This is a genomic window from Arthrobacter sp. BI5, from assembly GCF_056680065.1.
Genome location: NZ_CM155264.1, coordinates 3748510 through 3806180, shown reverse-complemented (window position 1 = coordinate 3806180; position 57671 = coordinate 3748510). Strand labels below are relative to the sequence as shown.

At 65.8% G+C, this 57671-nt stretch carries 41 protein-coding genes, 6 rRNA genes and 1 pseudogene (2 of these 48 only partly in view); 31 read left to right on the top strand and 17 right to left on the bottom strand.

Annotated features, from left to right (window positions below):
• The 5 genes from AC1MED_RS17590 to AC1MED_RS17570 form a co-directional block, all read left to right on the top strand.
• A protein-coding gene (locus tag AC1MED_RS17590) for a DUF4397 domain-containing protein (RefSeq protein WP_346958892.1) crosses the window boundary here: on the top strand, window positions 1-128 show its end. The gene continues 709 nt to the left of window position 1, outside the view; 128 of the gene's 837 nt are visible here — the last part of the coding sequence; its start codon lies off the left edge, out of view; it ends in the stop codon at window positions 126-128.
• 399 nt (window positions 129-527) lie between these two features.
• Window positions 528-983, top strand: coding sequence for a class F sortase (locus AC1MED_RS17585; protein ID WP_346958893.1), 456 nt, complete (start codon window positions 528-530; stop codon window positions 981-983).
• 50 nt (window positions 984-1033) lie between these two features.
• Window positions 1034-1609, top strand: coding sequence for an RNA polymerase sigma factor (locus AC1MED_RS17580; RefSeq protein ID WP_479784718.1), 576 nt, complete (start codon window positions 1034-1036; stop codon window positions 1607-1609).
• Complete coding sequence (locus tag AC1MED_RS17575; protein WP_479784716.1) at window positions 1596-2402, top strand: anti-sigma factor domain-containing protein; 807 nt, start codon at window positions 1596-1598, stop codon at window positions 2400-2402. The genes AC1MED_RS17580 and AC1MED_RS17575 overlap by 14 nt, the downstream gene beginning before the upstream one ends.
• 79 nt (window positions 2403-2481) lie before the next feature.
• Window positions 2482-3261, top strand: coding sequence for an SDR family NAD(P)-dependent oxidoreductase (locus AC1MED_RS17570; protein WP_479784714.1), 780 nt, complete (start codon window positions 2482-2484; stop codon window positions 3259-3261).
• Window positions 3262-3276: 15 nt separating this feature from the next.
• Here AC1MED_RS17570 and AC1MED_RS17565 read toward each other — a convergent pair whose 3' ends face one another.
• The 4 genes from AC1MED_RS17565 to AC1MED_RS17550 form a co-directional block, all read right to left on the bottom strand.
• Complete coding sequence (locus tag AC1MED_RS17565; RefSeq protein ID WP_479786721.1) at window positions 3277-4374, bottom strand: sulfite oxidase; 1098 nt, start codon at window positions 4372-4374, stop codon at window positions 3277-3279.
• A 129-nt stretch (window positions 4375-4503) separates the two neighbouring features.
• A complete protein-coding gene (locus AC1MED_RS17560) occupies window positions 4504-5358 on the bottom strand; it encodes an SDR family oxidoreductase (RefSeq protein WP_479784712.1) in 855 nt (284 codons plus the stop codon).
• Window positions 5359-5361: 3 nt separating this feature from the next.
• Window positions 5362-6366: an aldo/keto reductase family protein gene (locus AC1MED_RS17555; RefSeq protein WP_346958898.1), complete on the bottom strand. Its 1005-nt coding sequence runs from the start codon at window positions 6364-6366 to the stop codon at window positions 5362-5364.
• Between the two features lie 40 nt (window positions 6367-6406).
• On the bottom strand, window positions 6407-6976 hold the full coding sequence (locus tag AC1MED_RS17550) for a hypothetical protein (protein ID WP_479784711.1): 570 nt from the start codon (window positions 6974-6976) through the stop codon (window positions 6407-6409).
• A 275-nt stretch (window positions 6977-7251) separates the two neighbouring features.
• On the opposite strand from AC1MED_RS17550, the gene AC1MED_RS17545 reads away from it, so the two are divergent.
• Window positions 7252-7680: a YchJ family protein gene (locus AC1MED_RS17545; protein ID WP_479784710.1), complete on the top strand. Its 429-nt coding sequence runs from the start codon at window positions 7252-7254 to the stop codon at window positions 7678-7680.
• On the opposite strand, the gene AC1MED_RS17540 is transcribed toward AC1MED_RS17545, so the two are convergent.
• From AC1MED_RS17540 to AC1MED_RS17530, 3 genes are all read right to left on the bottom strand, one after another.
• Window positions 7677-8609 carry a YrzE family protein gene (locus tag AC1MED_RS17540; protein WP_479784708.1) on the bottom strand — a complete coding sequence of 311 codons (933 nt, stop codon included), beginning with the start codon at window positions 8607-8609 and terminating at the stop codon, window positions 7677-7679. The genes AC1MED_RS17545 and AC1MED_RS17540 overlap by 4 nt on opposite strands.
• Window positions 8610-8775: 166 nt before the next feature.
• A complete protein-coding gene (locus AC1MED_RS17535) occupies window positions 8776-10791 on the bottom strand; it encodes an acyl-CoA dehydrogenase family protein (protein ID WP_479784706.1) in 2016 nt (671 codons plus the stop codon).
• A gap of 64 nt (window positions 10792-10855) precedes the next feature.
• Window positions 10856-11170, bottom strand: coding sequence for a hypothetical protein (locus AC1MED_RS17530; protein ID WP_479784704.1), 315 nt, complete (start codon window positions 11168-11170; stop codon window positions 10856-10858).
• A gap of 261 nt (window positions 11171-11431) precedes the next feature.
• On the opposite strand from AC1MED_RS17530, the gene AC1MED_RS17525 reads away from it, so the two are divergent.
• The 3 genes and pseudogenes from AC1MED_RS17525 to AC1MED_RS17515 all read left to right on the top strand — a co-directional run bounded on the left by AC1MED_RS17525 (window position 11432) and on the right by AC1MED_RS17515 (window position 17417).
• A complete protein-coding gene (locus tag AC1MED_RS17525; protein WP_479784702.1) occupies window positions 11432-12880 on the top strand; it encodes a DUF3375 family protein in 1449 nt (482 codons plus the stop codon).
• Between the two features lie 2 nt (window positions 12881-12882).
• Window positions 12883-13680: pseudogene (locus tag AC1MED_RS17520) on the top strand (DUF4194 domain-containing protein); the annotation flags it as partial.
• 251 nt (window positions 13681-13931) lie between these two features.
• Window positions 13932-17417, top strand: a complete 3486-nt coding sequence (locus AC1MED_RS17515; protein ID WP_479784700.1) for an ATP-binding protein — start codon at window positions 13932-13934, stop codon at window positions 17415-17417.
• 22 nt (window positions 17418-17439) lie between these two features.
• Here AC1MED_RS17515 and AC1MED_RS17510 read toward each other — a convergent pair whose 3' ends face one another.
• Window positions 17440-17934, bottom strand: coding sequence for an FBP domain-containing protein (locus AC1MED_RS17510; RefSeq protein ID WP_479784698.1), 495 nt, complete (start codon window positions 17932-17934; stop codon window positions 17440-17442).
• Window positions 17935-18512: 578 nt separating this feature from the next.
• Here AC1MED_RS17510 and AC1MED_RS17505 point away from each other — a divergent pair.
• From AC1MED_RS17505 to AC1MED_RS17480, 6 genes are all read left to right on the top strand, one after another.
• The gene (locus AC1MED_RS17505) at window positions 18513-19538 is read left to right on the top strand and encodes an iron-siderophore ABC transporter substrate-binding protein (RefSeq protein WP_479784697.1); all 1026 of its coding nucleotides are present in this window, start codon (window positions 18513-18515) and stop codon (window positions 19536-19538) included.
• Between the two features lie 10 nt (window positions 19539-19548).
• Window positions 19549-20670 carry a FecCD family ABC transporter permease gene (locus AC1MED_RS17500; protein WP_479784695.1) on the top strand — a complete coding sequence of 374 codons (1122 nt, stop codon included), beginning with the start codon at window positions 19549-19551 and terminating at the stop codon, window positions 20668-20670.
• A gap of 89 nt (window positions 20671-20759) precedes the next feature.
• On the top strand, window positions 20760-21797 hold the full coding sequence (locus AC1MED_RS17495) for a FecCD family ABC transporter permease (RefSeq protein ID WP_479786720.1): 1038 nt from the start codon (window positions 20760-20762) through the stop codon (window positions 21795-21797).
• On the top strand, window positions 21798-22688 hold the full coding sequence (locus AC1MED_RS17490; RefSeq protein ID WP_479784694.1) for an ABC transporter ATP-binding protein: 891 nt from the start codon (window positions 21798-21800) through the stop codon (window positions 22686-22688). It begins immediately after the preceding gene.
• A gap of 70 nt (window positions 22689-22758) precedes the next feature.
• Entirely contained in the window at window positions 22759-23763 is a 1005-nt protein-coding gene (locus AC1MED_RS17485; protein WP_479784692.1) for a siderophore-interacting protein, read from the top strand.
• 93 nt (window positions 23764-23856) lie between these two features.
• The gene (locus tag AC1MED_RS17480) at window positions 23857-24681 is read left to right on the top strand and encodes an SGNH/GDSL hydrolase family protein (RefSeq protein ID WP_479784690.1); all 825 of its coding nucleotides are present in this window, start codon (window positions 23857-23859) and stop codon (window positions 24679-24681) included.
• A gap of 1 nt (window position 24682) precedes the next feature.
• On the opposite strand, the gene AC1MED_RS17475 is transcribed toward AC1MED_RS17480, so the two are convergent.
• Complete coding sequence (locus tag AC1MED_RS17475) at window positions 24683-24970, bottom strand: YciI family protein (RefSeq protein WP_346958911.1); 288 nt, start codon at window positions 24968-24970, stop codon at window positions 24683-24685.
• Between the two features lie 105 nt (window positions 24971-25075).
• On the opposite strand from AC1MED_RS17475, the gene AC1MED_RS17470 reads away from it, so the two are divergent.
• From AC1MED_RS17470 to AC1MED_RS17455, 4 genes are read left to right on the top strand one after another with little or no spacing between them, the layout of a single operon-like run.
• Window positions 25076-25564, top strand: coding sequence for a MarR family winged helix-turn-helix transcriptional regulator (locus AC1MED_RS17470; RefSeq protein WP_346958912.1), 489 nt, complete (start codon window positions 25076-25078; stop codon window positions 25562-25564).
• Window positions 25565-25609: 45 nt separating this feature from the next.
• On the top strand, window positions 25610-27427 hold the full coding sequence (gene glsA / locus AC1MED_RS17465) for a glutaminase A (RefSeq protein WP_479784688.1): 1818 nt from the start codon (window positions 25610-25612) through the stop codon (window positions 27425-27427).
• Window positions 27428-27484: 57 nt separating this feature from the next.
• Entirely contained in the window at window positions 27485-28246 is a 762-nt protein-coding gene (locus AC1MED_RS17460) for an SGNH/GDSL hydrolase family protein (RefSeq protein ID WP_479784687.1), read from the top strand.
• Window positions 28247-28285: 39 nt separating this feature from the next.
• A complete protein-coding gene (locus tag AC1MED_RS17455) occupies window positions 28286-29707 on the top strand; it encodes a GH1 family beta-glucosidase (protein ID WP_479784685.1) in 1422 nt (473 codons plus the stop codon).
• A gap of 74 nt (window positions 29708-29781) precedes the next feature.
• Here the strand turns inward: AC1MED_RS17455 and AC1MED_RS17450 are convergent, their stop codons facing one another.
• Genes AC1MED_RS17450 through AC1MED_RS17440 form a run of 3 tightly spaced genes read right to left on the bottom strand, consistent with a single transcriptional unit; the run spans window position 29782 to window position 32523 of the window.
• Window positions 29782-30588, bottom strand: a complete 807-nt coding sequence (locus AC1MED_RS17450) for an FAD:protein FMN transferase (RefSeq protein ID WP_479784684.1) — start codon at window positions 30586-30588, stop codon at window positions 29782-29784.
• Entirely contained in the window at window positions 30572-31084 is a 513-nt protein-coding gene (locus AC1MED_RS17445; RefSeq protein ID WP_479784682.1) for an FMN-binding protein, read from the bottom strand. The genes AC1MED_RS17450 and AC1MED_RS17445 overlap by 17 nt, the downstream gene beginning before the upstream one ends.
• Window positions 31081-32523, bottom strand: a complete 1443-nt coding sequence (locus tag AC1MED_RS17440; protein WP_479784680.1) for a ferredoxin reductase family protein — start codon at window positions 32521-32523, stop codon at window positions 31081-31083. Before AC1MED_RS17440 ends, AC1MED_RS17445 begins: the two co-directional genes overlap by 4 nt.
• A gap of 471 nt (window positions 32524-32994) precedes the next feature.
• On the opposite strand from AC1MED_RS17440, the gene rpmB reads away from it, so the two are divergent.
• From rpmB to rrf (AC1MED_RS17410), 6 genes are all read left to right on the top strand, one after another.
• On the top strand, window positions 32995-33231 hold the full coding sequence (rpmB, locus tag AC1MED_RS17435) for a 50S ribosomal protein L28 (RefSeq protein WP_011693744.1): 237 nt from the start codon (window positions 32995-32997) through the stop codon (window positions 33229-33231).
• Window positions 33231-33398, top strand: a complete 168-nt coding sequence (gene rpmG, locus AC1MED_RS17430) for a 50S ribosomal protein L33 (RefSeq protein ID WP_056737121.1) — start codon at window positions 33231-33233, stop codon at window positions 33396-33398. The genes rpmB and rpmG overlap by 1 nt, the downstream gene beginning before the upstream one ends.
• A 4-nt stretch (window positions 33399-33402) precedes the next feature.
• Entirely contained in the window at window positions 33403-33708 is a 306-nt protein-coding gene (gene rpsN / locus AC1MED_RS17425) for a 30S ribosomal protein S14 (protein ID WP_043485315.1), read from the top strand.
• Window positions 33709-34426: 718 nt separating this feature from the next.
• Window positions 34427-35951, top strand: a 16S ribosomal RNA gene (locus tag AC1MED_RS17420).
• Between the two features lie 559 nt (window positions 35952-36510).
• A 23S ribosomal RNA gene (locus AC1MED_RS17415) occupies window positions 36511-39634 on the top strand.
• 232 nt (window positions 39635-39866) lie between these two features.
• A 5S ribosomal RNA gene (rrf, locus tag AC1MED_RS17410) occupies window positions 39867-39983 on the top strand.
• The 16S, 23S and 5S rRNA genes sit together here, the layout of an rRNA operon.
• 778 nt (window positions 39984-40761) lie before the next feature.
• Here rrf (AC1MED_RS17410) and AC1MED_RS17405 read toward each other — a convergent pair.
• Window positions 40762-43209, bottom strand: a complete 2448-nt coding sequence (locus AC1MED_RS17405) for an HAD-IC family P-type ATPase (protein ID WP_479784678.1) — start codon at window positions 43207-43209, stop codon at window positions 40762-40764.
• A 682-nt stretch (window positions 43210-43891) separates the two neighbouring features.
• On the opposite strand from AC1MED_RS17405, the gene AC1MED_RS17400 reads away from it, so the two are divergent.
• From AC1MED_RS17400 to AC1MED_RS17375, 6 genes are all read left to right on the top strand, one after another.
• A 16S ribosomal RNA gene (locus AC1MED_RS17400) occupies window positions 43892-45418 on the top strand.
• Window positions 45419-45965: 547 nt separating this feature from the next.
• Window positions 45966-49089: ribosomal RNA gene (locus AC1MED_RS17395) — 23S ribosomal RNA — on the top strand.
• Window positions 49090-49314: 225 nt separating this feature from the next.
• A 5S ribosomal RNA gene (gene rrf / locus AC1MED_RS17390) occupies window positions 49315-49431 on the top strand.
• A gap of 306 nt (window positions 49432-49737) precedes the next feature.
• Window positions 49738-50025: an HU family DNA-binding protein gene (locus AC1MED_RS17385; protein WP_011776355.1), complete on the top strand. Its 288-nt coding sequence runs from the start codon at window positions 49738-49740 to the stop codon at window positions 50023-50025.
• 110 nt (window positions 50026-50135) lie between these two features.
• Window positions 50136-52289, top strand: a complete 2154-nt coding sequence (locus tag AC1MED_RS17380) for a bifunctional copper resistance protein CopD/cytochrome c oxidase assembly protein (RefSeq protein WP_479784677.1) — start codon at window positions 50136-50138, stop codon at window positions 52287-52289.
• The gene (locus tag AC1MED_RS17375; protein ID WP_479784675.1) at window positions 52289-54271 is read left to right on the top strand and encodes an NHL domain-containing thioredoxin family protein; all 1983 of its coding nucleotides are present in this window, start codon (window positions 52289-52291) and stop codon (window positions 54269-54271) included. Before AC1MED_RS17380 ends, AC1MED_RS17375 begins: the two co-directional genes overlap by 1 nt.
• Window positions 54272-54300: 29 nt before the next feature.
• Here the strand turns inward: AC1MED_RS17375 and AC1MED_RS17370 are convergent, their stop codons facing one another.
• The 4 genes in view from AC1MED_RS17370 to hpaE are tightly spaced (at most 35 nt apart) and all read right to left on the bottom strand, a layout consistent with a single transcriptional unit that may run on beyond the window.
• A complete protein-coding gene (locus AC1MED_RS17370; protein WP_479784673.1) occupies window positions 54301-55122 on the bottom strand; it encodes an HpcH/HpaI aldolase family protein in 822 nt (273 codons plus the stop codon).
• The gene (gene hpaH, locus AC1MED_RS17365) at window positions 55107-55892 is read right to left on the bottom strand and encodes a 2-oxo-hept-4-ene-1,7-dioate hydratase (protein ID WP_479784671.1); all 786 of its coding nucleotides are present in this window, start codon (window positions 55890-55892) and stop codon (window positions 55107-55109) included. The genes AC1MED_RS17370 and hpaH overlap by 16 nt, the downstream gene beginning before the upstream one ends.
• Window positions 55893-55894: 2 nt before the next feature.
• Complete coding sequence (gene hpaD, locus AC1MED_RS17360) at window positions 55895-57001, bottom strand: 3,4-dihydroxyphenylacetate 2,3-dioxygenase (protein WP_479784670.1); 1107 nt, start codon at window positions 56999-57001, stop codon at window positions 55895-55897.
• Between the two features lie 35 nt (window positions 57002-57036).
• Window positions 57037-57671 carry the final stretch of a 5-carboxymethyl-2-hydroxymuconate semialdehyde dehydrogenase gene (gene hpaE / locus AC1MED_RS17355; RefSeq protein ID WP_346959329.1) on the bottom strand. 880 nt of this gene lie beyond the right edge of the window, so 635 of the gene's 1515 nt are visible here — the last part of the coding sequence; its start codon lies beyond the right edge, outside the window; the stop codon is at window positions 57037-57039.

Below are 57671 nucleotides of genomic sequence, written 5' to 3'. Positions count from 1 at the left end.
CTGACTCCGGGACGGGATCTGCCGACCAGACAGCCGTCACGGTAGGCATCGGCGCCGCGGCCCTCCTCCTGCTTGCCGGCGGGATCGCCGCAACCCGCAAGCAGCTGGCACCTCGCCGCATCCGCTAGCCCGCACCAGCTGAACGGCCGCCCGGCGAACCGCCGGGCGGCCGGTCCCTTGAGGTCCACCACGGCAGGAGGACGAACATGTTGCGCACGACGACGGCGGAGTCCCCCGGGCGCCCCCCGGCTCCCAGTCTGAGGATTGAAGCAAGGCGGCCTGCCGCAAGGCGGACCGCTGCGCGGATTGCGGCCGCCGCCATCACGGTGGTGCTGCTGATCGGAGGTTGCGCTGCGCCCCGGGGGCCCGACGCCCCGCCAGCTCCGGCGGCGGAGCGAACCGCCGCGGACCCTACCCAGCCGCCGGATCGAACCGCCCAGCAGCCGCTCAAGCCGCCGGCGCGGACCGCTGCCCGCTCCATCCCGAAGTCCGGCATCACGGTTCGCCCGGCAGCCCCGCCGGCACAGGTGGCCAAGAACCCGGCTCCGCGCTTCCTCAGCGTGGCGGGCACCACCATCACCGACATGGCGGTCGTCGAAGTCGGCGTGAGCCCGACCGGGGCCATGGAGATCCCGGAGCCTTTCAACCAGGCAGGGTGGTACCGCTTCGGACCGGCCCCTGGAGCCGCCGCCGGCACCGCCGTGCTGGCGGCCCATGTTGACACCACCTCCGATTCGGCGCCCTTCTCCCAACTCAAGTCGCTCCCCGCCGGCACCCTCGTGACGGTCCAGCGGCAAGGTGCCCCGCCCCTGACCTTCCGCGTGACCCGGGTGGAACTCATGGCCAAGGACGCGTTCGACGGTGACTCCGTGTTCCGCCGCGACGGACCGCCCCAGCTGAAGCTCGTAACCTGCGGGGGCAGATGGCTGGACGAACAACAGGACTACGGCGACAATGTGATTGTCACGGCGGTGCCGGCGTGATCCAGGACGCAACGCTCATCGCCGCCACCAGCAGGGGGAAGGAGCCGGGCTTGGCACCTTTCGAGTCCCCCTCCGCCTGGGACGCGCGGCTGAACGAGGCGTTCGCCGCCGGAGACGAAACCGCGCTGGCAGAGGCGTACCGGCAATTCTCGCCCATGGTCCACACCCTGGCGCTGCGCTCGCTGCGCGACAACGCGGCAGCCGATGATGCCACCCAGGAAGTCTTCATCCGTGTCTGGCGCTCGCGGTCCGCGTTCGACCCCACGAAGGCGCGGCTTCCGGCGTGGATCGTAGGCATCACCCGGAATGTCATCACGGACGCCCAGGCAGCCTCAACGCGGGAAACCCGGAAGGTCCTGGCCGCCGTCGAGCTCTCACCGGACCCGGAACAGTCCGCCGGTCACGCCGCGGCGGAGCTGCTGGCCGACCGGCTGCTGCTGGACGGGGAACTGGAGCGGCTGGGCGAACCGCAAGGATCCATTCTTAAACTCGCTTTTTATGACGACCTGACGCACTCGCAGATCTCACAGAAACTGGACCTGCCGCTTGGTACCGTCAAGAGCCACATCCGCCGCAGCCTGTCCCAGCTCAGAAGCCGATTGGAGGTAGACCGTGCAACATCTTGACCCGGAGTCCCTGAGCCTGCTTGCCCTTGGCGAGGAGCTCGGAGACGACGCCGCGGACCACCTCCGCTCCTGCGCCGGCTGCGCAGCAGACTACGCCGGGCTCCGCCGCGCCGTGGTGGCCGCCAGGCCCGGACCGGACACCACCGCGCTCGAAGCGCCGGGGCCGCAGGTGTGGGCGGGAATCCACAGCGCGCTGGGCCTCTCCGCCGCCGTCGCCGCCGATCCGCTCGGATCCCCGGCGCCGTCGGGTTCGCGGCCGGCCTCACCGACGGATGAGCGGCCGACCCCGTCGGCTTCGGTCACGCCGCTTCAGCCCCGGGGCGAAAGCGGCGGCGGGAAGCGGGGACCCGGCGCGGGGCGTGGCTGGTTCCGCCGTCCGGGGGTGTGGCTGGCGGCCGCCGCGGCCACAGCACTGCTGGCGGCGGGAGTTTTCTGGTCCGTGCAGCAGAACCAGGTTCAGGTGACCCCGCTGGCCCGCGCCGAGCTCGCCCCGGTCGATCAGCACTCGGCCACCGGGTCGGCCCGCGTCGTGGAGGCCAAGGACGGACAGCGCACCCTGGAAGTCCGGGTCAACAAGAACGAGGCCCGGGGTTACCAGGAGGTGTGGCTGATCGCGCCGGACCTGTCCAAGCTGGTGAGCCTGGGGGTCATGACCTCGGATTCCGGCACCTTCCCGGTGCCGGCGGGCCTGAACCTGAGCGATTACCCGATCGTGGACGTGTCCGATGAGCCGGTCGACGGCAATCCCGCGCACTCCAGCGTGAGCATTGTGCGCGGAACCCTCGTGTCCTGAGCCGTTTGTCCCCTTGCCACCGGACCCCGGCGGGAACATAGTTGAGGGAATTCACCACTCCGCGGCGGGAGGCAGGGACATGCTGACGAACCAGGTGCCGGCCGGCGGCCTGTTGCAGGGCAAGACGGCGCTGGTCTACGGCGCCGGCGGCGCGATCGGCGGAGCGGTGTCTCGGGCCTTCGCGGCCGAGGGCGCCACGGTCTATCTCGCCGGGCGCACCGAATCCCGGCTGGAGAAAGTCGCCCGGGACATCAGGGAGGACGGCGGAACGGCGGAAACTGCCGTCGTCGACGCCCTGGACGAGGAACAGGTGGACGGCTTCGTGGACGCCGTGGCCAAGAAGACCAAGCGGATCGACATCTCCTTCAACGTCATTTCCTTCGGGGACATCCAGCAGCCGCTCATGGAGATCGATGTCAACGACTTCACCCAGCCGATCACTCTGGCCACCCGCACGCATTTCCTGACCACCCGGGCCGCGGCGGGCCACATGGTCAAGCAGAAGTCCGGCGTTGTGCTGATGTTTGGCGGCTCGGGACCGCAGACGCTGGCCGGGCTGGGCGGCTTCAAGGTGGCCCTCGATGCAATGGAGGGGCAGCGGCGGCAGTGGGCGCTGGAGCTGGGCAAGTCCGGAGTGCGCGTCGTGACCATGGTCAGCGGCGGCATCATTGAGACCATCCCCTGGCAGGTGGAGGGGCGTGAGGAGATTGTGGTGGAGATCGCCAGGGCGGCGCACCTGAACCGCACGGCCACCCTGGCGGACGTCGGCAACGTGGCCTGCTTCATCGCCTCGGACAAGGCTGGGGCCATCACCGATGCCACCATCAACATCTCCAGCGGCGCGATCGTGGACTACTAGCGCACCGGAGCTGGCTTACTCCACCGTGACCTTGATCCGTTGGACCGCGTTGTTGCCCATGCCCTGGTAGTTCCAGACCGGCTCCAGCGGCTGGGTGGCGCCGCTGGCGTCCGTGGCGCGGCAGGACAGTTCATGTTGTCCGGGGTCCGCAACCCACGGCATGGACCAGGCGGACCAGGCGAAAGGCGCGGCGGGGTGCTCCAGCTGCGCGGGGGCCCATTTGCCGTCGATTCCCACCTCGACCCGCTGCACCGCGCCGTGGCCGGACCAGGCCCGTCCGGTCAGCATCACCGGGCCCGCGGGAAGGACCCGGTGCCGGGTGAAGAAGTCCGGGATGCCCGGCGGAACCATCAGCGCGCGGACCTTGATCCACGTGACCGGAGTGCCGGCGTCGTCCGCATCCTGCTGGTAGCGGTACGCGACGGACTGCTGGAAACCATCAAACGGCCTGGTCAGCACCTTGATCGAGGACAGCCACTTGACGCTCGCCATGCCGTACCAGCCCGGGACCACCAGCCGCAGCGGGTAGCCGTGCTGCGCCGGCAGTTCGGCGCCGTTCATCCGGTACGCCAGCACGACGTCGGGGCGCAGCGCCTCGCCGACCGGCAGGCTCCGCGCGAACTGCTGGCGCACGCCGCCCTGGATCCCGGCGTCGGCCCCGGTGAAGACCACCTCGACGGCGTCCTCGTCCACGCCGGCCTGGCTCAGCAGGTAGGCCAGGGGCACCCCGGTCCAGACGGCGGTTCCGACGCCCTCCAGCATCCAAGGCTGGCTCAGCGGCCGCGGCTTGAGCAGGGACCGGCCGTTTCCGGCGCATTCCAGCGTGACCGGGACGCTGATGCTCGGCGCGCGGCGGAGGGCGCGGAGGTTGAGTTCCAGCGACCGCTGCACGGCGCCGCCGATCCGCAGGTGCCAGCGGTCCCCGTCGATGGCCGGGATGTCGAAGTGGTCCAGCAGATAGTGCAGCCCGGGCGGTGTGACGTCGTCCCGGAGGGCCTCGAGCGGCATTGAATGGTTCCGCACCGCAAGCTGCAGCTCTTCGGCGGTCAGCGGCCCGTGGCTGGGCTCGCCGGGATGCGCTGCGAGCCGCTGCGTCTGCCGGCGCCGTGCCATGACAGGTGAGGTGTGCTTGGACAATTGTTTGGGCATCGGACTGCGATTCTGTGCGGGGTCACCTGCCTTCAGGTCTACGCCGCCGCCCGGAAAGCGTCAATACCGGGCCACGGGCCCCGGCCCTCCGCCTTAGAGTGAGTGGGCGTCGGCCAGGAAGTCCGCGAGTCCCAGCGGTTCCCGCCCGGTCAGTTCGTGCACGGCCGACGTTGGCCCGGCGAGCTCGCCGGCGGCGATGGCGGTATAGGTGCTGACCCAGGCGTCCACCTGCCACCGCGGCGCGCCATAGGGTTCCCGGGAGGCGTACGCCTCTTCGAGGGTTTCGTTGTGGAAGCTGATGGTGCGGCCCGTGCCGGCGGTCAGCTGCCCGGCGGCCGCGGCCAGCGAGATGTCCTCCGGGCCGGTCAGGTCGTAGCTCCGGCCCACGTGCAGCGCCGGATCGCGCAGCACCGCTACGGCGGAGCGGGCGATGTCTGCCCGGGCCACCGCTGCCATGACGCCGTCGCCGGCGGGGCCGCGGATCACCCCGTCCTCCCCGGCCAGCAGCGGCAGGAAGTCCAGGTAGAAGTTGTCCCGCAGGATCGTGTAGCCCATCCCGGAGGCCTTGATCCGCTGCTCGGTGGCGTAGTGGTCCCGTCCGAGCGTGAAGGTGCAGTCGGGGGCCGCGCCGAAGAACGAGGTGTATACGATGTGCTGCACGCCGGCCTCAGCCGCGGCGTCGACGAAGGTGTAGTGCTGCTGCAGCCGGTCCTCGGCCTCCGCGGCGGAGACCATGAACAGGGTTTTGACCCCGGCAAGGGCGGCCCGCGCCTGGGCGGCGTCCGCGTAGCTGGCGACGGCGGGAACGGCGCCGTCGAGCGCCGGCGCGCGGCCGGCGTCGCGCACCAGAAGGCGCTGCGAACTGCCCGCGCCGGCCAGCAACCGGGCCACCTGGCCGCCGAGCTGGCCGGTGGACCCGGTGACGGCGAGTTCAGGTAGCGTCTGCATGGACTAGGCCTCGCGGGAAGCGGGGGACTTGGTCTGCGCCGGATCCCGTTCGGCAAGGGATCCGATCGCGGCGTCGATCTTGTCCATGATGACCGGGTCCAGCTTCACCCCCGCCGCTGCCACGTTGCCGGCAATCTGCTCCGGCCGGGACGCGCCCATGATCGCCGAGGCGACGTTCTTGTTCTGCAGCACCCACGCGATGCTCAGCTGGGCCATGGTCAGCCCGGCCTCCTCCGCGATCGGCTTGAGCTGCTGCACGCCGGTCAGGACCTCGTCGGACATCCAGCGCTCGATCATCCGGGCGCCGCCCTTGGCGTCGGTGGCACGGCTGCCCTCCGGGGCGGGTTTGCCGGGGTGGTACTTGCCGCTGAGCACGCCCTGGGCCATGGGGGACCAGACGATCTGGGACAGGCCCAGCTCCTCCGACGTCGGGACCACTTCCGCCTCGATGACCCGCCACAGCATCGAGTACTGCGGCTGGTTGGAAATCAGCTGGAAGCCGAGGTCCTTGGCGAGGGCGTGGCCGTCGCGGATCTGGTTGGCTGTCCACTCGCTGACGCCGATGTACAGCGCCTTGCCCTGCCGGACGATGTCGGCGAACGCCTGCATGGTCTCTTCCAGCGGCGTCTCGTAGTCATAGCGGTGGGCCTGGTAGAGGTCCACGTAGTCCGTCTGCAGCCGGGACAGGGAACCATTGATGGATTCCATGATGTGCTTGCGGGAAAGTCCAAGGTCGTTGTGGCCCTTTGGTCCGGTCGGCCCGAAGACCTTGGTGAAAATTTCCAGCGATTCGCGCCGCTCGTCTTTCAGGGCCTCGCCCAGGACCGATTCCGCGGCGGTATTGGCGTAGACGTCCGCGGTGTCGAAGGTGCTGATCCCGGCGTCGAGCGCCGCCCGCACGCACTGGGTGGCGACGTCGTTTTCGACTTGCGAGCCGTGGGTGAGCCAGTTGCCGAAGGTGATTTCCGAGATCTTGAAGCCGCTGTGCCCGAGGTATCTGAATTCCATGGGTTCCAACGTAGCCCAGATGCCCGTTCGGGGTAAGGGATCAGCTGGCCTTGCGGTCCGTGTTTTGCCGCGGGCTCTTCCGCTGGCCCTTTTGCGCCGGCCGGTTCTTGAGCGTGGCCAGCGATCCGGTGTCCAGGACGGGGCTCTTGGCCGGAACCGGGGGTTTCGTGAAGGCGCGCGGGGCGGGCGTGGGGGCGCCGTTCCGGTCTGTCGCGGACTCGACCAGGGGCCCCACTTGCCGGATTTGTTGTGCCGGGGCTTTCGGGCTGGGCAGCTCGCGGACTGACACCTTGATCTCGGGCGCGGCTTCGGCCTGGGCCCGGGTGGCGGCGCGGGCGTTGGCACTCTCGACGGCGGCAGCCCAGTCCCGGGACAGTTGGGGCTCTTTGCGCACTGGCTTGGCCGGCTTGGCTGGCCTGGCCGCCTTCGGTGCACGCAGGCGCTTCGCGCCGTGGAACAGGCCCATGGCGACCGTGGCCAGCAGCCGGCCAAGGCCGGCTATGAGCAAGGTGATGACAAAGGCGAGGAAGACGCCGACGAACATCACCAGGCCAACACCAAGGGTGCCGAAGAAGGTCAGGTTCATGGCGATCGTTGTTGGGTCTTCCACTTCGCCTCTCCGTTCCAGCCTGCAGTGAGGTCCGTGCCGCAATCGTCTCGCCGGGCAGCAGCCCTCCTTAACCATACGGACTATTTCGGACTGACACGCGGGGAACAGCCCTGCGCGTCACTATGTGTCCAAGCTGATACCTTCGGCCTCCGCGCACGCGACGGCTGCGGCCCTTGAGGGCGTAGTCCGTCCCCACCGCTGGGCCCTCCCTGACGGGCGTCTATAGTCGGAAGTGAGTCCACGCCGGAGAAGCCCGGCCCGCCGGAAGGATCCTCGTGACACACGCCCAGGCCGCCAGTTCCGAGCCCCACGGCGCCTTGTTCCAGGGCAACTGTCCGTGCCTGTCCGGCGAGCAGTACGCCGATTGCTGTGGACGGTTCCACCGCGGCGACGCGGAGGCGCCCACCGCGGAGCAGTTGATGCGCTCCCGCTACAGCGCGTTCGTGGTACTCGACGCCGGCTATCTCCTGCGGACCTGGCATCCGGACACCCGGCCGGCGCAGCTGGAGCTGGATCCCGCGATGCAGTGGCGGCGGCTGGACATTGTCTCCACGCACCGCGGCGGCCCGCTGGACACCGAGGGCACCGTCGAGTTCAAGGCGTATTACCGGCACGGCGGTGAGCCCGGCGTGCACCACGAAACAAGCCGGTTCGTCCGCGAGGACCGCCGCTGGTACTACGTCGACGCCCTCACGCCCGCCTAGCGTTCTTCAACGGTTTCCACCGGGGTGAAGCCGGCGCGGTCCACTTTGCGGTGGAAACGCATACCCGCCAGGCCGCCCAGCATGGCGCCGATGAGGGCCACCACAGCCACAACGATGGCGGCGATGATGCTCGTGGTTGTGAGGTCGCCCTCGTTGACGGGGATGCGCGGGAAGCTGTTCAGATTTGCGAGGACGTTGAACTGCTGTCCGGCGGTCATGGCAAGGATGGCGACGAGGATGGCCGCGATCAGCGCCCAGATCCACACCATCAGGCCCTGCCGGGCGCCGTTGAAACGGGCCATCCGGCCGGCCACGTAGCCGCCGCAGTAGTAGGACACGAAGAGGACCACGAGCAGGGCGATGATGCCTGCGATTCCCACGCTCTGGTTCTGTGAGGCCTGGTTGACCGCCTCGTTGACGTTGGTGTTGGTGGCGAGGCCGACGGCGGTGCCGGCGCCGGCGACCAGCGCGGTGAGCAGCACGGCCATGCCGGTGGCGGCAAGCCAGCCGAAGAATGCGGAGCCGATCTTGACGCCGCCGAACTGTTCCTTCTCGCGGGCCACCACCGTTTCGCGGGTTGGGATCTCGTCTACGACAGTTTCATCGACATAGCGGTCGTCCCGGGTGCCGTGGATCGGCCGGTCGTCGCGGCCGGCGGTGCCCGCGGCGCCGGCCACCGGAGCGGCGGGGAAAGCGCGGGTGTCGTCGGCGCGCTCGGCGCGGATTTCAGCCCGGTCGTCGGCGCGCATCTCTGCGCGGCTCTCCGCGCGCGCCTCGGCACGGCGGTCCGCCTGTTCGTCGGCCAGGGCGGGCCGTTCCGCGGTTGCGCCGTCCTGGCGTGCGTCGTGGATCCGGCCGTCCCGGTCAAGGGTTCCCTCGTCGTTCCGGGCGCGGCGGGGGAGGTCTTCGGGGCCTGTTGTGCTGCTCATGATGGCTGCTCGCTTTCATTGATTGACCCGAACTCGGTATTTGGCCCGGGCACTGCAATGCTTCGACCGTCATCAGGTCTTGACCTCACCTAACCACGGCACCAGCCCAAATAGCAAGGATGCTTACTATTTATGCGCGAGGTGTAAAAGAGGGCATCGCCGCACGTCAGCGGTACTTTCGGTGCAGGTTTTCCTTCATCGAGGCGCGCGGGCTGGCGTCCGCGATCCATGGACCGGTCCCCTCGGACTGGTCCAGCACCCCTGCCTCCAGCCACTCGAAGTCCCCGGCCAGAACCTGGCGGGTCAGGGAGCGGTCGCCGTCGTCGGTGTTGCGCCAGAGTTGGTCGAAATACTCCTCGACCCGGACCCGCGCCTGCTCGCAATACGCGTCGGCGAGTTCGTAGGCGGAGGCGCCGCGTTCCGGGGCGGTTCGCAGCAGCATTTCCGCCCGCGAGCAGCAGGCGGCCATCGCGAACAGCTCGGCCCCGATATCCACGATCCGGCCCAGGAACGCCTGCTTGTGCTCCAGCTTCGCCTGCCAGCGGCCCATGCCGTAGAAGGTCTGCCGCGCCAGCCGCCGCGACGCCCGTTCCACGTACCGCAGGTGCCTGGCGAGCCGGCCGAAATCACCATAGGAACGGGGATCCATACCGGTGCCGGCCACCAGTTTGGGCAGCCAGCGGGCATAGAAGCCGGAAGCGCCGACGGCGGCCCGCGCCTTCTCGGACAGGCTGGCCTCCTCCGAGGCGAGAGCGCCCGCAGCGGCCAGGTGGGCGTCCACGGCCTCGCGCGCGATCAGCAACCGCATGATTTCCGAGGAACCCTCAAAGATCCGGTTGATCCGCAGGTCCCGCAGTTGCTGCTCGGCCGGGACGGCGCGCTCACCCCGGGCCTCCAGCGAATCGGCCGTCTCGAAACCCCGGCCGCCGCGGATCTGCACCAGTTCGTCCGCGATCCGGCAGCTGATCTCGGTGGACCAGAGCTTGGCCAGGGCGGCCTCGATCCGGACGTCTTTCTGCCCCGCGTCGGCCAGTTCGGCGGACAGTTCGAAGACCGCGTCGAGCGCGAAGGCACTGGCGGCGATGAAGGCGATCTTCTTGCCTACCGCCTCGTGCCGGCCCACCGGCCGCCCCCACTGGGTGCGGGCATTGGACCATTCGCGGGCAATCTTCAGGCTCCAGCGGCCGGAAGCGACGCAGAGCGCCGGGATGGAGAGCCGGCCGGTGTTGAGTGTGGTGAGGGCGATTTTCAGGCCCTGGCCTTCGCGGCCCAGCCGGTTGGCGGCGGGCACCCGGACCTGGTGGAAGCGGGTGACGCCGTTCTCGATGCCGCGCAGCCCCATAAATGCGTTGCGGTTCTCCACCGTGATGCCGGGCGAGTCCATTTCCACGACGAAGGCACTGATGCCGCCCTTGTGCGCGGTGCCGTCCGCGTCGGTGTGCGCGGGCACCAGCGCCATCACCACCACGAGTTCGGCAATGACGCCGTTGGTGGTCCAGAGCTTCACGCCGTCCAGCACGTAGGACTGGCCGTCCCCGGACGGGACGGCGGTGCTGCCCATCCGGGCAGGGTCGCTGCCGACGTCGGGCTCGGTGAGCAGGAACGCGGTCACCGCGCCGGCCGCGCAACGCGGCAGGTACTCGCGCTTCTGTTCCGGCGTGCCGAAAACCTTCACGGGCTCCGGAACGCCAATCGACTGGTGCGCGGACAGGAGCGCGCCGAGGCTGGGGTGCACCGAGCCCAGCAGGGCAAGCGCCCGGCCGTAGTACACCAGGGACAGGCCCAGGCCCCCGTATTCGCGGGGAATCTTCATCCCAAAGACGCCGAGGCCGGCCAGCCCGGACAAGTATTCGTCGGGGATCTTGGCGTCGCGCTCAATGGTGCGCCCGGACATGGTCCGGCAATAGGCGGTGAGCCGCTCCATGAGCGCCTCGCCGCGTTCGACGTCGTCCGCCGGCGCCTGCGGCCAGGGGTGGATGAGGCTGAGGTCGAAGCTGCCGAGGTAGAGGCCTTTGGCGAAACTGGGCCGGTCCCAGCTGGTTTCGCGGGCGGCCTCGGCGATGGCCCGGGCGTCGGCGGCGGTAGCGTCTGGACCGATCTTCTGCGCGTCCACCGGGACTTCGGCGACGGGGCTGTCGGTGGCCGGATCTTCGGTGGCGGGGTTGTCGACGGCGGAGCTCATTGGGCATCTCCTCTAACCGGGTTGTCCGGCTCGAGCCCTGGATCCGCCGCGGGTGGAGGACCCTTCAGCTGTCCCGCAATACTACCCGCGGGTAGGTGCCCGTACTAGGGGAGGACTGCCCTATTAGCTCGCCGGGGAACTCGCCCGGCAGCTCCACCGTGGAGGCGTGGTGCAGCAGCCGGTCCCAGCCGGTGTTGATGCCGTGGACCAGGCCGAGCAGCGCGCCCGCCGCGAGGAACCAGGCCAGCCGCCCCACCCCCACCAGCACCAGCGCCGCGAAGGCCGCGGCCATGATGAAGAGGGCTATCACGAGGGCGAAAACCAGCGTTCCGAAAAACACCAGGGTGCCCGTTTCCACCGCGCTTAGATTGAACTGCATTCTTCCTCCTGCACCGTCGCTTCGGCTGAACCAGTAGGCCGAGCGTAGGGTGCCGGAGGGGACGCGGCCAGAGTCGCGGGGCGCGTCGGGAGCCCTTGATACGGGATCGAAATGCTACCCGGGCGTAGGTCACGGAGAGGTCGCGGCACCCCCGCCGGCAGCGACAGCCGGGATCCGGAAGGCCCTGCGTTAACCTTGTAGTTGGCAGTTTTTCTTTGACCCGCTGCCCGACCCCCACCCCGGCAGCGATTGGAGAACTGCGTGTCCCGTTCCGCTGTGTCCTCCGCCGACGCCATCAGCGCCCGGCTCAGGGACCTTGAACTCCTGACTAAAGGGCCGGCCTGGGCCCTGACCCGTTCGGCGCCGTGGGTGATTGCCGTGTTGCAGGCCTCCTTCACCCGCACCCGGCCGCAGCTGCCGCTGGAACAGTTCCACGCCGACGTCGACGCTTTCCTTGAGCAGCTCCGCCGCCAGGACCCCGGGCTGGGCGGCTCCGCCAACGGCAAGGGTTTCGGCGACGAATGGACCCGCAAGAACTTCCTGACCCGGCGTAACCAGTCCGGCCAGATCGTGTACGAGGTCACCGAGCCCGCGGCCCGTGTCCTCGCCTTCCTGGACAGCCTCTCCAGTGAACGCTCCACCCTCAACGGTTCCCGGCTCGGCACGCTGCTGGGCGACGTCGAAAAGCTCGCCAACGAGACCAACCCGGATCAGAGCGCGCGGTTGGAGTCCCTGGAAGAGGAGATCGGCGAACGCCGCCAGCTGATCGAGGAGATCAGCTCGGGGGAGTTCGACGGGCTGCTTGACGATGAGGAAGCCGTGGAGGCGGCGGGCAACATCCTGGACCTCGCCGCGAGCTTGCCCGCGGACTACAAGAAGATGCGTGACCGGATCGAGGAGCTGGTGGGCGAGCTCCGGAACCAGATCATCGAGGAATCCCTGAGCAAGGGCGCCACCATGGCGCAGGTGCTGGAGGCGGACAAGCGGCTCCGGCAGAGCCCGGAGGGCAGGACGTTCCGGTCCTTCACCGCGTTCCTGGAGGACCCGCAGCAGCAGCTGCGCTTCCGGTCGGCGATCGGGGAGGTGCTGAGCCGGCAGTTCGCGGACGAGCTCAGCCAGGACGAGCGCGAGACGCTGAAGAACCTGGTGGCGGAACTGCGCAGCCAGCACAGCCAGATCCAGCGGATCTACGGCAAGCTCAGCGAAAGCCTCAACACCTACGTCCAGAGTGACGACTACCGCCAGTCCGTCCGGCTCCGAAAGGTGTTGCGCGAAGCCGAGCAGGCAATCCGTTCGCTGCCTTACGAGCGCGAGCGCCCCGGCCTGGTCCGCGGCCCGGTGCTCTTCAACGCCGGCTTCGAATCGCTGGCCATGGTCAAGCTGTTCGACCCGGACGAGTTCGCCGCGCCGCCGAAGCTGGCCGACCCGATCGCGTTCAGTGACTCGGACCGGGTGCGCTCGCCGCGGACCGGCAAGGCCCGCCCCGAGGCGATCCGCACCGCCGTCGCCGGGGCGTCCACTCTCGCCGAAGCCTGGCAACAGCTGCCGGAGGCGGAACGCCACATCAACTCCATCCGGGCCCTGCTCTCGCACGCCCTGCACCAGGGCGCCGGCTTCGACCGCGAGGCCTGGGAGCCGCTGGACTTCGAACAAATCGACGGCTCCACCCGCACGGCCTACCTGCCCGTCGTCACGCTCAAGAAGGATTGAAGATGACCGAAGTCTCCCAGGAAGCGCACGACGCGGAGCCGCGGCAGGAGCCACAATCCGAGCCCCGGCACGCCCCTGCCGACCCCTTCACCGTCACCCCGCGGGACACCTTCGTTGACGGCGCTGCCCTCTTCCCGGGGGACACCGGGGTGCTCCCGATGAAGGTCCGCCAAGCCCTCGTGAAGCTCCTCAAGGGCCCGTACATCGACGGCGGCCGGGACGAGAAACTCTGGACCACGCTGCTGGACAACCAGCTGATCCTGCGCAGCCGGCTCTCCGAGCTGTTCCTGACCCTTCAGCTGGACCACGAGCGCAAGGTGGCAGTGCTGCGCCCGGTGGACCCCGAGGCGATCGGCGGCAGCACTCGTTCCAGCATCCTGCGCCAGCAGCGGGCCCTGAGCCGGGTCGAAACGATCGTCCTGCTTCGCCTGCGGCTGCTCCTGGACCGCCACGTCACCGCCCAGACCGACCCCACCATCACGCGCGAGGAAATTGCCGACCTGGTGGCCCACTACCAGCCCTCCGGCCAGCAGGACGCCCTGCGAGATTCCGACGTCGTCAACCGCGCCATCACCAAACTCCTGGCCCGCCAGCTCCTCCTCCCCACCGGCCTGGACGAGGTCTACACCATCTCCAACGCCCTCCCGCTGGCGCTCCCCTTCGAAAACATCGGCGACATCCCAGCCCAAATAGAAGCCCTCATCGCAGCCTCCACCGACCCCTCCGGCACAGAACCCTTGATCGAACTCGACGGCGACAGCCCCGCGGAGGACGACTCGGACGACGACGACGGTGCCGCCCCCGCCCCTTCGCCGGGCGGCTCCGCTGCAAGCAGCGAGCCGCCCGGCTCCGACAGGCCCGATGCCACTCCGGGGGCGGCATCGCCGCCGTCGCTCCTGGACCCGAACGACAGCGGCAGCGCCGGGGACATGCGGCAGCATGCGTCTAAGCGAGGAACGAGCGAGCATGCAGAGCATGCGTCCGGTGATGTCGCGCTAGGCGACCACGAGGATGCCGCGCAGGGCGACCACAACGACGCGGAGGCCACCAAATGAGCATCGCGACCATGCTGCCACTGGGTGAGCTCACGAACCCCGGCCAGATGCGCCTCGCCCTCGTCCAGGTGGTCAACTGGGGCACCTTCCATGGCGCCCACACGATGCATGTGGACCGCAACGGCACCCTGTTGACCGGCAATTCCGGCGTCGGCAAGTCCACGTTGTTCGACGCGATGCTGCGGGTTTTCGACGCCCGGCCGCGCTCCAACGAGGCCGCCGCGCAGCGCGCCGGCGGCGCGGTCGAGGACAAGCGGACCACGTTCACGTACATGCGCGGCAAAGTGGGGGACAAGGCCGTCGGCGAGGGCTCGGCCAGTGCGTTCCAGCGTCCCGGCGCCACCTGGTCCGCAGTCGCCCTGACGTTCGACAACGCCGCGGGCACCCGGGTGACGATCTCCGCGCTGTTCGACCTGCCCAAGAACGGCACCGAGTCCAGCGTGGGCCGGTACTACCTGATCGACAACAAGCCGTTGGACCTGGCGGCGGTCGAGGGCATCGCGGAGAAGCGGTTCACCAAGTCGGCGCTGGAGGCGATTTTCCCCGACGCACAGATCTTCGATGTGCACAAGGCCTTCGCCGAGCGTTTCCGGCGCCTGCTGGGGATCAACTCGGACCAGGCCCTGCCGCTGCTGCGCGTCATCCAGGCCGGCAAGGGCCTCGGCGGCAGCGTCAACACCTTCTTCCGCGACCAGGTCCTGGACGCGCCCGCCACGCTGGCCGCCGCGGACGACGTGGTCGAGGAATTCAGCAACCTGATGTCCATCCGGCAGCGGCTGGAGGACGTCCGGCAGCAGCGCGACCAGCTGGCTCCGGTCCCGGGGCTGAACAAGGAGTATGCGCAGTCCCTGCTCGACGCCAACCGGCTGCGGGACCTCGCGGGCGAGGAATTCGAGGCCTACAAGCAGCAGCTGGCCGTCACCGTGCACGAGAAGACCCTGGAGCGCTTCAAGGCGCTGGCGCATGCGAAAGCCAAGGAACTCGGCGCCGAACGGAGCGTCCGTGACGGCCTCGCCAAGGAGCTGCGCCAGCTCGAAACGGATTACAACAACCAGGGCGGCAACGCCATCTCCGCGATCGAACAGTCGCTGGAGAACGCCCGGGTGGGCCTCAAGCTCCGCGAACAGATCGAGGAATCCGCCCGCAAGGCCCTCACCGATGCCGGCCTGGAGCTCGAATGGACCGCCGCCGGCTGGGAGCAGGCGCACGAGCAGGCCGCCGCACGCTCGGCCGAACTCAAGGACGACTCGGAAGCGCTCAAGGAGCTGCGGTTCGAGGCCTTCGACTCCCACGCGACCAGGAAGCGGGAGCTCGCGGCGGCCCAGCAGGAACTCGTCTCGCTCAAAACCCGCAAGTCCCTGCTGCCGCCGTCGAGCATTGAAAACCGCAGCGCTATCGCGGCCGCCACCGGCGTCCCCGAGGAGCAGATGCCCTTCGGCGGCGAGCTGATTGACCTCGCCGAGGGCCACGAACACTGGCGGCCGGCGGCCGAGCGCGCGCTGCGCAGCCTCGCCAACACCTTGCTGGTCCCGGGCGAGCATTTTGCCGCCGTCACCCGCTACCTCAATGACCACCCGGTCCGCGGGGCGCTGCGCGCCGTGGACGTCTCCAAACCCCTGGCGGGCGGCGCGCTGGCCGTGCAGGACGCGGCCGACGGCGACCTGCTGGGCAAGCTGGATATCCTCACCGCCGGGCCGGCCGCCGAGCCGGGCGAGTGGATCCGGGAGCGGATCGCCCTCGATTTCGCCTACCCCTGCGTCGAGGACCCGGACGAGCTGGCCCGGCTGGACAAGGGTCTTAGCCTGGGCGGGGTGGTCAAGCGCAACCGCCACACTGTGGAAAAGGACGACCGGTTCACCTCCCGGCAGGACTACGTCCTCGGCTTCGACAACGCCGCCAAGCTCGAACTCGTCGCCGCGCAGGTGGCGGACCTGCAGCAGGAACTCGCCAAGGCCGCCGAACTGGCGCAAAGCCGGGAAGAATCCCACCAGGGCATGAGCCGCCAGCTCGACGCCCTGCGCCGCGTAGCCGAGGACCACCGGAGCTGGGATCAGGTGTCCGCGGCGGTCGCGGCCGACGAACTCGCACGGATTGAACAGCGGCTCAAGGACGCCCTCGCGGCGCAGGCCGACCTCGAACCGCTGCGCGCCAACATCGAGGCTGCCCGGCAGAGGCACCAGTCCAGCACTGAAGCCGCCGCCGTGCTGCAGAGCGAATACAAGGCCCTCGACTCGCAGCTCACCACGGCGGACTCGCTGCTGGACGCGGCGCGGCGGCGGCTCGCCCAGCAGCCGCCGTCGGACGCCACGGTTGAGGCGCTGGCGCCGTACTTTACGGACTTCGGCGACGTGCTGGAGATGCACGAGCTGGACAACCTGGCCAACCAGGTGCGGACCCGGCTGCTGGCCGAGCTGCACACGGCCGAATCCCGCGGGCAGGCCACCTCGGAGCGGCTCACCCGGATTTTCGAAGGCTTCGTGCGCGAATGGGGCACGGCCATCTCCGCCGACCACGGGACCTCGATTGGCGCCGCGGGCGAGTTCGAGGCCCGCTACCACGCGATTGTCAGTGACGGTCTGCCCGCGCAGGAGGCCGAGTTCCGGCAGTTCTTCAACCAGCGCACCCACGAATCCTTTAGCACGCTCCTGCACCTGCTGGACGAGGAACGCCGCTCCATCACCAGCCGGATCCTGCCGCTGAACGGCATTCTCTCCCAGGTGAACTTCCACGAAGGCAGCTTCCTGGAACTCGACATCAAGCAGACCCTCCCCGCCACGGCGAAACAATTCAAGGACGCCATCCAGAACGCGCTGAAAGTCCGCCACACCCGGCCGGGGAAGGTTGCGGCGGCCGCCGGCGCGGACTCCGACGACGACGCCGAGCTCACCACACGCTACAAGTCCCTTGAAACGCTGGTAAAGCGGCTGGGCTCGCAGACCCCCGAGGACCGGCGCTGGCGCGCCGAGGTGCTGGATGTCCGCGGCCACCTCTTCATCCAGTGCAAGGAGCACCGCGAGGTGCAGGGTTCCGGTTCCAAGGCGGCAGTGAAGGGCGGCGGCAAGAACCGTGCAGCGAAGACCGAGGTCTTTATGCACGCGGACACCGGCTCGATGTCCGGCGGCGAGCGGCAGCGCTTCACCGCGTTCATCATGGCGGCGGCGCTGAGCTACCAGCTGGGCATCGCCGAGCAGGGCTTCACCACGTACGGCACCGTGATGATGGACGAGGCTTTTGTGCTTGCCTCGGAGGAATTTGCCGGTGCCGGCATCAAGGCGCTGCACGAATTCGGCTTCCAGCTGCTCCTGGCCGCGCCGGAAAACGTGATTGACCTGTCCCGGCACCTCGGATCCGTCACCGAGATCCTGCGGGACAAGCGCACCAACCGCTCCGGCGTGCTGACGGCGCCGGTGATCGCCCCGGGCCCGGGCGCGGAGGGCGCCTGGCGTTCCGAGGCGAACCCGGTGGACATCGTCCTGCGCTGAGTCCGCGTTGTTGTTGCCGGGGCTAGGTTCCCCGGACGCGGTCCAGGAACTGGGCGGTCCGGCCCACCAGCCCGTCGATCTGTCGGCGGACCACGGCAGCCGGGTCCGGGTTGATCTCGTTGGCCGGGGGTTCCACCCGCACGTTGCGGCAGCACCCGAAGTCGGCGCAGATCAAAGTGCCCACGGTGTTGCCGTTGCGGCCGGATTGCCCGGCCCGCTTGGCCACCCACAGTAGGACATCATCTTTGGAGTGGATGTCGCGGCACAGCTCGCACAGGACGGACCGGTTCTTCTTGGCGCCGCCTTCCGGGGCCCGGAGCATGATTCCGGCGGGTCCCTTCGGGCCGGGCAGCAGCAGGTAGCCGCGCAGGGGCATCTTCGCATCGCGCCAGCCGAGGAAGTCGAGGCTCTCCCAGTCCAGGGTGTCGAAGTTTTTGGGCAGGTTGAGCTTCGCGGCTTCTGACCGGCTCGCGTTGATGAACGACGAGCGGACTTGCTGTCCGGTGATCTTTTGCATGTCGGAGTCTTTCGGAATCGAATGGTTCCCGCCGGGCGGCCAGATAGCGCCAAGGCGGTTGTGGGCAGGGGAGTGCCAGCCTGCGCGACTCCGGTCTGAACCGGGCGTTCCGTGGACTCAGTCCGCGGCGGGAGTGGATCCTGCGGGAAGGGCTGGCGACTGTGCGGGCGCGTAGCAGGCCAGAGCGGCCACCCCGCTAACCGCGGCAACAGTCATCATCGTGATGCCCATGCTCACTCCCCATCAATCCGTGCCATCAAAGGTGCATTGTCTTCCGGGCCGGTTCCGAACCTCCGGCCGGGCCCATCCTTGCAAAGCCGTGTAGTCCTGTCCAGTTTCACGCTTGGGCTCCTGACCGCCACGAACCGAGATAATTACGTTACTCAAACCTTGCGTAATCGGAAGAAGGGTAGGCTAGCCTTACTTAGGTCTGCTTCACTTACCTAAGGAGTTCCGTGGCTTCCGCCGTCTTCCCCCCTCCCGCCGGCCGTTCCGCCGGCCCTACCGCCGGCCCTACCGCTGGTCGTTCCAAAGGTCGCCGCCCCCGCAGCCGGCATGCCCTGCGAGCAGCGGCTGTAATGGCCGCCGTCGGACTGGGCCTTGGCGCCTGTTCAACAGGGCCGGTAGCCTCGACGGCGGCGGACGCTCCCGCCCCGGCTCCCGGCTCCGCGTTTCCGGTGACCATCAAAAACGTCTTTGGCGAGACCACCATCAAGGAACAGCCGCAACGCGTCGTCACGGTTTCCTGGGTCAACGACGACGTCGCCCTGGCCCTCGGTGTGGTCCCGGTGGGTGTCCCGAAGAATGAATGGGGCGGCAACGCGCAGGGGTCCACCCCCTGGAAGGACGCCGCCCTGGCCAAGTCAGGCGCCGCGTTCGGCTCGGCCAAAGCCCCGGTCCAGTACTCCGAGGCCGACGGCATCAACTTCACCGAGATTGCCAAGCTCAACCCGGACGTCATCCTCGGCGCCTACTCCGGCCTGACAGCGGAGGACTACAAGAAGCTCAGCGAAATCGCCCCCGTGGTGGCCCAGCCGGAGGTCGCCTATGGCACGTCCTGGCAGGAGTCCACGACCGTCATCGGCAAGGCCCTGGGCAAGGCGGCAGAGGCCGGCAAACTCATCGCCGACACGGAGAAGACCATCAAGGACAAGGTCGCCCAGTACCCCCAGCTGGCGGGCAAAACCTTCATTTACGGCAACCTCGAGCCGGCCAAGAGCGACGGCATCAACGTCTACACCGCCAATGACAACCGCCCCCGTTTCCTTAGTGAGATCGGCATGAAGCTGGCCCCCGTGGTGGAGGAGAACTCCAGGAACTCCGAGGAATTCTTCATCCCGTGGTCGGCGGAGAAGGCGAACGAACTCAGCTCCGACATCTTTGTGACGTGGGTACCCGATGCGAAAACCGCCGATTCCATCAAGAACGACCCCCTGCTTGGCCAGATTCCGGCCGTCCAGGGCGGCGCGCTGGTGGCCGATTCCGACAACACGCTCACGCTGTCCATCTCCGCGTCCTCGCCGCTGAGCCTGCCCTGGGCGCTGGACAGGTTCCTTCCGCAGCTGGCGGGCGCGGCGGACAAAGCCGCCGCCGCGGTGAAGTAGGCGCCGTTCCATGAGCCCGCTGACGACGACGGTGCGGCCGGCCACGCCAGGCAGCCCCGGCGCACCGGACCCCCGCGCTGCAGCGGACCCCTGCGCTGCTCCGGATAGGGCGGCAACGGCGTCCGGTTTAGCTGCAGCTGCGGTCCGCCGGACCGCCTGGCTGCTGGCAGCCGCCGGCGTGCTGGCGCTGGTGACCGCCGCGTCCCTCGCCATCGGAGCCCGGGGCCTCGGCCTGGGGACCGTGTGGCAGGCGCTCACCGCTTTCAATCCGGCCGACGGCGACCACGCCGTGGTCCACGCCCGCATCCCGCGCACCGTCCTTGGCCTGCTGGCTGGCGGCGCGCTGGGCCTGGCCGGGGCGGCAATGCAGGGTGTGGCCCGCAACCCGCTGGCCGATCCCGGCATCATCGGCGTCAATGCCGGGGCGGCGCTGGCAGTCGTTACCGGAATCTACGTGTTCGGGATCTCCTCGTTGTCCGGGTACATCTGGTGTGCCTTTGCCGGGGCCGCTGCAGCCGCCGCGCTGGTGTACCTGATCGCGTCGCTGGGCAGGGAGGGTGCGACGCCGGTGAAGCTGGCGCTGGCGGGGGCTGCCCTGAGCGCGGGGCTGTATTCGCTCATGAACGTCATCCTCGTCTCTAGCCAAGACACCCTGGACCGCTTCCGGTTTTGGCAGGTCGGCGGGATCGCTGGCCGTGACTGGTCCGCGCTCCAGGCCGGGATGCCGTTCCTGCTGCTGGGTGCCGCCATTGTGCTCGGGACCGGCCGGAACCTCAATGGGCTGGCGCTGGGTGATGACCTCGCCCGCGGCCTCGGCCAGCGGGTTGGCCTGACCCGGGGCGTCACGGCCCTCGGCGTCGTCCTGCTCTGTGGTTCGGCCACGGCGCTGGCGGGACCCATCGGCTTTGTGGGTCTGGTGGTTCCGCACGCCGTCCGCTTCCTGGCCGGCCCCGACTACCGCTGGATCCTGCCGTTCTCGATGGTGCTGGCGCCGGCGCTGCTGCTCGCAGCCGACGTCGCCGGCCGGGTCATGCTGCCTCCCGGCGAGGTTCCTGCCGGGATCATGACCGCGCTGGTGGGGGCGCCCGTCTTCGTCTGGCTGGTCTGCCGGAGCAGCGGGGCCGGACTGTGAGCACCGGGCCCAAGACAGTACCCCCGGCCCGGGTCTTCCCCGCCGAAGTGGCACCTCGCGGCAATGTTCCGCGCAAACACTGGCGCCATCTGCCAACTCGCGGGAGGCTGCCCGTCCGGACTGCGGCCCTGGCCCTCGCGGCGGCGGCCGTGTTCGCGGCAGGCATCCTGCTGGGCAGTTACACCGTCACCATTCCGGACTTCTTCACCATCCTGGCCGCCCACCTCACCGGCGGCCCAAAGATCCCCGGTGCGAGCTTCATCGTGATGGAACACAAGCTGCCGCGGGCTGTCGTCGGCGGGTTGGTCGGCGCAGCGTTCGGCCTGTCCGGCGCCCTGTTCCAGACGATGCTGCGCAACCCGTTGGCCAGCCCGGACGTGATCGGCATCAGCTACGGCGCCAGCGCCGCGGCCGTGACCGCGATCGTGGTGTTCGGGGCCGCCGGGGCCGCCGTGTCGGGCGCGGCCCTCGCCGGAGCGCTCGGCGTCGCGGCCCTCATCTATGCCATTTCCGGCCGCAGGTCCTCCGCTTCCCCGGCCGGCAAGGGCGCGGCCGGGAACCGGCTGATCCTGGCCGGCGTGGGAATCGCCGCCGCCCTGCAGGCCGTGGTCAGCTTCCTGATGACCCGGGCGGACATCCGCACGGCCGCCGACGTCCTCGTCTGGCTCAACGGCTCGCTCAACGCCGCCAACTGGGAGCGGGCGGGAGTCCTCAGCGTGGCACTGCTCGTGCTGGTGCCGGCCGTCGCCGCCATCGCCGGCCCGCTGCGCATCCTCGAACTCGGCGACGACACCGCCTCGGGCCTGGGTGTCCGCGTCGGCGCCACCCGGCTCGCCGTCGTCGTTACCGCCGTGGCCCTCTCTGCCGTGGCGACGGCGGCGGCCGGGCCGGTCGCCTTCGTCGCCTTCCTGGCCGGCCCGGTTTCCCGCCGCTTCGTCCGCAAGGCGAGCCTGCCGGCCTCCGCCCTGGCCGGAGTGCTGATCGTCCTGGCCGCGGACTTCCTGGCGGCGAACCTGGCCCCGCTCCTGCTGGGCGGCACCGTCCTACCCGTCGGCGTCGTCACCGGCGCCCTGGGGGCACCGTTCCTGCTGTGGCTCCTGGTCACGGCCAACCGAAAGGATGCCTGAATGGCTACCCTGCAAGCCTCCGGCCTGAGCCTCAAATACGACCAGCGGACCGTCATCGAGGGGCTGTCCACCGGCATCCCCGAGGGCAAGTTGACCATGATCGTCGGGGCCAACGCCTGCGGGAAGTCCACGCTGCTCCGTGCCCTGTCCCGGCTGCTGAAGCCCGCGGCCGGGACAGTGGTCCTCGACGGCAGGGATATCCACGCGCGGCCGGCCCGGGAGGTTGCCCGCACCCTGGGCCTGCTTCCGCAGCACCCGACGGCGCCCGATGGCATCACCGTCCGGGATCTGGTGGGCCGCGGCCGCTACCCGCACCAGGGCCCATTCCGCGGCTGGGCGGGCGCAGGGTCCGCGCAGGACGAGCGGGCGGTGCAGCACGCCATGAACGCCACTGACACGTTGGAACTTGCGGACCGGACGGTGGATCAACTCTCCGGCGGGCAGCGCCAGCGCGTGTGGATCGCGATGGCCCTGGCCCAGGAGACGGAGGTGTTGCTGCTCGATGAACCCACCACCTACCTGGACCTCGCGCACCAGGTTGAAGTCCTGGACCTGCTGACGGACCTGAACCGCGGGCAGGGCACCACCGTGGCGGTCGTGCTGCACGACCTTAACCTCGCAGCGCGCTACGCGGACCACGTCGTCGCCATGAAGGACGGACGGATCGTGGCCAAAGGGGATGCACGGACGGTGATCACCGAGGCGCTGGTAAGCGAGGCGTTCGGCCTGGAATCCCGGGTGATCACCGACCCCGTCTCCGGCACTCCTCTGATCGTGCCGCTCGGCCGCCATCACGGTGCGGCCACAGCACCGTCCACGAAAGCGCTGTCCGCCAAAGCACCGTCCGCCAGGGCACTGTCCGCCGAAAACACCGACCCCAGCTGGAGCTGATCCCATGACCGCAACGCTTCCCCCGCCCCTGACAACCGCGGCAGCGCCCGCGCCGCCTGCTGCAGAACCCATGACCCAGGCTTTTGAGGTCCGGGTCACGGCCGTTGAACAGCTCAGCCCCAATTTCCGGCGGATCACCTTCGGCGGCTACTCACTTCGGCACTTCGGGGTGAACGGCAGCACGCTGGACCTGCGGATCAAGCTGATGATCCCGTCCCGGACCCCCGACGGCACCCACGTCCCGCTGCCCGAGCTCAGGACCGAACGCGCCGGATGGTATGCCGAATGGCTGGCCCTGGACCCCGCCGTCCGCGGCTCCATGCGTACCTACACCGTGCGGCAGGCGCGCCTGGACGCCGTCTACCCGGAGATCGACGTCGACTTCGTGCTGCACCTGGACGCTTCCGGACACGGCGGTCCTGCCGCTAACTGGGCCCTGAACGCCAGGCCGGGCGACACACTGACCCTCATCGGACCCAATAACCGGGCCGCCCACTGCGTCACGGCGGAAAGCTACGCCGGTATTGAATGGCGGCCGGGCCTGGCCCAGCGCGTGCTGCTGGCCGGGGACGAAACAGCGGTTCCGGCCGTTGCTGCCATCCTCGAAAGCCTCCCGGCGTATCTGACCGGCCACGCCATCCTCGAGGTTCCGTCGGCCGCGGACTTCCAGGACCTCAGCTCGGCGGCCGACGTAGGCGTCACTTGGCTGGCCCGCGGGTCGGCCAACGGACCCCGCACGCACGGTGAACTGCTCCGGGCCGCGGTCCGGGCGGCCGTGCCGGAGCCCGGCTGGGTGGCGGCCACCGTCCCGCGCCCTGCCGGCGGCCCGGAACCCGAGGACGTCAACGTGGACCGGGACATTTTGTGGGAAACCCCGGCCCGGCTGGATTCCCGCGCGGCCGGAGCCGGCCGGAACCCCGACAAGCCCGCCGGCTCCGGGCCTTTTTACGCCTGGATCGCCGGCGAAGCGGGCACCGTCAAGGAGCTGCGCCGCTACCTGGTGCGGGACGTGGGGATCGACCGGAAGCAGGTGGCCTTTATGGGGTACTGGCGGCAGGGGAAGGCTGAGCACTAAGCCTGCGCCGGGCGGCTGCGGGCCGCCGAGCCGAACACCTTGGGTTAATCCGGCCGTTGCCTGCCGGTTTTGTGCAGCGGCTAGCGTGCTGGGGTGGCGTCATTACCTTTGCTTCCGGGCCCGGACGAGCGGCGGGTTTACGTTGCCCTGGGGGATTCGTTCACCGAGGGCGTGGGGGACCGCAGCAAGCGGCTGCCCAACGGGGTGCGCGGCTGGGCGGACCGGGTGGCGGAGAAGCTGGCGAAGGCACAGCCGGGCTGGGAGTACGCCAACCTCGCCATCAGGAGCAAGCGGCTGCGCCACATCATTGCCGAGCAGCTGGAACCGGCGCTGGCCATGAGACCGACCCTGGTGACCCTGTACGCCGGCGGCAACGACATCCTGGACTTCGGCACGGACATCGAAGACCTCATGGATGACTACGAATACCTGGTGGCCAGGCTGGCGGCCAGCGGCGCCACGGTGGTGCTGTTCACCGGGTTCGACGTCAAGGTCTCGGTGCTGCTGGAGCCGCTGAAAAGGCGCAACACCCTCTACAACCGGCGGGTCCGGGAACTGGCCGCCTGGTACGGCGCGGTGCTGGTGGACTACTGGTGCTTTGACGCCTTCCACGACCCCCGGATGTGGGATACGGACCGGCTCCATATGTCCAAGGCCGGCCACAAGTACCTTGCCGCCCAGGTCCTGGACCAGCTCGGCGTGCCGCACAACATCAGCCCCAAGGAATGGGAGCCGCCGGCCAGGCTGGGTCTTCGGGACCGGGAACGGCGGCAGCGCCGCTGGGTGAACGACTGGGTGCTTCCCCTCTTTGGCCGCAAGCTGCGCGGCGTCACGCTGGGGGATGAGCTCGGCCCGCGCTGGCCCGAACCGGTGAAAGTGCCCCGGAAGGGCGGGCTGAAAAAGCTGTTGCCGGGTTGAGCTAGCTGTCCAGCAGGTTCTCGTATCCGGGGGCGACGCGGCTGGCGTGGAACTCCTCCACGTCGAAGTCCGCGACGCCGTTGACGTAGAAGGGGTCCTTGGCCAGTGCGGCGTCCAAGTCGGCGCGGTCCGCGTTGGAGAGCAGGAGGCCGCCGGTGCGGGGGATCTTGCGGCCGGCCACCATGAAGACGCCGCGGTCGAAGGCATCCTGCAGCCAGGCGACGTGTGCCGGGAGGTGGAAGTCGACGATCTCGTCGGGCACCTTGTAGGTCAGGGAGACTACGTACATAGCGCCAGCCTACCGCCCGGAGCGCCCCGGAAACCGGCCCGAAGGCCGGTACTAAAACCGGCCCGAAGTTGAATCGTCAAGCATCGAGGCTCCTAGAATGGAGTCATGACCGAACCGCGCTGGCTCAATGCCGACGAACGCCGGGCCTGGCTGGCCCAGCTGAGCATCAACACGCTGCTGCCCGCCGCCCTGGACACGCAACTGCATGCGGCCGGGAAACTCTCGCTGTTCGACTACAACGTCCTGGCCATGCTCTCCGAAGCTGAGGGCAGGTACCTGCCCATGAGCGAACTCGCGGCGCGCACCAGCGCCTCGCTGTCCCGGCTCTCGCACGTGGTCACCAAACTCCAAAACCGTGGATGGCTGGAACGCCGGCCGCACCCCGGCGACGCCCGGGTCACGACGGCGCACCTCACCGACGCCGGCATGGCCACCATCGTGGGGCTCGCCCCGGCGCATGTCGAGGCGGTCCGCTCGCTGTTCCTCGACGCCCTCGATCCGGACGACGTCGCCGACCTGGCCCGCATTGGCGAAAAGATCGTGTCCCGGCTCGACGCCGGCCACTGGATCCTGCGGGAGAACAAACGGGCCTGAGACCCACGTGGGGCCAGCGGCCCGGTGTCCCCTAGTCTTGGCATTATGGAATCGCCGATCGACAGCTATCTGCGCCAGATCCACGCCGAGATCGCGCTGCTCAAGGACGGCAAGCCGTACAGCACCATTCCGGCCATGGCCAACGTGGACCCGGACAATTTCGGCATCGCCCTCGCGACCGTTGACGGCAAGGTGTACGAAATCGGTGACACCCGCGAGGAATTCACCATCCAGTCCATCTCCAAGCCCTTCACCTACGGCCTGGCACTCGAGGACCTTGGCGCCGAGGCCGTGGACGCCAAGGTCGACGTGGAACCGTCAGGTGATTCCTTCAACGAGATCTCCCTCGCCGAAGGGACGGGCCGGCCGGCCAACGCGATGATCAACGCCGGGGCCCTCACCGCCACCTCCTTGATCAGGGGATCCGGCGGGCAGTCCGGGTTCAAACGGATCCTCAGCACGTACTCCGCGTTCGCCGGCCGTCAGCTCTCGGTCGACGAGCAGGTCTACGAGTCCGAGCTCAAACACGGCCACCGCAACACAGCCCTCGCCTACCTGTTGCGCTCCTTCAACATCATCGAAGATGACCCGACACCGGTTCTGCAGGACTACTTCCGGCAGTGCTCGGTCCTGGTGAACTGCTTCGACCTCTCGATCATGGCGGCCACGCTGGCCAACGGCGGCCGTAACCCGCTCAGCGGCAAACAGGTGCTTGAGATCGGGCCGGTGGAGCGGGTGCTGTCCGTCATGATGACCTCCGGCATGTACGACGACGCCGGCGCCTGGATCAGCAGCGTGGGGATGCCGGGCAAGAGCGGGGTAGCCGGCGGCATTATCGCCGTGCTGCCCGGCCAGGTGGGCCTGGCGGTTTACTCGCCGCCGCTGGATGAGCACGGCAGCAGCGTCCGCGGGCTGGCCACCGCGCAGCGGCTCTCCCGCGACATGGAACTCCACTTCGTCCGGGCGGCCCGGGCGGGCCGGTCCGCCATCCTCGCCGCCTACGACGTTACCGAAACACCCTCGGGCATCCGCCGCAACAACGAGGCCGCCGATGTCCTGCGTGCCCACGGCCACCGGGCTCGGGTGATCGAACTCAACGGCGACCTCCTCTTCGCCGGGACGGAATCCATGGTGCGTGAGCTCAGCGGCCTGGCGGACGACGTCGAGCTGGTGGTCCTGGACATGCGCCGCACGGACCAAGTCAGCGAGGTCGCGGTGCGTACGCTGGCCAGAATCAGGGAGGGGATGGCCGACGCCGGGCGCGACCTGGTGCTGGTTGAGGCGGACGGGTCGGTCACCGAAGCCCTGGCAGCGTCAAGCGAGCGCCCTGTTCCGTCCTTCACGACACGGAGCGCCGCCGTCGAATACTGCGAAAACCGCCTGCTGGAGCGCCACGGGGACCATCTGCTGCTCCCGGACCACGTTCCCGTCACCGCCTCGCCCGCGCTGGCGCCACTGGAGGAAGCGGAGGCGGCGGCGCTGGAAGCGCTGATGACGCCGAAATCCTATGTCGACGGCGACGTCATCCGGCGCGTCGGTCTGCGGTTCGGCGGGGTCTACTTCATCACCTCCGGAAAGGTCAGCAGCACGTCCCCCGGGCCCACCGCGGACCGGGTCAAGCTGAACACCCTCAGTGCCGGGATGACCTTTGGCGAACTGGCGCTGGGCAGCGGCAACCGGCAGGAAACCACTGTCCGGGCAGTGGGGCCGGTGGAGGTCATGGTGCTCAGTGTGGAGGCGATCGCTGAGCTGGAAGCCGCCGACCCTCGCCTGGCCATTGCCCTGTGGAAAGCCCTGACCCGGGACGCCTACACCCGGGTGGAGCAGTACCTGCGCGAAACGGCGGTACGGATCCGCGAATAGCGGATGCCGCGATTCCCCGGCGTGGCCCACCCAAGTGGGCTCTGGCAGACTGAATCCATGGATTTCACAGCCCGCTACGTTGCCCTTGGAGACTCCTTCACGGAGGGCGTCGGCGACGACGACCCGGCCCGCCCGAACGGCGTGCGGGGCTGGGCGGACCGCGTCGCCGAGCAGCTGGCCGTAGCCGACCCCGGATTCGGCTACGCCAACCTCGCCATCCGCGGACGGAAGCTCCGCCAGATCATGGCCGAGCAGGTGGACGCCGCCGTCGCGCTTAAACCCACCCTGGTGACCATCTACGCCGGCGCCAATGACATCCTCCGTCCCAAGATCGACATCGATGACCTGCTGGTGGAATACGACGCCGGCATCCGCAAACTCAAGGCCACCGGCGCTACCGTTGTAATGTTCACCGGCTTCGACGCCCGCGGATCCAAGGTCTTCGGCACCATGCGCGGCCGCACCGCCATCTACAACGAGCTGGTCCGCGGCATTGCCGGAGACCACGATGCACTGCTGGTGGACTATTGGCGGTTCAGCGAGTACTACGACTGGGGCATGTGGGCCACCGACCGCATGCACATGTCCGCCGCCGGCCACGCCAACATGGCCAAGCGCGTCCTGACCGTGCTGGAGCACAACCACTCGATCGACGTCCCGCCGATGACGCCGGTTCCGGAACTTAGCCGCTCCGAGGCGATCCGCGCGAACGCCCGCTGGGTCCGCGAGTTCGCCGGGCCCTGGGTGATGCGCCGGGTCACCGGCAAGTCCTCCGGCGACGGCCTCTCGCCGCGGTATCCTCAGCTCACCCGCCTCTAGCGCTACGCCGGCTAGCCCGATGCAAGGAGCAGCACCAGGATGAACAGCAGCCCCCTCGCCTTCCCAGCCGGCTTCCTGTGGGGAGCTGCCACCGCGGCGTACCAGATCGAAGGGGCCGCCCGCGAGGGAGGCCGCGGGGAGTCCATCTGGGACGTCTTTTGCCGCGTGCCCGGGGCGGTCGCGGACGCCCACAACGGCGACGTCGCCTGCGACCACTACCACCGCTCTGCCCAGGATGTCCGGCTGATGCAGGACCTGAACCTCGCGGCCTACCGCTTCTCCATCTCCTGGGCCCGCTGCATGCCCGACGGCGTAACGCCGAATGCGGAAGGAATCGCCTTTTACTCGCGGCTGGTCGACCAGCTGCTCGCCGCAGGCATCACCCCCTGGGTCACGCTCTACCACTGGGACCTGCCGCAGGCCCTGGAGGACAAGGGCGGCTGGGCGGCGCGGGAAACTGCCGAGCGTTTCGCGGACTATGCCGCGGTGATGCAGGAGGCGCTCGGCGACCGGGTTCGGATCTGGACCACACTCAACGAACCCTGGGTCTCCGCGTTCCTGGGCTATGCCGCCGGGATCCACGCCCCCGGACGGCGGGACCCGGCAGCGGCGCTCGCCGCGGTCCACCACCTGCTGCTGGGCCACGGCCTGGCCGTCTGGGAACTCCGCCGGCGAGAGCCTGAGGCGACCTTGGGCATCACCTTGAACCTGACGGTGGCCGATCCGGCGGACCCGGCCCGGGAAGGGGACGTAGACGCGGCCCGCCGGGTTGACGGCCAGTCCAACCGGCTCTTCCTGGACCCGCTCTTCCGCGGCGAGTATCCGGCGGACGTGCTCGCCGACGTGGCCCACCTCGGCATGGCCGACGTCGTCCGGCCGGGGGACCTGGACATCATTTCCGAGCCCGTCGACCTGCTGGGCGTCAACTACTACCACGGGGACGCTTTCACCACGGATCCGGAGCAGGGACCGGCCGGGCCGCCTGGAGGTCCGGCCTCACCCTTGGTAGCGGCCGACGGCGTCCGGCAGGTCCCGCGCGGCCTCCCTGTCACCGGGATGGGATGGGAGGTCCAGCCCGAGGGTCTGCGCCGGCTGCTGAACCGGCTGCAGCGCGACTACACCGGCCCGGCCGGGATCCCGATTTACATCACCGAAAACGGTGCCGCCTTCGAGGACGTTCCCGACGCCGAGGGGTTCGTGGATGATCGGGCCCGGCTGGACTTCTTCGATGCACACCTGCGGGCACTGCACGAGTCGCTGGCAGACGGCGTGGACGTCCGCGGATACTTCGCCTGGTCCCTGCTGGACAACTTCGAATGGGCGTTCGGTTACCACCAGCGCTTCGGGCTGGTCCGGGTCGACTACGAAACGCAGCGCCGGATTCCCAAGGCCAGCGGGCTCTGGTACTCCCGTGTCGCGGCCTCGAACACAGTGCCCGCGGTGGGAGAGGGCTGGCAGTAGCGGCAGGAGCGGCCGCAGAATCCGCAGCGGGGGCTGGTGCAGCGGCCCCGGGGGAGGCCCGTCGTCGTGCCTTGCTAGGCGCGGAACCCCGGCGTCGCGAGCATTCCCCCGTCAGTCCGGATGGCGAGCACTTCGACGTCCCAGCCGCTGGTAGCGCGGTTGAGCATCTGGACGCCCCCCGCCACGACGGCCGTTGCGAGCACGTCGGCGGTGACAATATCAGCGGCGACAACCGTGACCTGGCGGAACTCGCTGGCCCCGGACCCGCGGGTCCAGATGTGGTCGCCGCGTTCGGCGGAGCCGGAGGTGGCCAAGGCACCAAATCCGCTGCCGCCGCCCAGCGGGAACGCCGCAATCAGGGTCCGGCGGTCCTGCGGATCGACAATCCCGGCCTGCCACGAGGCGCTGCTTCCCGCGATCGGCGAACCGGCCACCAGCACATCGCCGCCGGCGTTGAGGCACCAGTCACGAAGCCCCAGTGAGTGCAGTGCGGCTCCGGCTTCCTGGATCGCAAACCCCTTCACCAGCCCCGACAGGTCCGGCACGCCGTCCGGCCGTTCCGGCGTGAACGCACCCTCGGAGAGCAGACGCCATTCGGCGGCTTCGGCGTACCGGTCCCGGAACTCCTGCGAGGCGCCGCGCAGCGACAGCTCCCCGCGCGCCAGCCTGCTGGCCTCGGACCCGATCCGGTAGAGGCTGAAGCGGGCGTCCAGTTCCAGGAAGCGTCGTTCAACGACGCCAGCGGCCTCTGCCAGCGCGGCCTCCGCCGCCGGGGACCGGTAACCGGTCGCGGCCGGGACGGTGAGGCTGACGACGGTCCCCATGGACCGGAAGGTCTTGGCCAGCAGGTCCGGCCGGTCCAGCTCAGAGGTGGGCTGCATCGAGGGCTGCCTGGAGCGAGGTCAGGTAAGCGTCACTGGTGACGGTGGCGCCGCTGATGGTCTGAACGTTGGCTGATTGGGCCTGGAGGACCTCCTCGCGCAGCAGGGGTGCGGCGTAATTGCTGATCTGCACCGACCGTCCGCCGTCGTCCGTGAGTTGGAGGGCGGTGACATCGAAGATGGTGCCGCCGCTGACGGTGATCTGCACCTGGACGGGGCCGAAGCGCGTCTGCACGACGTCGCCGGCATAGCTGCCACCGGCCTTCGCCGCCGCGCCGGTGGACCCGGACGAACCGGACGAACCGGTGGTTCCGGAGGATTGAGCCGAACTCCCGGCGGAACCGCTGGACCCGAGGCCGGTGGAGCCGGCCCCGGTGGAGCCGCTTGTTGTGCCGGCGGCGCTGGCCGTGCCGGCCACGTGCGTCCCGGACTGCCAGCCGGCCACGAGGATCCCGACCGAGGCCAGGGTTGCTGAAACTACTGCACGAATTCTCACCAGTCGAACCTTTCGTAGTGGAGTTGTTCTTCCCGCACACCGGCCCGGCGTGCGTCATCGAGGACGTTTTGTGCCCAGCCGGCCGGCCCACAGACGTAGACGTCGGCGTCGGCGATGTAGGGCGCGTAGCTCGCCAACCGGTAGCCGGCGCGCGCCTCCGCTTCCGGCTGCCAGGTCTGGACGCCGCGGGGCCGGCGGCCGGTCAGATGGAAAAGGGTGGCGCCGCGTCGCCGGCAGAGCTCAAGGACTTCCTCGCCGAGATACAGCCCGGACTGGCTATGGCCGCGGAGAATCACGGTCGCGTCACCCGGGGCGAAGGGGGTGTTCTCGAGCAGTGCGCGGATGGGGGTGATGCCGATGCCGGCTCCAATCATCACGACGTGCCTGCGGCTGCGGGCCGCGGTACTGAAGAGCCCGTACGGACCTTCGACAGCTACCCGGGTGCCGGGCTTCAGCCGGGCGAGGCTCTCCGAGCCCCTGCCGAGGTTCCGGACCGTAATCCGCAGCCGGCCGCCGCCGTCGGCGTCGAACTGCAGCGGCTCTGCCGAGAGGCTGAACGGGTGCGGGTGCCACCACTGGCCCGGGGCGAGGAAGCGCCAGATGAAGAACCGACCGCCGCTGCCGCCCAGTTCGTCGAGGTGCCGGCCCGTCATTTCGATGCTGACCACGCCGTGCCCCGCGGCCACGACGCGGCTGACCCGCAGCTGGTGCCGGACCGTGGCGACGATCGGCTCAAGGACGCGGTAGTGCAGGAGTGCGGCGCCGGTGGCGATGCATACTGCCAGCCAGTACCAGCGCTGCCAGGTGCCTTCGGCGAAGAGCCCTCCGACGCTGAACTGGTGTGGTAGCGAGGTCAGCACGGCGGCATAGGTCAGCAGGTGGACGGCGTACCAGAATTCATAGGGGAACCGGCGGCGGACGGCCACCAGGGAAGTGACGACCACCGCGAGGAACAACGCAAGGGAGACGAACGCCAGCCACATGTCGGGAACGATGACCCACAGGGCCACCGACTCGCTGATTGGATCGAGCCCCTCGGCCATGCCGTAGCCGGCCGCGATCAGCACGCCGTGCGCCAGCAGGAGGTAGAGCGACGGCTTGCCGAGTTTGCGGTGGAATTCGAGGGCGCGGTCGTGGCCCACGGCGCCGTCGATGATCGGAAGACGGGCGGCAAGGAGCAGCATGAGGAGCACCAGGTCCATTCCGGCGAGCCCGGCGACGATCCCCAGGGCCGTGAACGCACCGGCAACGCTGGAGAATCCGGCGGCGCCCCCGTCGGCAAGCCACAAAGCCACGGCCCCGGCAACCGATGCCCATGCGATCACCGTGACGAGGTCTGCTTTGAACAGCCGTTTGCGGTACTGCCCCTTGAAGGGGTTGCCAGCAGTCGGCGCCCGTCGGGCCGTGGGCTGCAAGGCAGTCTGGGTTGGTGTGTTCATGGTTTCAGAATCTGCCCGCCGCCTTTCATTTTGCTGTGAAAGGCCTACGCCGCTGATGTGACTTGCCTGCGCAGGGTCCGCCGCCGCTTATACACCCTGCAGGCCCGGATTGGTCTTTAATTCGCCTAGCTCGTAGACTTGGTAGGCGCTAGGTGGCGCGGAGCGTGTGCAATTGCTCCGGTTGGCGGAAATGGCTGAGGAATCAGACACTCCCGGCGGCCGGTAGTTAGGGGCTCAAGTTGCGTGCACTCCTGTATTCGCCCAGTATCCCGGCACTTCGCAGTGATTCCCTTCGGTTGTCACCGCCCGGTGCCTGTGACCCACAATCTTCGCCGCAGTGAGGACTGCAGCCGGTTCAGCCGGCTGTTGGATTCCTGCGGAACGCAGGTGGGGCTGGATGCGGACGCCGCCAATCGCACGGCTATGTGGAACTCCGCCAGCCGTTTCATTTTATTCATGAGGAGAGTCGTCATGGCAGCACACTGCCAGGTGACCGGAGCCGAGCCGGGCTTTGGACACAGCATTTCGCACTCGCACCGCCGCAACAAGCGCCGGTTCGACCCGAACATCCAGAAGAAGCGCTACTGGGTTCCGTCCCTGCGCCGTAATGTCACCCTGCAGGTCTCTGCACGTGGCATCAAGACCATCGACGTACGCGGCATTGACGTAGTCGTCGCCGCCATCCTGGCACGAGGAGTGAAGCTCTAGTGGCAAAGGACAAGGACGTACGTCCGATCATTAAGCTCAAGTCGACCGCGGGCACGGGTTACACCTACGTGACGCGCAAGAACCGTCGTAACGACCCGGACCGTATGGTCCTGCGGAAGTACGATCCCAAAATCCGCCAGCACGTCGAATTCCGAGAGGAGCGCTAAACACATGGCTAAGAAGTCAATGATCGCTAAGAACGAACAGCGTAAAGTCATCGTCGAGCGTTACGCTGCAAAGCGCCTCGAACTGAAGAAGGCTCTGGTTGACCCCAACTCAACCGACGAAGCACGCGAAGCCGCACGCCTCGGCCTGCAGAAGCTGCCCCGCAACGCCTCGCCGGTTCGCCTGCGTAACCGCGACATCATCGACGGCCGCCCCCGCGGCACGTTCCAGAAGTTCGGTATCTCCCGTGTTCGCTTCCGCGACATGGCTCACCGCGGTGAGCTCCCGGGCATCACAAAGTCTTCCTGGTAATTCAGCACTCCTGAAGCCAGTGGCTTGAAGAAGGGCCGGCAACCTTATGGTTGCCGGCCCTTCTTGCGTTTAAGCGCTGGTGCGTACCCGGGCCGTCGGCCCTCGGCGCGCGCCGGCCGCCACGGGCGGGTGTCGCCACCTCCGGGTGCCGGCGCCCAGGCTTGCCGCAGTGACGGAGCCCACAGGAGCCACTTCCGACGCGGGACCGGGCCCTCCGCGCGCGGCGGCCCGTTGTGGCGCGGATTTCCGGGGGTTATGACGCCCGGAGGCGCCCGCGGGGGTCGATTTGTTCCGGGTCGGGTTCGTGTGTAAAGTAGTTCGAGTCGCCGCCGCTGAAGCGGAAAGATAGCGACCGACCCCCTGATAAACAGCCTGGAAAATGGCGCGGATATTTGCGCGCTGATGACGGGTGGGGGCCCTGTTCGTGGGATTGGAAATCGCGGAAACGCTGGTTTGCAAAGTGTCACGGACTCGGGTAAGTTTGAAAAGTTGCTCCGGAGCGATCCTGGACCGTTGGGTTTGGGTGGTGCCGGGTGTGTCTGTTGTTTGAGAACTCAATAGTGTGCCAAGTTTGTTGATACCAATTTATTGTATTGAATTGGTTGAATTGACTGGATCCGCCACCCCGTGGTGTGGTCTGGTTTTTACAGCTGGTTTCAAATTTTGTGCAGCTTTCACGTCCCGTTTTCCCGGGGGTGTTGGTTGTGTCTGTTTTTCTTCAACGGAGAGTTTGATCCTGGCTCAGGATGAACGCTGGCGGCGTGCTTAACACATGCAAGTCGAACGATGATCCCAGCTTGCTGGGGGATTAGTGGCGAACGGGTGAGTAACACGTGAGTAACCTGCCCTTAACTCTGGGATAAGCCTGGGAAACTGGGTCTAATACCGGATATGACTCCTCATCGCATGGTGGGGGGTGGAAAGCTTTATTGTGGTTTTGGATGGACTCGCGGCCTATCAGCTTGTTGGTGAGGTAATGGCTCACCAAGGCGACGACGGGTAGCCGGCCTGAGAGGGTGACCGGCCACACTGGGACTGAGACACGGCCCAGACTCCTACGGGAGGCAGCAGTGGGGAATATTGCACAATGGGCGCAAGCCTGATGCAGCGACGCCGCGTGAGGGATGACGGCCTTCGGGTTGTAAACCTCTTTCAGTAGGGAAGAAGCGAAAGTGACGGTACCTGCAGAAGAAGCGCCGGCTAACTACGTGCCAGCAGCCGCGGTAATACGTAGGGCGCAAGCGTTATCCGGAATTATTGGGCGTAAAGAGCTCGTAGGCGGTTTGTCGCGTCTGCCGTGAAAGTCCGGGGCTCAACTCCGGATCTGCGGTGGGTACGGGCAGACTAGAGTGATGTAGGGGAGACTGGAATTCCTGGTGTAGCGGTGAAATGCGCAGATATCAGGAGGAACACCGATGGCGAAGGCAGGTCTCTGGGCATTAACTGACGCTGAGGAGCGAAAGCATGGGGAGCGAACAGGATTAGATACCCTGGTAGTCCATGCCGTAAACGTTGGGCACTAGGTGTGGGGGACATTCCACGTTTTCCGCGCCGTAGCTAACGCATTAAGTGCCCCGCCTGGGGAGTACGGCCGCAAGGCTAAAACTCAAAGGAATTGACGGGGGCCCGCACAAGCGGCGGAGCATGCGGATTAATTCGATGCAACGCGAAGAACCTTACCAAGGCTTGACATGGACCGGACCGGGCTGGAAACAGTCCTTCCCCTTTGGGGCCGGTTCACAGGTGGTGCATGGTTGTCGTCAGCTCGTGTCGTGAGATGTTGGGTTAAGTCCCGCAACGAGCGCAACCCTCGTTCCATGTTGCCAGCGCGTAATGGCGGGGACTCATGGGAGACTGCCGGGGTCAACTCGGAGGAAGGTGGGGACGACGTCAAATCATCATGCCCCTTATGTCTTGGGCTTCACGCATGCTACAATGGCCGGTACAAAGGGTTGCGATACTGTGAGGTGGAGCTAATCCCAAAAAGCCGGTCTCAGTTCGGATTGGGGTCTGCAACTCGACCCCATGAAGTCGGAGTCGCTAGTAATCGCAGATCAGCAACGCTGCGGTGAATACGTTCCCGGGCCTTGTACACACCGCCCGTCAAGTCACGAAAGTTGGTAACACCCGAAGCCGGTGGCCTAACCCCTTGTGGGAGGGAGCTGTCGAAGGTGGGACTGGCGATTGGGACTAAGTCGTAACAAGGTAGCCGTACCGGAAGGTGCGGCTGGATCACCTCCTTTCTAAGGAGCACCTACAACTTCCCTGCCGGGCGTTATGCCTGTGTGGTGGTGTTGTCAGGAGTACGCCCGTTGCGCAGACGATTGTTCTGCGGCGGGTGCTCACGGGTGGAATATCAGCAAATAGCGGCCGCATGGTTTTGTCCTTGCCCAGTACGGATGTGCTGCTCTCTTGTGGAGCAGGGTGTCCTGGAACGGCGGGGGCGGGGTTGGTGCGGTTTAGTGTTTGGCACACTGTTGGGTCCTGAGACAACAGGACCATGGCCTGCGCGTTCTTCTCCTTTTGGGGGTTGGGGGTGCGGGGTGTGGGACTTGTGTTTCTGGTTTCCCGGCTGCAGCGAACATGCACTGATCGGTCCTTTCGGGGGTTGGGGTGTGTGGGGTGTGTGGTATGGGGTTGTTGTTTGAGAACTACATAGTGGACGCGAGCATCTTTTATAAGAAGCAATTTCCAAGAATATGAACCTGGATCTGGCTGCGCGTGATGGTGTCACCCTTGGGTGGTGTTGTTGGGTGTGGTTGGTTTCTGTGGTTCTCTCGAAATTACTCCTTGATCTTTTGTGGTCAAGTTTTTAAGAGCACACGGTGGATGCCTTGGCATTAGGAGCCGAAGAAGGACGTAGGAATCTGCGATAAGCCTGGGGGAGTCGATAACCGGACTGTGATCCCAGGGTGTCCGAATGGGGAAACCCCGCCAGACGCGCGAGTGATCTGGTGACCCGCATCTGAACACATAGGGTGCGTGGAGGGAACGCGGGGAAGTGAAACATCTCAGTACCCGCAGGAAGAGAAAACAATAGTGATTCCGTTAGTAGTGGCGAGCGAACGCGGATCAGGCTAAACCGTTCCATGTGTGATAGCCGGCGGGCGTTGCATGGTCGGGGTTGTGGGACTTTCCGTTCTGTCTCTGCCGGGACAGTGGGGTGAGAGCATGTGCATAGGTGAACGGTCTTGAAAGGCCGGCCAGAGAGGGTGTGAGCCCCGTAACCGAAATGTAGTGTGCCGCCTGGGAAGTATCCCAAGTAGCACGGGGCCCGAGAAATCCCGTGCGAATCTGTCAGGACCACCTGATAAGCCTAAATACTCCCTAATGACCGATAGCGGACCAGTACCGTGAGGGAAAGGTGAAAAGTACCCCGGGAGGGGAGTGAAACAGTACCTGAAACCGTGTGCTTACAATCCGTCGGAGCAGCCTTGTAGCTGTGACGGCGTGCCTTTTGAAGAATGAGCCTGCGAGTTAGTGTTACGTCGCGAGGTTAACCCGTGTGGGGAAGCCGTAGCGAAAGCGAGTCTGAACAGGGCGTTGCAGTGGCGTGATCTAGACCCGAAGCGAAGTGATCTACCCATGGCCAGGTTGAAGCGACGGTAAGACGTCGTGGAGGACCGAACCCACTTCAGTTGAAAATGGAGGGGATGAGCTGTGGGTAGGGGTGAAAGGCCAATCAAACTTCGTGATAGCTGGTTCTCCCCGAAATGCATTTAGGTGCAGCGTTGCGTGTTTCTTACCGGAGGTAGAGCTACTGGATGGCTAATGGGCCCTACAAGGTTACTGACGTCAGCCAAACTCCGAATGCCGGTAAGTGAGAGCGCAGCAGTGAGACTGTGGGGGATAAGCTTCATAGTCGAGAGGGAAACAGCCCAGACCACCAACTAAGGCCCCTAAGCGTGTGCTAAGTGGGAAAGGATGTGGAGTTGCGAAGACAACCAGGAGGTTGGCTTAGAAGCAGCCATCCTTAAAAGAGTGCGTAATAGCTCACTGGTCAAGTGATTCCGCGCCGACAATGTAGCGGGGCTCAAGTACACCGCCGAAGTTGTGGCATTCAGATATTAGCTAAGCCCTTGTGGTTCAGGCGTCTGGATGGGTAGGGGAGCGTCGTGTGGGCAGTGAAGTCGCGGTGTAAACCAGCGGTGGAGCCTACACGAGTGAGAATGCAGGCATGAGTAGCGAAAGACGGGTGAGAAACCCGTCCGCCGAATGATCAAGGGTTCCAGGGTCAAGCTAATCTGCCCTGGGTAAGTCGGGACCTAAGGCGAGGCCGACAGGCGTAGTCGATGGACAACGGGTTGATATTCCCGTACCGGCGAAAAACCGCCCATGCTGAACAGGGGATACTAACCGCCCGAGACCTGCCCGACACCCCTTGTGGGTGAAGGGTTTTGGTGGAGCGCGGGACCGAAACCTGGGAGGCAAGCGTATTAACAGGTGTGACGCAGGAAGGTAGCCGAGCCGGGCGATGGTTGTCCCGGTCTAAGGATGTAGGGCGAACGGTAGGCAAATCCGCCGTTCATGATGCCTGAGACCCGACGGGACCCCCGTATGGGGGGATTCGGTGATCCTATGCTGCCTAGAAAAGCATCGACGCGAGGTTTTAGCCGCCCGTACCCCAAACCGACACAGGTGATCAGGTAGAGAATACTAAGGCGATCGAGAGAATTATGGTTAAGGAACTCGGCAAAATGCCCCCGTAACTTCGGGAGAAGGGGGGCCCCTATCGTGATGGACACTTGCTGTCCGGAGCGTGCAGGGGCCGCAGAGACCAGGGGGAAGCGACTGTTTACTAAAAACACAGGTCCGTGCGAAGTCGCAAGACGATGTATACGGACTGACTCCTGCCCGGTGCTGGAAGGTTAAGAGGACCGGTTAGCCGCAAGGCGAAGCTGAGAATTTAAGCCCCAGTAAACGGCGGTGGTAACTATAACCATCCTAAGGTAGCGAAATTCCTTGTCGGGTAAGTTCCGACCTGCACGAATGGAGTAACGACTTCCCCGCTGTCTCAACCATAAACTCGGCGAAATTGCAGTACGAGTAAAGATGCTCGTTACGCGCAGCAGGACGGAAAGACCCCGAGACCTTTACTATAGTTTGGTATTGGTGTTCGGAGTGGCTTGTGTAGGATAGGTGGGAGACGTTGAAGCCCGGACGCCAGTTCGGGTGGAGTCATCGTTGAAATACCACTCTGGTCACTTTGGACATCTAACTTCGGCCCGTAATCCGGGTCAGGGACAGTGCCTGATGGGTAGTTTAACTGGGGCGGTTGCCTCCTAAAAAGTAACGGAGGCGCCCAAAGGTTCCCTCAGCCTGGTTGGCAATCAGGTGTCGAGTGTAAGTGCACAAGGGAGCTTGACTGTGAGAGAGACATCTCGAGCAGGGACGAAAGTCGGGACTAGTGATCCGGCGGTACATTGTGGAATGGCCGTCGCTCAACGGATAAAAGGTACCTCGGGGATAACAGGCTGATCTTGCCCAAGAGTCCATATCGACGGCATGGTTTGGCACCTCGATGTCGGCTCGTCGCATCCTGGGGCTGGAGTAGGTCCCAAGGGTTGGGCTGTTCGCCCATTAAAGCGGTACGCGAGCTGGGTTTAGAACGTCGTGAGACAGTTCGGTCCCTATCCGCTGCGCGCGCAGGAAATTTGAGAAGGGCTGTCCTTAGTACGAGAGGACCGGGACGGACGAACCTCTGGTGTGTCAGTTGTACTGCCAAGTGCACCGCTGATTAGCTACGTTCGGATGGGATAACCGCTGAAAGCATCTAAGCGGGAAGCTCGCTTCGAGATGAGATTTCCATACACCTTGTGTGTGAGAGGCCCCCAGCCAGACCACTGGGTTGATAGGCCGGATGTGGAAGCGAGGACTAACGACTCGTGAAGCTGACCGGTACTAATAGGCCGATAACTTACACCACACACTCTTCTTCGTGAACGGATTCAAAAGACGTTCACACCAGCGGAGGAGTACAAAGAAACAAGACTGCTTGCGTCCACTATGTGGTTCCCAAACAACAAACCCGCCACGGGCACGTTGTTGAGGAACCAAAACTGAATAACAACACCACACTGCCCGCAGGGGCAGGATGTTGTAACCACAGATTTCCCACCCAGGGGTCCTTCACAGAACCCGGGGTGCGGAGCAAGGGTTACGGCGGTCATAGCGTGGGGGAAACGCCCGGTCCCATTCCGAACCCGGAAGCTAAGACCCACAGCGCCGATGGTACTGCACCCGGGAGGGTGTGGGAGAGTAGGTCACCGCCGGACAACCATTACAGCCAGGCCCCGACACCACGTGTCGGGGCCTGAGCTCTTTAACACCCCACACGCACCGCTGCCGGGAGCGAACACCGGACCCTCCCGCACAACCGGCGCCCAAAATGAGAACCCTCCCGCAGATCCTGCCGGTAAGCCAACAACGCTCCCGCAGTACTGACGCCAATGATCGCGACGCTCCCGCAGATCCTGCCGGTAAGCCAACAACGCTCCCGCAGTACTGACGCCAATGATCGCGACGCTCCCGCAGATCCTGCCGGTAAGCCAACAACGCTCCCGCAGATCCCGCCGGCAAGCAAACAACCCTCCCGCAGAACTGACGCGGATCGGATCGACCCTCCCGCACAACCGGCATTCAATGAAGGAGCGCTGTCGGAGACTAAAACTCCCGTACGCCCTACAGACGATGGCCGCCGTCACGCAGCAATTGCCGGGGCGTCGGCGTTAGGGCGGCCAAAAGTGCGGGAGCGTCGGGCTGAAGCCGGTCAAAAGTGCGGGAGCGTCGGGCTGGAGCCGGCCACAAGTGCGGGAGCGTCCTGGGGAAGAGTGTCAAAACTGCGGGAGGGTTGGGGAGGGGCGTGCCACGCCGGTGGGCGGCGGCATTCGAGTGGGCCGAGACGATCGCGGTCGCTTGCCGCTGCTCGCAGGAGACTCGGAAGCTCCAGCACGACCCGGCCAGCCGACGAAGGCAAGCTCACCCGACTCGAGCCGGGCGGGGAGCCGAGAGGAAGTGTGCGTATTCCCCAACCGATCCAATGCCGTCGGCCGGTCAGCGCGGAAATTTCCGGCTATGCAGCCACGCGAGGAGTTCTATGGCGAGTCCTCCGACGGCGCCGGCAACCAGTGCCGGGAGCAGGAGCTCGGATGGCGGCCAGGAGAGGATGAAGAAGTCCTGCGCGAGAGGGAGGTTGAACAAAGCAACAAGGGCCACGCACATGGCGCCCAACACCCCAACCCGGCCGGCGTTGAGCGGCCGGGAGACCACGGCAAGGATCCAGAGCCCCACGATAGAAAGCGTGAGGACGGAGGCGGAACGAACAGCGTCCGGCGCCGGCTCGGGGACCATGGCGGTAGTCGCGATCGCGTTGAGCACGAGCAGCGAGCCCGCGACGACGAGCCCCGCCGGCACGGAGAACCAGAGGGCACGCCGGAGGAATCCAGGTTTGTACCGCCGGGTGTTCGGCATCAGTGCCAGGAAGAACGCAGGGATTCCGATCGTCAGGCCGTCGGTAAAGGACAGCTGCCGGGGGAGGAACGGAAACTGCCACTGCAGCAGCCCGAAACTGACGGCTATGGCAATCGAATATGCTGTCTTGCTGAGGAAGAGGCTGGACACGCGTTCTATGTTGGCGATCACTCGCCGACCCTCCGCCAGCACTTCCGGAAGCCGGTCGAAGCGGCCATCGAGGAGGACCAGACGTGCCACCGCCTTCGTGGCCGGCGCCGCGGAATCCATGGCTATGCCCAAGTCGGCCGTCTTGAGGGCCAGAGCGTCGTTGACCCCGTCGCCGGTCATGGCCACGGTGTGCCCGCGTCGCTGAAGGGCGGCAACCATGTCCTTCTTCTGATCGGGGCTGACTCGGCCAAACACAGTGTTGGCCTCCATCACTTGCTCGAGCAGCAGGGGGTCCTCAGGCAAGGAGCGCGCGTCAAAGCCCTCGCTGACCTCGAGGCCAACGCGCCGCGCAATGGCAGCGACAGTCCGCGGATCATCCCCGGAAATAATCTTCAACTCAACGCCCTCGGCGCGGAAGAACTCCAGGGTTTCGCGGGCGTCCGTGCGGGGTTGTTCCCGGAACGTCAAGAGGGCGACGGGCCGGAGTCCGTCCGGCAGTGTGGCCGTCTTGCCGGACCCCGGCAGCCCGTCCGCCCCGGCCAAGAGCAATGTCCGAAGACCGGCGCCGGCCAGCTCGCCGGCTTGTGCCAGGACGCCGGCGTGGTCGGAGTCCAGCGCCCGGGACGTAGCGGCGGCGGCGGAACCCGCTTCCGGCCGGAATGCCGGCAGCGGCGGAGTGCGGTCTCCCGGAGCAAGGATCATTTCCGGCGCGCCCAGAATCCACGTGGGGGTGGACCCGTTGCTCCCGCCAAAGGTCACTCCGCTCCACTTTCGGGAGGAGGAGAACGGAACGTACGAGATTGACTGGAATCCGCCGTCGTCCTCAAACGCAGTGCCGAGGCTCCGTGCGGTCGTGTTCGCCTCGGGTTCGGAGGCGAACCAGCCGAGGGCCTGCTGCCAGCCCGGATCGGGCGCGCCGGTCAGCTGGTGGACCGCGTCGAACCTGAGTCCTCCCTCGGTTAGGGTGCCGGTTTTGTCCATGCACAGGACGTCAACGCGTGCGAGCCCTTCGACGGCCGCGAGCTCCTGGATCAACACCTTGTGGCCGGCGAGCCTGAGGCCCCCGACGGCGAACGCGACGCTGGTCAGCAAGACGAGACCCAACGGCACCATGGCGATGACGCTGGCGATGACGCCGACCAAAGCTTCCGCCCAAGTGCCGGTGGCGATCGCGTCCTGCCAGCCGCCCCGTGCCTGCAGCTCGCCGTTCACCACAAGGACTGCGACCGGCAGGATGGCCCAGGCAATCCAGCGGAGCACCCGGTTGAGGCTGTTGCGGATCTCAGAATTGACGAGCGAGAACCTTCGGGCATCAGCCGTGAGACGGCTGGCGAACGACTCGGCACCTACGCGCACCACCCGCGCCTTGCCGTGGCCAGCCACAATGATGGAACCCGACAGCACGTCCGATCCGGTGTCCTTGTCAACGGGATCCGATTCGCCGGTGAGAAGGGACTCATCGGCTTCAAGGCCCGCGGCTTCGAGCACTGCAGCGTCCGCCGTCACCTGGTCGCCGGCGCGCAGGACCAGGACATCGTCGCGGACGACGTCGGCGGTTGCGATTTCCTGAATCTGGCCCTCGCGCAGCACCCGGGCACGCGGGGCGTCCAGTACAGCGAGGCGGTCCAGGGACCTTTTGGCGCGGAATTCCTGGACCACGCCGATTACCGCGTTTCCCAGGGCCGCGAGCCCGAAGAGTGCATCCTGCCAGCGGCCCAGCAGCAGCAACACGAGGAAGCTCGTGCCGACGATTGCGTTGAAGAGCGTCAGGACGTTGGCGCGGAAGATCTGCCACAGGCTCCGGCTCGTCTTGTCCGGGACCCGGTTGTCGAGCCCGCTTTCGATGCGGGCGGTGACGTCGTGTTGCGAAAGCCCGTTCACAGCCGGCCCGGACACACGCCGATGGGACGGGACTGCTAACTGGCGCCGGCCGTGTGCCCTCACCCCCTGATGGTATCCGCAGTGGCGGTACAAAGTTATGGGGCTTACAGCCCCTCGCGACGGCGGCTTCGCTGGTGGTCTCGCGCTCCCGGCGGTGGTGAGGGGCCATGGATGCTGGTTTGCGGGCAGTTTCAGGGTCGGCTGCACCGCCCCCGGCGCAGTTCCGGAGCAGGTTTGCGGTTACGGCCGACTGGGTGTATTGTTTTCTAAGTCGCCACGAGGGAGAACAGCGGAAACGCTGAAGGACCGGAGGCGGCCAATCCCCCAAAAAATTCAAAACCAGGTTCTTTCGGCGCTTCAATCGCTAAGGAATATTGGTGGGGCTGGTTCGTCTGCTGATGTTGGTCCGGGAAGTCGGATTTGCTTCGGAAGTCGAGACCGGGTAAGTTTGAAAAGTTGCTCCGGAGCGATCCTTGACCGTTGGGTTTGGGTGGTGCCGGGTGTGTCTGTTGTTTGAGAACTCAATAGTGTGCCAAGTTTGTTGATACCAATTGTTTTATTGATTGGTTGTTTTGGCTGTGTTGTCCACCCCGTGGATGGCATGGTTTTTACAGCTGGTTTCAAATTTTGTGCAGCCGGGTCTCCGCGTTTTCCCGTGGTTCCTGGTTGTGTCTGTTTTTCTTCAACGGAGAGTTTGATCCTGGCTCAGGATGAACGCTGGCGGCGTGCTTAACACATGCAAGTCGAACGATGATCCGGTGCTTGCACCGGGGATTAGTGGCGAACGGGTGAGTAACACGTGAGTAACCTGCCCTTAACTCTGGGATAAGCCTGGGAAACTGGGTCTAATACCGGATATGACTCCTCATCGCATGGTGGGGGGTGGAAAGCTTTATTGTGGTTTTGGATGGACTCGCGGCCTATCAGCTTGTTGGTGAGGTAATGGCTCACCAAGGCGACGACGGGTAGCCGGCCTGAGAGGGTGACCGGCCACACTGGGACTGAGACACGGCCCAGACTCCTACGGGAGGCAGCAGTGGGGAATATTGCACAATGGGCGCAAGCCTGATGCAGCGACGCCGCGTGAGGGATGACGGCCTTCGGGTTGTAAACCTCTTTCAGTAGGGAAGAAGCGAAAGTGACGGTACCTGCAGAAGAAGCGCCGGCTAACTACGTGCCAGCAGCCGCGGTAATACGTAGGGCGCAAGCGTTATCCGGAATTATTGGGCGTAAAGAGCTCGTAGGCGGTTTGTCGCGTCTGCCGTGAAAGTCCGGGGCTCAACTCCGGATCTGCGGTGGGTACGGGCAGACTAGAGTGATGTAGGGGAGACTGGAATTCCTGGTGTAGCGGTGAAATGCGCAGATATCAGGAGGAACACCGATGGCGAAGGCAGGTCTCTGGGCATTAACTGACGCTGAGGAGCGAAAGCATGGGGAGCGAACAGGATTAGATACCCTGGTAGTCCATGCCGTAAACGTTGGGCACTAGGTGTGGGGGACATTCCACGTTTTCCGCGCCGTAGCTAACGCATTAAGTGCCCCGCCTGGGGAGTACGGCCGCAAGGCTAAAACTCAAAGGAATTGACGGGGGCCCGCACAAGCGGCGGAGCATGCGGATTAATTCGATGCAACGCGAAGAACCTTACCAAGGCTTGACATGGACCGGACCGGGCTGGAAACAGTCCTTCCCCTTTGGGGCCGGTTCACAGGTGGTGCATGGTTGTCGTCAGCTCGTGTCGTGAGATGTTGGGTTAAGTCCCGCAACGAGCGCAACCCTCGTTCCATGTTGCCAGCGCGTAATGGCGGGGACTCATGGGAGACTGCCGGGGTCAACTCGGAGGAAGGTGGGGACGACGTCAAATCATCATGCCCCTTATGTCTTGGGCTTCACGCATGCTACAATGGCCGGTACAAAGGGTTGCGATACTGTGAGGTGGAGCTAATCCCAAAAAGCCGGTCTCAGTTCGGATTGGGGTCTGCAACTCGACCCCATGAAGTCGGAGTCGCTAGTAATCGCAGATCAGCAACGCTGCGGTGAATACGTTCCCGGGCCTTGTACACACCGCCCGTCAAGTCACGAAAGTTGGTAACACCCGAAGCCGGTGGCCTAACCCCTTGTGGGAGGGAGCTGTCGAAGGTGGGACTGGCGATTGGGACTAAGTCGTAACAAGGTAGCCGTACCGGAAGGTGCGGCTGGATCACCTCCTTTCTAAGGAGCACCTACAACAACCCTGCCGGGCGTTATGCCTGTGTGGTGGTGTTGTCAGGAGTACGCCCGTTGCGCAGACGATTGTTCTGCGGCGGGTGCTCACGGGTGGAATATCAGCAAATAGCGGCCGCATGGTTTTGTCCTTGCCCAGTACGGATGTGCTGCTCTCTTGTGGAGCAGGGTGTCCTGGAACGGCGGGGGCGGGGCTGGTGCGGTTTAGTGTTTGGCACACTGTTGGGTCCTGAGACAACAGGACCATGGCCTGTGGCCTGGGTGTCTTCCTTTTCGGAGGGTGTCCGGGGTGCGGGGTGTGGGACTTGTGTTTCTGGTTTCCCGGCTGCAGCGAACATGCACTGATCGGTCCTTTCGGGGGTTGGGGTGTGTGGGGTGTGTGGTATGGGGTTGTTGTTTGAGAACTACATAGTGGACGCGAGCATCTTTTATAAGAAGCAATTTCCAAGAATATGAACCTGGATCTGGTTCCGTGCCCTTTTGGGTGCGGGGTTGGTTTCTGTGGTTCTCTCGAAATTACTCCTTGATCTTTTGTGGTCAAGTTTTTAAGAGCACACGGTGGATGCCTTGGCATTAGGAGCCGAAGAAGGACGTAGGAATCTGCGATAAGCCTGGGGGAGTCGATAACCGGACTGTGATCCCAGGGTGTCCGAATGGGGAAACCCCGCCAGACGCGCGAGTGATCTGGTGACCCGCATCTGAACACATAGGGTGCGTGGAGGGAACGCGGGGAAGTGAAACATCTCAGTACCCGCAGGAAGAGAAAACAATAGTGATTCCGTTAGTAGTGGCGAGCGAACGCGGATCAGGCTAAACCGTTCCATGTGTGATAGCCGGCGGGCGTTGCATGGTCGGGGTTGTGGGACTTTCCGTTCTGTCTCTGCCGGGACAGTGGGGTGAGAGCATGTGCATAGGTGAACGGTCTTGAAAGGCCGGCCAGAGAGGGTGTGAGCCCCGTAACCGAAATGTAGTGTGCCGCCTGGGAAGTATCCCAAGTAGCACGGGGCCCGAGAAATCCCGTGCGAATCTGTCAGGACCACCTGATAAGCCTAAATACTCCCTAATGACCGATAGCGGACCAGTACCGTGAGGGAAAGGTGAAAAGTACCCCGGGAGGGGAGTGAAACAGTACCTGAAACCGTGTGCTTACAATCCGTCGGAGCAGCCTTGTAGCTGTGACGGCGTGCCTTTTGAAGAATGAGCCTGCGAGTTAGTGTTACGTCGCGAGGTTAACCCGTGTGGGGAAGCCGTAGCGAAAGCGAGTCTGAACAGGGCGTTGCAGTGGCGTGATCTAGACCCGAAGCGAAGTGATCTACCCATGGCCAGGTTGAAGCGACGGTAAGACGTCGTGGAGGACCGAACCCACTTCAGTTGAAAATGGAGGGGATGAGCTGTGGGTAGGGGTGAAAGGCCAATCAAACTTCGTGATAGCTGGTTCTCCCCGAAATGCATTTAGGTGCAGCGTTGCGTGTTTCTTACCGGAGGTAGAGCTACTGGATGGCTAATGGGCCCTACAAGGTTACTGACGTCAGCCAAACTCCGAATGCCGGTAAGTGAGAGCGCAGCAGTGAGACTGTGGGGGATAAGCTTCATAGTCGAGAGGGAAACAGCCCAGACCACCAACTAAGGCCCCTAAGCGTGTGCTAAGTGGGAAAGGATGTGGAGTTGCGAAGACAACCAGGAGGTTGGCTTAGAAGCAGCCATCCTTAAAAGAGTGCGTAATAGCTCACTGGTCAAGTGATTCCGCGCCGACAATGTAGCGGGGCTCAAGTACACCGCCGAAGTTGTGGCATTCAGATATTAGCTAAGCCCTTGTGGTTCAGGCGTCTGGATGGGTAGGGGAGCGTCGTGTGGGCAGTGAAGTCGCGGTGTAAACCAGCGGTGGAGCCTACACGAGTGAGAATGCAGGCATGAGTAGCGAAAGACGGGTGAGAAACCCGTCCGCCGAATGATCAAGGGTTCCAGGGTCAAGCTAATCTGCCCTGGGTAAGTCGGGACCTAAGGCGAGGCCGACAGGCGTAGTCGATGGACAACGGGTTGATATTCCCGTACCGGCGAAAAACCGCCCATGCTGAACAGGGGATACTAACCGCCCGAGACCTGCCCGACACCCCTTGTGGGTGAAGGGTTTTGGTGGAGCGCGGGACCGAAACCTGGGAGGCAAGCGTATTAACAGGTGTGACGCAGGAAGGTAGCCGAGCCGGGCGATGGTTGTCCCGGTCTAAGGATGTAGGGCGAACGGTAGGCAAATCCGCCGTTCATGATGCCTGAGACCCGACGGGACCCCCGTATGGGGGGATTCGGTGATCCTATGCTGCCTAGAAAAGCATCGACGCGAGGTTTTAGCCGCCCGTACCCCAAACCGACACAGGTGATCAGGTAGAGAATACTAAGGCGATCGAGAGAATTATGGTTAAGGAACTCGGCAAAATGCCCCCGTAACTTCGGGAGAAGGGGGGCCCCTATCGTGATGGACACTTGCTGTCCGGAGCGTGCAGGGGCCGCAGAGACCAGGGGGAAGCGACTGTTTACTAAAAACACAGGTCCGTGCGAAGTCGCAAGACGATGTATACGGACTGACTCCTGCCCGGTGCTGGAAGGTTAAGAGGACCGGTTAGCCGCAAGGCGAAGCTGAGAATTTAAGCCCCAGTAAACGGCGGTGGTAACTATAACCATCCTAAGGTAGCGAAATTCCTTGTCGGGTAAGTTCCGACCTGCACGAATGGAGTAACGACTTCCCCGCTGTCTCAACCATAAACTCGGCGAAATTGCAGTACGAGTAAAGATGCTCGTTACGCGCAGCAGGACGGAAAGACCCCGAGACCTTTACTATAGTTTGGTATTGGTGTTCGGAGTGGCTTGTGTAGGATAGGTGGGAGACGTTGAAGCCCGGACGCCAGTTCGGGTGGAGTCATCGTTGAAATACCACTCTGGTCACTTTGGACATCTAACTTCGGCCCGTAATCCGGGTCAGGGACAGTGCCTGATGGGTAGTTTAACTGGGGCGGTTGCCTCCTAAAAAGTAACGGAGGCGCCCAAAGGTTCCCTCAGCCTGGTTGGCAATCAGGTGTCGAGTGTAAGTGCACAAGGGAGCTTGACTGTGAGAGAGACATCTCGAGCAGGGACGAAAGTCGGGACTAGTGATCCGGCGGTACATTGTGGAATGGCCGTCGCTCAACGGATAAAAGGTACCTCGGGGATAACAGGCTGATCTTGCCCAAGAGTCCATATCGACGGCATGGTTTGGCACCTCGATGTCGGCTCGTCGCATCCTGGGGCTGGAGTAGGTCCCAAGGGTTGGGCTGTTCGCCCATTAAAGCGGTACGCGAGCTGGGTTTAGAACGTCGTGAGACAGTTCGGTCCCTATCCGCTGCGCGCGCAGGAAATTTGAGAAGGGCTGTCCTTAGTACGAGAGGACCGGGACGGACGAACCTCTGGTGTGTCAGTTGTACTGCCAAGTGCACCGCTGATTAGCTACGTTCGGATGGGATAACCGCTGAAAGCATCTAAGCGGGAAGCTCGCTTCGAGATGAGATTTCCATACACCTTGTGTGTGAGAGGCCCCCAGCCAGACCACTGGGTTGATAGGCCGGATGTGGAAGCGAGGACTAACGACTCGTGAAGCTGACCGGTACTAATAGGCCGATAACTTACACCACACACTCTTCTTCGTGAACGGATTCAAAAGACGTTCACACCAGGGAGGAGTACAAAGAAACAAGACTGCTTGCGTCCACTATGTGGTTCCCAAACAACAAACCCGTTGTTGAGGAACCAAAACTGAATAACAACACCACACTGCCCCCAGGGGCAGGAAGTTGTAACCACAGATTTCCCACCCACGGAACCCCGCACAAGCGGAACCAGGGGTGCGGAGCAAGGGTTACGGCGGTCATAGCGTGGGGGAAACGCCCGGTCCCATTCCGAACCCGGAAGCTAAGACCCACAGCGCCGATGGTACTGCACCCGGGAGGGTGTGGGAGAGTAGGTCACCGCCGGACATACATTAGGTCGAGAGCCTCCAACCACCAGGTTGGAGGCTCTCCCCCTTTAACCCCCAAACCACCGAAGCCGCAGCTGCGCGGGCTCGCTGCCGTGGGCCGGGGCACTCCCCGCAGGATCGGGCCTTCCGCTGACGGCTGAAAAGGGCCTCGAAAGCCCCCGAAACCCCGATTTTTTCCCGAAAAAGGGCGAAAACACGCGGAATTTGCCGCCTCAAGGCCGCCAAGCTGGTAAGTTTTCGAAGAGTGGCTTGTACGCATGCCGCGTACAGGCTTCAGAAATTAGAACCGTCCAGGAGGACATAAATGGCTAAGAACCGTAGTGAACTTGTTGCAGAGGTAGCTGGCAAGGCCGGCACCAGCCAGGCAGCCGTCAACTCCGTGCTCGATGCACTGTTCGAGGTTTTCGAGACCTCTGTCGCCGCGGGCGAAAAGATCACCATCCCGGGCTGGCTCGCTGTCGAGCGCACCGACCGCGCCGCCCGCACCGGCCGCAACCCGCAGACCGGCGAGACCATCCAGATTGCCGCTGGCCACAGCGTCAAGCTGACCGCCGGCTCCAAGCTGAAGGCTGCAGTCGCCAAGAAGAAGTAGTCTTCTTCTCACGCTTGAAAGGAGCGGCAACCCGTTGGGTTGCCGCTCCTTTGCGTTAAGCGCCATCGGACGGATTCGGCGCGTAGGCGGCCGTAGCGGACAATGGAGTTGTGCCTTCAGCAGCAAAACCCCGAACCTCAGCAGCGCCCACCTCAACGGGGGGAGCGCTTGGCACCGGTGCCGGAACGCCGGGAATCTCCCGTCCCTGGCAGTTGGCCGGGCTGGCTGCGTTGTTCTTCGGGCTGGTGGCTGCGATGCTCTTCTCCGGGGCGGCAGGTGCCCGCGCGGTCTCGGATCCGGGAGCGCTGGTCCGCTGGGGGCTTCCCATCAGCAAGGCTGTCCACAACGTCTCCCTCGCCACCGTGATCGGCGGCCTCATTTTCGCCGTCGGAATCCTGCCGCGGAACCTCTCCGGCCGCCGGTCCAAGGACAAGGACGCCCCGGAACATCCCGCGTTCACCCGCGCACTGGCCATCGCCGCCGTCGCGGGCGTCACCTGGACGATTTCTGCCGTCGCGGTGCTGGTGCTGAGCTACTCAGATATTGCGGGTCAGGCGGTTTCCGGGGACCCTGAATTCACCAAGTCCCTGGTCTACTTCATGACCGACATCGACACCGGGCGGGCCTGGCTGGCGGTGGTCATCATCGCCGCGGTAGCCACCACCGCCCTGTTCGGCGTCCGGTCGAGGGGAGCGCTTGCCCTCATCCTGGTCCTTGCCATGGCGGGACTGGTGCCGGCGGCGCTGATAGGCCACTCAGCCAGCTCGAACGACCACGAAGGCGCCATCAACTCCCTGGGCCTACACCTCGTGGGCGTCTCGGCCTGGGTGGGAGGCATCGTCGTCCTTGCCCTCCTCTCCGGTGTCCTGGCCGCAGCGCCGGCCCCCGGGGCCAAGGGCGCCCCGGACATTACCGAGCCCACCTTCCGCCGCTTCTCGTCCCTGGCCGGCTTCGCCTTCGCTTTGGTCTTCGCCTCCGGCGTGATCAACGCCAGCATCAGGGTCTCCAGCTGGGCCGACCTTTTCGGGTCCCCGTACGGCCAGCTCATCCTGGCCAAGACGGCAGCGGCACTGATCCTCGGCGGCATCGGTCTGATGCACCGGCGGTGGGTGATCCCGCAGCTGGGCGCCAAGGGTGTCGGCCTGTCCGCACGCCGGGTGCTGTGGCAGCTGGTACTCGTGGAGCTGCTGATCATGGGCGCGACGTCGGGAATCGCCGTCGCGCTGGGCCGTTCCGCGCCGCCGCAGCCCACCACGTTCGCCCCGGACGCGTCGCCGGCCTTCATCCTCTCCGGCTACGAACTGCCTCCGGAACTGACCCCGCAGCGCTGGCTCACCGAGTGGCGGCTCGACTGGCTCTGGGTCGCCGTCGCGGTCTTCGGCCTGGTGTCCTACTTCCTGGGCATCCGCAAGGTGCGCCGGCGCGGTGACTCCTGGTCCTGGTTCCGCACCGTCAACTGGGTGATCGGACTGGTGGTCCTCACCTACGTGACGTCCGGCCCGCCATCGGTCTACGGCCGGGTGCTGTTCTCCGCACACATGGTGGACCACATGGCGCTGACCATGGTGGCGCCCATTTTCCTGGTCCTGGGCGCGCCGGTCACGCTCGCGCTGCGGGCTCTGACTCCGCGGCAGGACAGCTCCCGCGGACCCCGGGAATGGCTGCTGGTCTTTGTGCACTCCGAGTTCTCGCAACTCGTCACGCACCCGCTGTTTGCCGCCGCAAACTTTGCCGGTTCCATTGTGCTGTTCTACTACTCGGACGCCTTCGGCTACGCCATGCGCGACCACGTGGGACACGAGCTGATGAACCTGCACTTCGCCCTGACCGGCTACATCTTCGTGCTGACCATGATCGGCACCGACCCGTTGCCCCGGCGGGCCCCGTACCCGATGCGGCTGCTGCTCCTGCTGGCCACCATGGGCTTCCACGCCTTCTTCGGTGTCGCCATTATGGGCGGCACCGGGCTGCTGGCCGCCGACTACTTCGGCAATCTGGGCCGGACCTGGGGCCCGTCGGCCCTGCTCGACCAGCAGATGGGCGGCGCGGTGGCCTGGGGGATCGGCGAAGTACCCACCCTGCTGGTGGCGATCGGCGTCGCGGTGATGTGGTCCCGCTCCGATGCGCGCGAGTCCAAACGCACCGACCGGGCAGCGGACAGGAATAACGACGCCGATCTCACCGCTTACAACCATATGTTTGCCCAGCTCGCACAACGCGACGCGAAGCTGGCAGAACGCAATTCAAAGCTGGAAGGACGCTGATGAGCGAAACCGTACGCACCCACCACCGGGTCCGGGCCTCCGAACTCGTAGGCCGGGGCTGGCTGAACACCGGCGGCAAATCCCTGGACCTTGAATCCCTCCGCGGCAAGATCGTGTTGCTGGATTTCTGGACCTTCTGCTGCATCAACTGCCTGCACGTCCTGGACGAACTGCGCCCGCTGGAGCAGCAGTACTCCGACGTCCTGGTGACGGTTGGCGTGCACTCGCCCAAGTTCGAGCACGAGGCGGATCCGGTCGCTCTGGCCGCCGCCGTGGAGCGGTACGAAATCCACCACCCGGTGCTGGACGACCCGGAACTGGACACCTGGAAGGCCTACACCGCCCGCGCGTGGCCCACCCTGGTGGTCATCGACCCCGAGGGCTACATCGTCGCGCACCTCTCCGGCGAAGGCCACGCGGACGGCCTGGCCGTCCTCATCCCCGAGCTGATTGCCGAGCACGAGGCGAAGGGCACCCTGCACCGCGGTGACGGCCCCTACGTGGCCCCGGAACCGACGTCGGGCACGCTGCGGTTCCCCGGCAAGGCCCTGTACCTTCCGGCCGGCCGCGGCGGTTCCGCCGCTGCGGGAGACGCCGGGCCGGAGTCCGACGCCGGCTCCTGGCTGGTCACCGACACCGGACACCACCGCCTGGTGGAGCTCTCCACCGACTTCCAGACCGTCTTGGGCACGTACGGGTCGGGGGAGAAGGGCTACGCCGACGGCGGCGCCGCGGACGCCCGCTTCAACGAACCGCAAGGCCTGGTGCTGTTGCCGGCGGACGTGGCCGCGAAGGCCGGCTACGACGTCGTGATCGCCGACTCGGTTAACCACCGGCTGCGCGGGCTCTCCCTCACGGACGGTACCGCCAGCACCCTCGCCGGGAACGGGGTGCAGCGGCTGCTCGAAACCGGTCCGGCCCGCGTGGACGAGGAGGGCGCCGCCTACGGCACCCGGCTCGAAGCGGACCCGCTGCAGGTCTCGCTGAGCTCGCCCTGGGACGTCGTCTGGTCCAGCAAGCTCAACGCCGTCGTGGTGGCCATGGCCGGCGTGCACCAGATCTTCAGCTTCGACCCGGTCACCGGCGCCGTGTCCATCATCGCCGGGAACGGCCTCGAGGGGCTGCTCGACGGCCCGGCCGCGGAAGCCTGGTTCGCCCAGTCCTCCGGCCTCGCCGAAGACGCGGACGGCAACATCTGGGTCGCGGACTCGGAGACGTCGGCACTGCGCAAGCTCGTGATCTCCGACTCCGGCGCCATCACGGTCGAGTCGGCCGTCGGCAAGGGCCTGTTCGACTTCGGTTTCCGCGACGGCCCGGCCGCCGAGGCCCGGCTGCAGCACCCGCTGGGCGTGACGGTGCTGCCGGACGGCTCGGTGGCGATCGCGGACACCTATAACGGTGCGGTCCGCCGCTACGACCCGGCCTCGGGGACGGTGTCCACGCTCGCGCGCGGGCTGTCCGAACCCTCGGACGTCATCGTGGACCACACCCACGTGGCCGGCTCCGAGCCGCTGCTGGTGGTGGTGGAGGCGAACAAGCACCAGCTCGTCTACGTGCCCATTCCCAAGGAAGCCCAGCAGGTGGACGAGGGGGCAGCGCAGACGCATCGGCCCAAGAGCCCCGTTGCCCCCGGGCTGCTGTCCTTGACGGTCCGGTTCACCGCCCCGACCGGGCAGAAGCTGGACGACCGCTGGGGCGACCCGACGCAACTGAAGATCTCATCCACCCCGCCGGAGCTGCTGGTGGCCGGCGGCGGGACCTCGGTGGGCCTGCTCCGCACCCTGGAACTTGCCTCGGACGTCCCCGAGGGCGTGCTGCACATTACTGCCCGCGCTGCGGCCTGCGACGGCCCCGCGGACGCGGATGGCGAGATCCCGGACCACGCAGCGTGCCACCTGTACCAGCAGGACTGGGGCATCCCCGTGGTGTTGCAGGCCGACGGTGACACCGAGCTGGTCCTGGACCTGCGCGGCATGGACTAAAGCGCCCGACTGCGCTGAGGAGAAGCGAATCAGTAGCTGGCGGGGGAGCCGCCGTCAGCTGGCTGGATGTATTGGGCGGCGAGGGCTTCGGAACCTCTTGCGAGAAGGGAGACGTCGGCGCCCACCAGAATGAAGTCGGCGCCGAGGCTGAGGTAGTGGCGAGCGGTGTCGGGGTTGAAGGCGTTGACGCCTGCCGGCTTGCCGGCCGCCGTGGCAGCGGACAGGCAGTGTTCGACGGCGGCCCGCACTTCGGGGTGTTCCTGCTGTCCCAGCAGGCCCATGGACGCGGCGAGGTCCGAGGGCCCCAGGAAGATGGCGTCCACGCCGGCGACGGCCAGGATTGCCTCCACGGCCTCGACGGCCGCGACGGATTCAATCTGGACGGTGACGCTGACGGTGCCGGCGGCCCCGGCCAGATAACCCGGGACCCGGTTCCAGCGGGATGCGCGGGCCAGCGCGGAGCCCACGCCGCGGACTCCTTCGGGCGGGTAACGGGTGGCGGCCACGGCGGCCCGCGCCTCGGCAGCCGAGTTCACCATGGGGATCAGCAGGTTTTGGGCGCCGAGGTCCAGGTACTGCTTGATCAGCACGGTGTCGTTCACCGGAGGCCGGACCATCACCTGGACCGGGTAGCCATTCACGGCTTGGAGCTGGGCGAGGATGGACTCCAGGCCGTTGGGGCTGTGCTCGGCGTCGATCAGGAGCCAGTCCAGTCCGGAACCGGCGCAGATCTCCGCCACCAGAGGGCTGCCTGAGCACACCCACATCCCCGCCAGGGGGCGGGCGGCAGCGCCCGTTTGGTCGTGCAGGGCGTCCCGGAAGGTGGGACCGGGTTCTACTCGAAACGGCATGTGATGCTCCCCAGGGGTCCATAGTCGGCGTGGACGGTATCACCCTGGTAAACCCACAGGGGCCGGGTGAACGAGCCGGCCAGGATGATGTCCCCGGCCCTCATGCCGTCACCGTGCGCGGCAATCTTGTTTGCGAGCCAGTGGACCCCGGCGGCCGGGTGGTCCAGGACCCCTGCCGCCACGCCGGTTTCCTCGACGGTCTGGTTCTTGTAGAGGATGGCGGAGACCCAGCGCAGGTCCACGGCGTCGGGACGGACGGGAGTGCCGCCCACCACCATGGCGCCCATCGCCGCGTTGTCCGCGATGGTGTCCACGATGGTACGGCCCTCCATTTCGATCCTGGAGTCCAGGATCTCGAGGGCCGGCACCACGTAGTCGGTGGCGTTCAGGACGTCGAAGATGGTGCAACCGGGTCCGGACAAGTCCTTCTTCAGCACAAAAGCCAGCTCCACTTCCACGCGGGGGTGGGTATACCGGTCCCACTGCACCGCGCAACCGGTCTCGAGCACCATGTCATCGAAGATGGCGCCGTAGTCCGGTTCGGTGATGCCGGTGGCCGCCTGCATGGCCTTGGAAGTCAGGCCGATCTTGCGGCCCACCAGCTTCCGGCCGGCCTCCTCGTTGCGCCGGCGCCACAGCTGCTGCACGGCGTAGGAGTCCTCCACGGTCATGTCCGGGTGGCGGGATGTCAGGCGGGCGACCGGTGTCCGGCTGCGGCCGGCTTCCAGCAATTCGTCGGCGATGGCCTCGATCGTCTTGGCGTCCAGCATGGCTACAGCTGCGCGCCGAGCTTGAAGCCGGTCTTGTCCCCGGTGTGGCCGTCCTCTTCCTTGCGGGTGTAGGAGAAGCCGTCGGCACCCACGGTCACGGCCATTTCGCTCTTTTCCTCGCGGACGACGACGGGCTGCGGGTTGCCGTCGAGGTCCAGCACCAGGGAAGCCTCGGTGTACCAGGACGGGACCACCGGGTTGCCCCACCAGTCGCGGCGCTGGTTGTCATGGACGTCCCAGGTGATGGTGGGGTTGTCCGGGTCGCCGGTGTAGTAGTCCTGGGTGTAGATCTCCACGCGGTGCCCGTCCGGGTCCAGGATGTAGAGGTAGAAGGCGTTGGAGACGCCGTGCCGGCCGGGGCCGCGTTCGATCCGGTCGCTGATGCGCAGGGCGCCCATCTTGTCGCAGATCTGGATGATGTTGTGCTTTTCGTGGGTGGCGAACGCGACGTGGTGCATGCGCGGGCCGTTGCCGCCGGTCAGGGCGGTGTCGTGCACGGTCTGCTTGCGGTGCATCCAGGCGGCGTAGGTGACGCCTTCGGAGTCCTGGATGTCCTCGGAGACGCGGAAGCCGAGGTCCTCGAGGTACTTGCGGCCGCGCGGGACGTCCGGGGTGACCTGGTTGAAGTGGTCCAGCCGGACCAGCTCGCCGGCGGAGTAGAGGTCGTAGCGCTGGGTGAGGCGTTCCACGTGCTCCACCTCGTAGAAGAACTCGTAGGGGAAGCCCAGCGGGTCCTCGACGCGGACCGAGTCGCCGATGCCCTTGGTGAAGCCGTCCTTGCGGCGTTCCGTGCGGCAGCCCAGCTCCTTGTAGTACGCCTCGGCGGCGTCCACCTCGGCCGGGGATTTCACCCGGTAGGCGAAGGCGGCGACGGCGGCGATGGGTCCCTTGCGGAGCACCAGGTTGTGGTGGATGAACTCCTCGAGGGTGCGCAGGTAGATGGCGTTCTCGTCTTCCTCGGTGACGTGCAGGCCTAGGAGGTCCACGTAGAAGGCACGGGACTTGGCGAGGTCGGTGACCACGATCTCCATGTAGGCGCAGCGGACAATGTCCGGCGCCGGGACCGTGGGGGTGGAAACGAAGTTGTGCTGTGAAGCTTGGCTGGTCATGGGAATCTCTCTTCGTTGAAAGGGGGTGAGCGCCGTTAGGCGCCGAACTTGGGGGTGTGGACGGTGCCGAGGGTAATGTGCACAGCCTGCTGGTCGGTGTAGAAATCAATCGAACGGTAGCCACCCTCGTGGCCCAAGCCGGAGGCCTTGACCCCGCCGAACGGAGTGCGCAGGTCCCGGACGTTGTGGCTGTTGAGCCAGACCATGCCCGCCTCGACGTTCTGCGAGAAGTTGTGCGCCCGCGTCAGGTTCTGCGTCCAGATGTAGGCGGCCAGCCCGTACTTGGTGTTGTTCGCCAAGGCGAGGGCTTCGTCGTCGCTGTCGAACGGGGTGATGGCAACGACGGGGCCGAAGATCTCCTCCTGGAAGATCCGCGCGTCCGGGGCGACGTCGGCGAACACCGTCGGGGCGATGTAGTTGCCCTCGGGCAAGTGCTCCGGACGTCCGCCGCCGGCCAGGAGCCGGCCCTCGGATTTGCCGATCTCCACGTAGGAGGCCACCTTCGCGTAGTGCTCCGGGTGGACCAGGGCGCCCACCTCTGTCTTGGGGTCGTGCGGGTCGCCGACCACGATGTTCTTCGCCCGGGCGGCGTACTTGTCGCAGAATTCCTCGTACACGGCGCGCTCCACCAGGATCCGGGAGCCCGCTGTGCAGCGCTCGCCGTTGAGTG

Bases quoted from the DNA above. Each gene is read 5' to 3' on its own strand.
- AC1MED_RS17570 (WP_479784714.1), top strand. From the start codon at position 2,482: ATGCTGACGAACCAGGTGCCGGCCGGCGGCCTGTTGCAGGGCAAGACG.
- AC1MED_RS17565 (WP_479786721.1), bottom strand. From the start codon at position 4,374: ATGGCACGGCGCCGGCAGACGCAGCGGCTCGCAGCGCATCCCGGCGAG.
- AC1MED_RS17560 (WP_479784712.1), bottom strand. From the start codon at position 5,358: ATGCAGACGCTACCTGAACTCGCCGTCACCGGGTCCACCGGCCAGCTC.
- AC1MED_RS17555 (WP_346958898.1), bottom strand. From the start codon at position 6,366: ATGGAATTCAGATACCTCGGGCACAGCGGCTTCAAGATCTCGGAAATC.
- AC1MED_RS17540 (WP_479784708.1), bottom strand. From the start codon at position 8,609: ATGAGCAGCACAACAGGCCCCGAAGACCTCCCCCGCCGCGCCCGGAAC.
- AC1MED_RS17535 (WP_479784706.1), bottom strand. From the start codon at position 10,791: ATGAGCTCCGCCGTCGACAACCCCGCCACCGAAGATCCGGCCACCGAC.
- AC1MED_RS17530 (WP_479784704.1), bottom strand. From the start codon at position 11,170: ATGCAGTTCAATCTAAGCGCGGTGGAAACGGGCACCCTGGTGTTTTTC.
- AC1MED_RS17515 (WP_479784700.1), top strand. From the start codon at position 13,932: ATGAGCATCGCGACCATGCTGCCACTGGGTGAGCTCACGAACCCCGGC.
- AC1MED_RS17510 (WP_479784698.1), bottom strand. From the start codon at position 17,934: ATGCAAAAGATCACCGGACAGCAAGTCCGCTCGTCGTTCATCAACGCG.
- AC1MED_RS17505 (WP_479784697.1), top strand. From the start codon at position 18,513: ATGGCCGCCGTCGGACTGGGCCTTGGCGCCTGTTCAACAGGGCCGGTA.
- AC1MED_RS17500 (WP_479784695.1), top strand. From the start codon at position 19,549: ATGAGCCCGCTGACGACGACGGTGCGGCCGGCCACGCCAGGCAGCCCC.
- AC1MED_RS17490 (WP_479784694.1), top strand. From the start codon at position 21,798: ATGGCTACCCTGCAAGCCTCCGGCCTGAGCCTCAAATACGACCAGCGG.
- AC1MED_RS17485 (WP_479784692.1), top strand. From the start codon at position 22,759: ATGACCCAGGCTTTTGAGGTCCGGGTCACGGCCGTTGAACAGCTCAGC.
- AC1MED_RS17475 (WP_346958911.1), bottom strand. From the start codon at position 24,970: ATGTACGTAGTCTCCCTGACCTACAAGGTGCCCGACGAGATCGTCGAC.
- AC1MED_RS17470 (WP_346958912.1), top strand. From the start codon at position 25,076: ATGACCGAACCGCGCTGGCTCAATGCCGACGAACGCCGGGCCTGGCTG.
- glsA (WP_479784688.1), top strand. From the start codon at position 25,610: ATGGAATCGCCGATCGACAGCTATCTGCGCCAGATCCACGCCGAGATC.
- AC1MED_RS17460 (WP_479784687.1), top strand. From the start codon at position 27,485: ATGGATTTCACAGCCCGCTACGTTGCCCTTGGAGACTCCTTCACGGAG.
- AC1MED_RS17455 (WP_479784685.1), top strand. From the start codon at position 28,286: ATGAACAGCAGCCCCCTCGCCTTCCCAGCCGGCTTCCTGTGGGGAGCT.
- AC1MED_RS17450 (WP_479784684.1), bottom strand. From the start codon at position 30,588: ATGCAGCCCACCTCTGAGCTGGACCGGCCGGACCTGCTGGCCAAGACC.
- AC1MED_RS17440 (WP_479784680.1), bottom strand. From the start codon at position 32,523: ATGAACACACCAACCCAGACTGCCTTGCAGCCCACGGCCCGACGGGCG.
- rpmB (WP_011693744.1), top strand. From the start codon at position 32,995: ATGGCAGCACACTGCCAGGTGACCGGAGCCGAGCCGGGCTTTGGACAC.
- rpsN (WP_043485315.1), top strand. From the start codon at position 33,403: ATGGCTAAGAAGTCAATGATCGCTAAGAACGAACAGCGTAAAGTCATC.
- AC1MED_RS17385 (WP_011776355.1), top strand. From the start codon at position 49,738: ATGGCTAAGAACCGTAGTGAACTTGTTGCAGAGGTAGCTGGCAAGGCC.
- AC1MED_RS17375 (WP_479784675.1), top strand. From the start codon at position 52,289: ATGAGCGAAACCGTACGCACCCACCACCGGGTCCGGGCCTCCGAACTC.
- AC1MED_RS17370 (WP_479784673.1), bottom strand. From the start codon at position 55,122: ATGCCGTTTCGAGTAGAACCCGGTCCCACCTTCCGGGACGCCCTGCAC.
- hpaH (WP_479784671.1), bottom strand. From the start codon at position 55,892: ATGCTGGACGCCAAGACGATCGAGGCCATCGCCGACGAATTGCTGGAA.
- hpaD (WP_479784670.1), bottom strand. From the start codon at position 57,001: ATGACCAGCCAAGCTTCACAGCACAACTTCGTTTCCACCCCCACGGTC.